Raw genomic sequence first — 44,224 nt, 5'->3', positions numbered from 1 at the left:
ATCGAATTCAATTTTCACATGGATGACTGCAAACCTATTTCATGCCCGATCTGTCAAATCGCAGAATGCCCGGTCCGCGAAAAAGATTTTGAAAAAAGAGTAACCTGGACCCCGGAAAACGTAACGAATACCGAGAAGCACACCGCGGAATAATAATATCATTTATTTTTTATCCAAATGCTTTCTGTAATAAAACATCGGGATAATCAGCAGCAGAATCAATGGCTGAATTACGAACCGCCTCATATAGAAAGAGAAAAGGTATCCGGTTTCAAACCGGTCGTAAATACAGTAAAGATAAATCGGAAAAGTAATTAGAAAAATAATCGTTATTAAAAGAGCTCCCTGAATCGTCCACTGTCTGTTTTTAAACCAGAAATGAATAACCAGGCAGGAGAAAAAAAGATTTAAGACAAACCTGAAAAGATGTCCGGCAATTAATTTTCCCCATTCAAAAGGCGGAAACGGAATGTTCTTCTGGGCTTCATGGAAGTAATTCAAGAAAGGATCATAAAAAAGACGGTCTTCCAATATCCTAATGCCAATTAATCCCAATACCCCAAGGACCACTAAAAACCAGCTGAGCACTTTCATTTTCTCAAAGCAAAAAATTTAATCCAGATGAGCCACAGCACGACTACCGTTCCGTAGATGATGGCAGGAAAAATAAAATCATGTGAAATTTTACCGTATTGTTTGTAGTCTGACACAACAATATTCAAACCTACGATTCTGAGCAGATTCATCACGTACAGGAGGATGAGGCCTGTTAATACGAAAACAAATGTTTTGGACCCTTTATAGAAAGCAAAAACAAAAGCCACAAAAAGAATCATCACGGAAATCGCATTGCATCCTTCCACCATACGGGTTACATATTCCTGTTTCACGTAAAACCACACCTGTTCGCCTTTTATATCATCGTACAGCTGCGTAGGGAAGCCAATAGCATTCTGAAGACCGCTTACCTGCTCCGCGATCATCCTGGAAAAAGGATCAAGGCCGCTGCTCTCAAAACGGTTCAGGAAGAACTGATAAGTAAGAAGCAACACCAGATAAATGATGATGAAGCGCAGCAAAATGCCCAAAACAGGTTTGAAGTCCTTTAACATACTGCAAAGATAGAAATTAACCGTAAATTACTATATTTGTTTCGCCTATGATTTCTGATTACGTACAACGATTTTTTGAAAATTATACAGAAATACCATCTTCTGAATTCATTACTCTGGCTCAAAGCGGTTCTGCAAGGGTCAATTTTCTGGCAGTAGCCGGAAATAAAAAATACATTGTTACTTACAATGAAAATATCCTGGAGAATGAGAGTTTCCTGTATTACTCAGATGTTTTTTCCCGTTTACAACTGAATACCCCCGAAATTTTCGCCGTTTCCGAAGACCGGGGTATGTATATCCAGGAATTTCTGGGAGAACAGACGCTTTCCGGAATTATTGCCCGCGAAGGACTTTCAGACCGGGTAAAATTTTTAGCCCGGCAAACGCTGGAAAAACTGTATCAGCTACAGATTTTAACAAAAGACAAGATCGATTTTACCCGGACTTTTGAATATGAAAGATACGATGAGCTTCCGGTAACCCATGATCTTTACTACTTTAAAAATTTCGTGGCAGATGTCCTGGAGCTGGAATACCAAAAATCTATACTGTTAAAAGAATTCAGGAGCATAGTCAGCCTCATCGAAAGCCTGAATCCGAAAGGACTGATGATCCGTGATTTCCAGGCCCGGAATATTATGGTGAACGAAAAAGATGAAGTTTCCTTTATCGATTACCAGTCGGCAATGAATGGTCCGTTGATGTATGATGTAATATCTTTTCTTTTCCAGGCAAAAGCTAACTTCCCTGAAGATTTCAAGAATGAAATGCTGGAATTTTACATCAATCAGTTTAAAGATGAGACTGTTACAAATCAACTAAAAACTTCGGTAAAACCCATCCAATTGATGAGATTCTTGCAGGTAATGGGTGCTTACGGATTCCGGGGACTCATCCAAAGGAAACCACATTTTATAGCAAGCCTTGAAAAAGGAATACAAAATCTGACAGAATTTGCAGAAACCTGGGAACAGATGAAAGAATATCCGGAACTTCAAAAAGTTATTAAACAGTTGAATCTGGAAAAGACAAAGATTAAAATAGAAGAAATGTTAAAACCGTTAAGATAGTTTACGTATAAAATTGAATAAATATAAACTTGTCGTCTTACAGAAATCTCAGCAGAATATTGTAAAAGCAATGGAAAGATTTGGCCGAGACTTCAACGAAGATATCTTCTTACAATTGATGAATATTATTTTGATGCAGTCAACGACAAAGATGCCAATCAAAACCAATGCAGAAAAAAACTACGGTTTAACAGTTTAAATAACAAATTAAAAATATGCTACACATCGACATACATAGCTTTTCCTACAAGAAAGGCGGAATACCGAAAGACGAAACAGGGAACGGCGGCGGCTTTACATTTGACTGCCGCGGAATTCTCAACCCCGGAAGAGTGGAAGAATATAAGATTCAGACCGGCAACGATATTGGCGTTCAGGAATACCTGGAAACCAAAACCGATATGCCTAAGTTTTTGGAACTGATTAAAAGTCTGGTCTCCATCAACATCGACAATTACCTGGATAGAGGCTTTGAAAACCTACAGATCAACTTCGGATGTACGGGCGGACAGCACCGATCGGTATATTCTGCCATCAAGATCGCCCGTTTCATCGAAGAAAAATACGGTGACCAAGTGGAAATCAGTCTTCACCATGACGAACAGCACCAACTGAATTCATGAATGATAAATGATTTTAAAAACTCTTATCATTATCAATCATCATTCATCACTTATCAATTATAAAAAATGAAGGCACTTATTTTTGCAGCAGGAAAAGGAACCCGGCTGAAACCCTTTACCGATCATCACCCGAAGGCATTGGCTAAAGTGAATGGAATTCCGTTGCTGGAAAGAAATATTACCTACCTGAAAAATTTCGGAATCCGGGATTTTGTGATCAACGTTCATCATTTCGGAAATCAGATTGTTGATTTTTTAAAGCAAAATGATAATTTCGGATGCAAAATAGAAATCTCTGATGAATCCGAAGAACTGCTGGAAACGGGAGGCGGCTTGATTTTTGCCAGAAAGTTTCTCGATCACGGCGAAGATTTCCTCATTATGAATGCGGATATCCTTACCGACATCAACATCACGGATTTTGTGGAATACCATAAAAAGATAAAAGATTTTGCTACTTTAGCCGTTTCGGATAGAGAAAGTTCGAGAAAATTACTGTTTAATGACGATCTGGTGTTGCGTGGCTGGCTGAATGTACAAACCGGCGAACAAAGGCTGGCCGAATTCAATAAAGGATTTAAGCCTTTGGCTTTCAGCGGCGTTCACTGTATTAATCCGGTTATCTTTGAAAAGATAAAAAGAACGGGCAAGTTTTCTGTAATGGAGGAATATCTGGATTTGATGCAAACAGAACATATTCACGGTTTTGTGCATAACAGCGTGCTGATTGATGTAGGCAGACCGGAATCCGTAACAGAAGCCGAAAAATATTTTAAATAATTTGCAATGGGAATAGAAGGAACCCGGGATGAAAGCTTGATCAATCCCGAATTTGATGTTAACGAAACCAGGCTGCACAACAGCCTGAAACAAAAGACCTGGGACGAAACCGTAACCAAAGACAGCTGGATGGTTTTCAAGGTGATGGCAGAATTCGTAGATGGCTATGAAAAGCTTGCGAAGATCGGCCCGTGCGTTTCCATATTCGGATCAGCCAGGCTGCAGCCGGACAGCAAATATTACAAAATGGCGGTTGAAATCGCAGAAAAAATCACCAAAATTGGTTTCGGGATCATTACCGGCGGCGGACCCGGTATTATGGAAGCAGGAAACAAAGGTGCTTTTAATGCAAAAGGGAAATCCATCGGACTCAATATAGACCTTCCTTTTGAACAGCATTTTAATCCGTACATCAACAGATCATATTCCATGAACTTCGATTACTTTTTTGTACGAAAAGTAATGTTTGTGAAATATTCGCAGGGATTTGTGGTAATGCCCGGAGGATTCGGTACGCTGGATGAGCTGACGGAAGCATTGACATTGATCCAGACGAATAAAATCGGAAAATTCCCTATCGTCCTGGTCGGCTCTGACTTTTGGAGCGGATTGCTGGATTGGTTTAAAGCCACGCTGCTGAAAGAAAAGATGATCCATGAAGAAGATCTCGACCTGTACCGCGTGGTAGATACGGCAGATGAAGCAGTAGCACACATCAAAGCATTTTACGATAAATACTCTGTAAATGTCAATTTCTAGTTGGCATATTATTTGTGATTAAAAGAGATAAACCATGAGTACAAATTTATTTTATAAGATGAAAAAAGTTTTATCTATATCAGGATTATTAACATGCTTATTGTTAATGAGTTTCACGTATGTAGACTTTTTCTCTTCAATGACCAAGGTGGATTATATAGACGGAAGCAAAACATTGAAGTTCACGACAAAGATGAATACAAATCATATTTCCGATGCCATAAAAATCAATCCGAATACGGCTGGATTTGAAGCAGAAGTTAAAAAGTATGTAAACAACAATTTTGATGTGTACGTCAACGGAGTTCCCAAAACCATTACTTTCACGGGAAGTCAGGTAAGCGGAGAAACAGTATGGGTCTATTTTGAAACGGGAGGCGTTTCGGACATCAGTACCTTAAGAATAAAAAACACCATACTTCTGAGTACTTTTCCCAAGCAGATTAACCTCGTTAATATCGCTTACAAAGGAAGCCAGAAAACGATGAATTTCCAGCGCGGAAAAGAAGTGAACGAAGTATCTTTTTAAAGAACGTTTAAATTAGCTAAAACCACTGCAGTTGCGGTGGTTTTTTTGTGAAAAATACATTATCTATTCATATAATTAATACCAGTTTAATGGACTACAGCCAAAATTTAACCGACATCATAATATCAGGCTAAAGATGATCCATGCAGGATCAGCTTAGGATCATTTTATACATCCTTTATAAATTATAAAATAAACCAAACCTTCAAGGTTTTGAAACCTTTTAAGAGATTAAGAATACCTACGCCTGATTCGTCTTAACAAGGATGACCTGCTATCTAAACAAAAAGACTGCCCTTTAAAGGCAGCCTTCCTATTTTGGATATTCAAATTCATTATTGAACCTGAATATTATCTAACTGAACCGTAGTGGTAACTCCACTTCCATTTCCGGTGTATTCGAATAAGATAAATCCGTTACCTGTTAATGAGGTCGGGAAGCTGTAGGTTCCGGCAGGTGTTAAAGTTCCGTAGCCGCTTACAGGCGTCTGTGGAATCGTGAATGCCGAAGTGATATCTATTTTCGTAGCCTGGGTAATATCCCCAAGCGGCGTATAGTTGGTTGTATAATATACTTTTAAAGCATTACCATTCCAGAATCCAACATTAACATCGAATTTCAGGGTATTTGCAGCAGTAAAATCTACCGGTACTGCGAAATACGTTACATAAGGACCTGTTCCTGAGTTTGCCCCCAACTGAATGTATTTGTTATTGTTAAAGGTCTTCAGCTGCCAGTATCTGTTTCCTAAAAGTGCATCGTTTACATATTTAGGATATACTTCAAGATTAGTTGGCGAGGTCGGATAGCTTTCAAAATTTTCAAGGAAAGAACCTGAATAAGTGATGGCTGTACCTCCTTTCGGTGGTGTAGCATCTACTCTTGCTCCTTTGAAGTTGATATCTTTCGTATTTCTGATCAGCATCTGCCATGTTGAATTATAGCGGCTTACCACAAAAGTAATATCCCCATTTCCTGTAGGAAGCAATGAAGAACCTTCAGCAAAGAATCCTGAGTTTCTTAAGGTAACTGTATTTCCTGAAGCATCTTCCAGTGTTCTGTCTGTATCTACCCCCGCTCCAGCAACATAGTCGATAAATGTTTTAGGATTAGGATAAATATCTCCGATTGTAAACTGTGTATTGGAAACCTTCACAAGAGTATTGATATACTGGTCGCTCTTTGCAGCGGCAAGATTAGGCAATTCCAGAGGCTTAAGTGCTACTATTTCAAGTCCGTTACCGTTACAAACCCCCGAAACATATCTGCTTAAAAGCGATGCAGGAATTCTTCCGATAGCATACGTAGGATCTACGGAACCTATTTTTACGGTACCTCTATCCAGACCTAACCGAAGACCTTTTGCATTGATTCTGATGTGTGCTCCTACAGGGAAGTCCGCATAGTTGCTGGATCTGTCTACTTCAATCTGTAAACCGGCAGTCGGGTTTTCAGGTTTATCCTGGAAAGAAATCGTTTTATAGAAGTTTCCGTTCTCATCTGAAGAAACCACATAGCCATCAAAAATCTGGTCGTTTGAAATTAACACATACCCAGTAGAAGGTGCCTGTGCTTTAAATGCTGCCATGGTCATGGTAGGGGCAGCGAACTTGTTCTCACATTTGATCGGTGGTGTTTCCCATTCGTCTTTCTGAACGCAAGATGTAATAGAAATTGCTGCAAATGCAACTCCCGTTACCAAACTTAAGTATTTCTTTATTGTCATTTTTATAATTTTTAGGATAGTTAGCGTATTGATTATTAGAATCTAAACTGTAAATTTACGAAATATGATCTTCCCTGTGTGTACCAGTATTTAGGTGCAAACAAAGTATACTCTCTGTTCAAATCTTCTGCGAAGGTAGGATACACGGCATTTCTTGTCTGTTCAAAACCTCCTGTAATATATTTTCTGTTATCTAAGATATTGTTTACCGTTGCAGAAATTAAAACGTAATATTTACCGATCACCCATGATTTTCCTGCGTTAGCATTCAGGAAAAATGAGGAAGGTAGCCTGTTCGGCGCAAGAACTTTTCTCAGATCCGCTTCCGTTAATCCGGCATAAGGTGTTCCGGTAACATCGTTCTGTACGAATGACTCCGTTCTTACCAATGCAGCAGGATCCAGATAGTTTTCATCGAAATAATTCCAGTTGGCTCCTATCCACCAGTATTTAGGGTTATTGTAACGGAATCCCACAGAATAAGCCTGCTGAGGGGTTCCTCCCTGACGGTAATTGGTAATATAAGCTTTACCAAGATCAACATAAGGAAGGCCGTTTCCGAATACGCCTACAGCATCTGAAGCGAAATAAGTTCTTGGGTCATTTTTGTAAGTATACTGTCCAAGACTTGCCAAACCTTGTAAAGACAATGTAGGCAAAACTTTTACATCAACTCCTACTTCCACACCCATGTTTCTTTTCTTCACATCCGTCATCACCTGAGATACAAAAGCGCTCTGAACGTTTGTCTGGTTACCGTCCGCATCCACACTCTTCAACGGAATACCGTCTGCAAAGAACCTCTGAACCGTAGTTTCATTATCCGTATCCACCAGATATCCCGTTAATCTTACTTTTAGGAAAGGAGAAGAAATAACATAGCTTAAATCATTGGCATTTACCGTCATGCTTTTTACATTGGGTGCCACAGATCCGTTTACCCTAGGGTTTACGAATAAATCCTCCAAATAAGGTGCCTGGTTATAATAAGCGCCATTGTATACGAAGAAGTTTCGACCGTTTAATCGGTAAACTACCTGTCCTTTCAGACCATAGTTCCAATAGTTATAGTCAGCTCCTTTTCCGAATGAATCCTTATACAGATAATGATTGAATAATCCTTCTCTGTTGGAAGTTGAGTAGCCTGCCAATGCGGATACAAATACATCAAAAGCCCCTGTGGTAAATCGTACTCCCGGGTTCACTTTCACTTCCTGTCTTCTGAAAATATAGTCGTAGGTCATTTTATCCCCTACCTTTTTCGTTACATTTTCTTCACCCTGATTATATAAACCGGATTTTCCAGGTTGGTTGGTTGCTGCAAAAGGATCTCTATTCAATACGAAGTCAGCTCCAAGAAGATCGTTTACCTCTCTATACTGTTCAGAACGGTAATTCTGATAAGATACGTTTAACAAAAATTTCGTATTGTCATTGAAATTATGTACAAAATGGGTTGCTGCATTCCAGATCTTATCGTCGCTTACATCATTTACAAGATAGTACAATGCTCTTCTTCCAGTCTGTCCGTAATAGTTTCCGGCAGGCTGTTGCATGTTTCTACGATATAATCTGTCCCAGTTCAGCTGGGTAACATTCGGATCTCCACTTGTCCAGCCTCTCAAAGAAGTCTGGAAAGCATCCTGTGCCGTTGTCATGGCTCCCGTAGGATCTACTACCGATGCATTGGGATCTAAGAAATCGTAGTAGCTAGGTAAATTTCTGTAATATGTAGGAGATGGATTTTGAACATTCTGCCAATCCAAACGGGATCCTTTATCTTTTCCGAACTGATAGGAAACAGATGTCCATAAGCTGTTATTTTTATTGATTTTCCAGAAGTCCTGAATCTGAAAAATTGGTTGGAATCCTTTTCTTACCCTTTCACTTCTCTGCTCACCGTCCTGATATCCCCAATACGAATTATAGTGCACTCCTCTGTAATTGTATACTTCCTGAGTACTCGGGCTGGCTGTAGATCTTCTGTAAGGTGCGCCGATGAAGTTGAACGTCATCGAATGTTTATCATTAAATTTCTTTTCAATTCCCAAATAAGCACCGTAAGCATCATAAAATGTACCTTCCTGGATCCCCTCTTTTGCCCATCTTCTTGCTCCCATCACAGTAAATGCCCATCCGCTTTTACTCATTCCTGAGCTATATCGTAAAGAGGTCCTGTTTCTATAGTTTCTGTTTGTTAAAGATTGGGTAAACTGAAATCCTTTTCTATACTCGCTGGCCTTTGTATTTTTATATACAACCGAGCTGTTTCCTCCGAAAGCATATTCTGAAGGAGAATGGTTTGCTGAAATTTCAGGATACCTTGTAATTTCATTAAGACCGCCCCAGTTTCCGAAATCCACATTACCATTGTCAGACTTGATCATCGAAACTCCATTTAGCATCGTTTCTCCGAATCTGCCATCGATTCCTCTCGGACGGAACCAATAGAACCCTAAATCAAACGCTGCGATTCTGCTGAAAATATCCTGGGATGACTGTAATAAGCCTACCGTAGAAGCCTGTCCGCTGTTGCTGTCTTCATCATCACCATCACTGTCAATAATAGCTAAACCTTGATCCGCGCTTGTAAGTGCAGAATAAAGGGTGATTGTCCCTAAATCCTTTTTCTTCTCATTGTCCATCACATCAAACTCCATTACTTTGGTTTCGTAATTCGGTTTGGTAATCACAATTTGGTAATGCCCCGGCTTCAGGTCTACAAACTGGAAGTATCCGATTTTGTCCGCCGTTACATCATTGTCACTCCCTTTCATATCTACTTCAGCCCTTTCAACAGGCTTTCCTTCGGCATCCTTCAGATAGGCAGAGACCGTAGTCTGTGCAAAATAGTAGGATGCTGGAAGTAAAGTAAATAAAGAGACTAATGATAGTTTTTTAATCATGAGTATATTTATTTTTTTAAATACTTTTCTTGTTAATTCTCAACAGTTTAAAAGTTGGGGCGACAAATTTAGTCAAAATTTATAATTTACAACTTTTTTAAGGTTATTTTTTCTTAACATTGCAAACTTTTAAGAATCATTATAGATAAAAAACAGGATTACCATCTTTTAAGTTTACAAATATTTAAAATGGAATCAGTTAAAAAAAAGTAAATTTGCAGATTAAATAGTATTAATATAACTCGTAGAAAATGAAGAAATTTTTGAGTTTTTTTGCCATCGCTCTTTCGGTAATGGCATTTTCACAACAGCAGGGCAAACTGAGAAAGGTAGCAACCGTAGGTTTTTTGAATGTTGAAAACCTTTGGGATACGATCCGCTCAGCAGATTATATCGACGGGACTAAAGACATCAAAAATCCGGCTTTTCACAGAAGCATTCCGCTTGATTCCGTAAAGTTTCTGGAAGCTGAAAAATATGACGGACCTTGGAGCGACGGCGCTTTAATTGGAAAAAAAGTGGTAAGATACCAAGGCGGCTCAGAAGAGTTTACCCCTAAAAGTGCCAAGAATTACAATACAAAAGTTTACAAAGCTAAATTGGCTAACGAGGCAAAAGTAATTTCCGAATTGGGAGCACAATATACCAAAACCGCTCCGGCGGTGGTAGGCCTTATTGAGGTTGAAAACAGACAGGTAATCCAGGATCTCATCAATGAACCGGCCTTGAAAAAATACGATTACGGAATTATCCACTACAATTCTTACGATTACAGAGGAATTGATGTTGCCCTTATTTACCAGAAGAGAAGATTTACACCTACCAACTCATTGAAAAAAGAACTGAAAGTCTTCGGTGAAGACGGCAGAAGAGAATATACAAGAGATATTTTGGTGGTAACAGGATTTCTGGATAACGAAAAAGTAGCTTTCTTCATGAACCACTGGCCTTCAAGAAGGGGTGGTGAAGCCGCCTCATTACCGAAAAGGAATGCAGCCGCCGCTTTGCTGAAGCAACAGATGGACAGCGTAAGGGCAGCCGACCCTTCTACAAAATTATTTGCGATGGGCGACTTTAACGACGATCCGGTAAGCTCAAGTCTGAAAAATTATCTCAAAGCACAGCCGAGCCCGAAAGACCTCAGCGATGCCAATCCTTATTTAAACCTGATGTATCCTTTGTACAAAAAAGGAGTTGCTTCACTGGCTTATCAGGATGCCCCGAACTTATTCGACCAGATTATCGTATCTAAAAACTTAATCTCGGATCAGGTGACAAAAGACTACTCCGTGTATAAAGCAGAAATCTTTGCACCGTCTTATCTGGTAAACAAAGAAGGAAATTATAAAGGTTATCCTTTCCGGTCCTGGAACGGGGATCAGTTTACCGGAGGATACAGCGACCACTTCCCGGCGTTTGTCGTTCTCCAGAAGGAACCCTAAAAATTTAAGGCACTCATTTTGAGTGTCTTTTTTTTATAACTTATTCTTATGAAAAATGCCATTATTCTCTTAATAGTTTTCTTATTTGTATTCAGTTGTTCAGCACAGGTGCCTCCACAAAACGATAAGGAAAAGAATGAAATGAAACCTTCCAAAAACGAAGACGGAGAATGGGATCTTACGGTGATTGATACCCAGTTTGATTATTTCCTGAATGCAGTGGCCAAGCCGGTTAGCCAGTATACGGAGTCTTATTTAAAGAACAGAAATACGCAGCTTATCGCAGAATGGAACTCGTATTATTTTTCCGGACGGTACCGCAATGTGATCGAGTCATCTATTGATTATGATCCAAAAGAAAAATACGGGTTGAAGTTTGAATACAAGCTGTACCAGGTTTTCGCTTATGTCAATTGGAAATATGGCCTGAGGATGACCGGCTTGTCGGTAAGTGATACGACAAGGTTTTAGAACAAAAAAGGTTCAGCGCAATGCTGAACCTTTTTTGTTTCAAAACAGGAAAAATTATTTGTTGAATAATTCCTCTACTTTATCCCAGTTTACCACTTCGAAGAATGCTGTAACGTAGTCAGGTCTTCTGTTTTGGTAATTTAAATAATAAGCATGCTCCCAAACGTCAAGTCCTAGAACCGGTGTTCCTTTTACATCAGCTACCGGCATTAGTGGATTATCCTGATTTGGAGTCGAAGTTACTGAAACAGAACCGTCTGAATTTTTAACCAGCCAAGCCCATCCTGAACCGAATCTTGTTTTAGCCGCATCAGAAAAATCGGTTTTGAATTTTTCAAAACCTCCGTAAGCTTCGATAGCAGCTTTTACGTTTCCTACCGGCTCCTTGCTTCCGCTTGGCGTTAAAATTTCCCAGAATAAAGTATGGTTGAAATGTCCTCCTCCGTTATTTCTTACTGCCGGCTTATCGGTTCCGGTCTGGCAAACTTCTTCTATCGTTTTTCCTTCAAGGTCTGTTCCTTTGATGGCATTGTTTAAGTTGTCAACATATGCCTGGTGATGTTTTGTATGGTGGATTTCCATGGTTTTGGCATCAATAGTCGGCTCTAATGCATCGTATGCATATCCTAGTTGTGGTAATTCAAATGACATAATTATATTTTTTAATGTTATTACTCAAATTTAGTCATAATTTAAGCCATCATCAAAAAATGCAGATTACTTTAATAAATCTTTAACATTGATTATTTGATTTAGAATGAATTAAATTTTGCAGTCGTAAAATGAATGATGAAAGCTGCTGAAAACTAAAAGTAGTTTTTTATTTAAAACGAAAAAGCACAGACATTTCCGTCCGTGCTTTCCATTTAACAAAATTAAATTAATTATTTATTCATCGACATCAGGAATTCTTCGTTATTACGTGTTCCTCTGATGTTTTTGCTTACAAATTCCATGGCTTCCACAGGATTCATTTCAGAAAGGTATTTTCTGAGGATCCACATCCTCTGGGAAGTTACTTCATCAAGAAGAAGATCGTCTCTACGCGTGCTGGATGCTACCAGGTCAATCGCAGGATAAATTCTTCTGTTGGCAATTTTACGGTCAAGCTGAAGCTCCATGTTTCCGGTTCCTTTGAATTCTTCAAAGATTACTTCATCCATTTTAGAACCTGTATCGATCAGTGCCGTTGCAATAATCGTCAAAGAACCGCCGCCTTCAATCTTTCTTGCTGCTCCGAAGAATCTTTTCGGCTTGTGAAGCGCGTTGGCATCCACCCCACCGGACAATACTTTTCCGGAAGCAGGCGTAACGGTATTATAGGCTCTTGCCAATCTGGTAATTGAGTCTAATAAAATTACCACATCATGTCCGCATTCCACCATTCTCTGGGCTTTTGCCAATACAAGATTGGCAACTTTCACATGCTTTTCAGCTGCTTCGTCGAAGGTAGAGGCAATGACTTCCGCATTCACGCTTCTTTCCATATCGGTAACCTCTTCAGGACGCTCGTCAATCAGAAGGACCATCATATAGACCTCAGGATGGTTTGCAGCGATGGAATTGGCGATATCTTTCAGCAACATGGTTTTACCGGTTTTCGGCTGAGCTACGATCATAGCCCGCTGCCCTTTTCCGATTGGTGCAATTAAATCGACAATTCTCGTAGACATCGTGGAATTGTTTCCGGCCAGGTTAAATTTTTCTTCCGGGAAAAGCGGTGTTAAATATTCAAAAGCAACCCGGTCTTTGATAAAGGCAAGGTCTCTCCCGTTAACTTCGGTAGGTTTCAGCAATGAGAAATATTTCTCCCCTTCTTTCGGAAGCCTTACAATCCCTCTTACGGTATCTCCTGTTTTAAGGCTGTAGTTTCTGATCTGTGCTGTCGAAACATACACGTCATCCGGAGATGAAATATAACTGAAGTCCGATGAACGAAGGAATCCATAATTATCCGGCAATATTTCCAGTACCCCTTCAATACTTACCATTCCGTCGAAACTGAATTCTTTTTTCTGTTCCTGCTGATGGTGCTGATGCTGGTTGTTCTGTTGCTGATCGTCATTCCTTTCAGCATGCTGCTGTTGCTGCCTGTGCTGGTTGGGATTTTGATTCTGATTCCGGTTCTGGTTTCCGTTGTTGTGCTGCGGATTATTGTGCTGTGTTTTCTGGGAACGTGCCTGAACCTGAGGCTGGTTGGTATTCTGCTTTTCTTCTGCAGGAGCAGATTCCTGGGTTTCAGGAGTATTGGGAACTTCTGTTTTTTCCTGAAGTACTTCCGTATTGGCATTATTTGCCGGGGAAACTCTTTTTCTTTTCTTCTTGGCTGCTGTTGTCTGTTCTTCTGTAGCCGTTGCAGGTGATGTTTTGATTTCCTGGGGTTCTGCCTGTTGTTGTGGCTCTTCGGCAGCAGGTTTTACTTCCTCCTTTTCCTCTCTCATAGGCTGAGGATCTTCCTGAGTTTTTGGCTCTGCCTTCGTTTTGGCTGCGGTTTTTCTCGGGGCCGCTTTCTTAGCAGGAGCTTTGGCTGGTTTCTCTGCCGGTTTTTCTTCAGTGGTCACACTGGATTCCGTGGTGTTGAAATATTCTTTTGCCACTTTGGGATTTGATGCCTGAAAGTCAAGAATAGCAAAGATTTTATCATTTTCCGTGCTGTTTCTTGCCACTTTAACGCCCAAATCCTTTAAGATTTTAGTCAGCTCCGTTACGGATTTTGACCTTAACGTTTCGATGTTAAACATATTTATGTAAAAAAATGTAATTAATTGTGAGTAAGAAAAGTAAGTCAGGTGACTTTTGTTTTCAAGTACATTTGTATAATGCAAATCTACACTTATTTTTGAATTGTGCAAAATTTATGCTACTTTTGCCTGGAATTTATATTCCATGTTACAAAGAATACAGACTATTTGGACTTTTTTAGCCGTTCTGGCGGCAGTATTCCTGTTCGTTACCGCTCAGGATGTGATTGTTTCAGACAGTATCCCGGTAGTTAATATCGGATGTGTTGCGCTTGTTTTAATTGGACTTCTGAGTGTTTTTAGTTTTAAAAACAGAAAAAGACAAATTTTGCTGAATACCATCAGCATCATTATAAACGCTTTGTTGATTGGTGTATTGGCGTACTGGCTGCTAAACTTATCCGGAGGAATCCGTTTTCCTGAGAAGGGTATTGAGCCGATTTTTTCATTGATAGCGATGATTTGTCTGTTTATAGCAAACATTTACATCAAAAGAGATGAAAGGCTCGTGAAATCTGTAGACAGACTTCGATAACCTTACAACGATTTTTTGAGTGAGAACAGCTTCTTTTTAGGAGCTGTTTTTTATTTTAAACGCTACCGACGATAAGGAATGCTTTTATAACGTATATTTTTCGGTCGCGAGGGCTGAACTACGTTCGTAAACTTTCAGTTTATGTTCAGCAAATGATAGCTGTATTATATTTATCGGTTTAAATTTTCTTTTATTTAATTGTTTTTTCAGCAATTTAATAATGAAACAAGGCAGAAAAACAATCAGAAATTTTAGATATAATCTGCCTTTAAAAAAAAGCAAACAAGACTATTTAATAGGTAAAAACTTTTAACTGTATATCGACAGAAGGCACTTCCAGCATCCAACATCCCGCTTCCAGCCTTTTCAACTGCATAAGATACTGTATCTTGTGGGAAATTAAAATCTTAATGCAACATTTCCCTGAAAGCTACGACAGATTATGCATAAATTTACCACATGAAAAAACTGACCTACCTTACCTTTAGTTTGTTTTCCGTTTTAGCCTTTGCTCAGGAAGTACCGCAGGAGAGAATTAACACTGTGCTCTCGACACTGGCTTCCGACGAAATGAAAGGCCGCGAAATCGGTACCCAGGAAAATGAAAATGCAGCGAATTACATTGCCAAACTTTTCAAAGAAAACAACCTGGAATACTGTACCGGAAATTCTTACCTGGTTCCTTTTGATTATAAAGGGAAGACTGCTTATAATGTCTGTGGCATAAAAAAGGGAAAAACGGATAAGTATTTGGGCTTTTCGGGACATTTTGATCACATCGGAACAAGCAATAATCCGAAAGACAATATTTACAACGGAGCGGATGATGATGCCAGCGGCATTACCACCCTGGTAGGCATCGCCGATTATTTTAAAAATAAAAGTCCTGAATTTTCCATGGTTTTTATTGCCTTTAACGGGGAAGAAAAAGGAATGCTGGGATCGAGAGCGATCTCAACCGACAAAAACCTGGATAAAATCTACAACAACATGACCGCCCTTTTCAATTTTGAAATGGTGGCCACAGAATCTGCATTCGGGAAAAATGCCCTTTTTATGACCGGTGACGAATTTTCCGACCTGGATGAACTGTTCAATAAAAATGCGGTCAACGGATTAAAGGTAAACCCTGATCCTTACGCAGCCCAGCAGTTATTTTACCGTTCAGACAATGTAAGTTTTGTTAAAAAGAAAATTATCGCCCACTCCTTTTCAACGGTAGACATGACAAAAGCTACCCATTACCATCATGAGAACGACGATGTGAATGTAGTTGATTTTGCCAATTTAACGCAGATCATCAATAATTTCGGAAAAACGCTCGAAAAACTGTCACCACAAAATTTTGCTCCGAAATATAATGATAAAGTGAAATTTTAAACCGTAAAAATAAAACCGTCGGTCTGACGGTTTTTCTTTGTTTGAAAGGGAAATTAAAAGTCGCTGCAGGGATATGCTAAGATCCTAGTAACAAATCCCTGACATTTAAAACATATTGAATAAAGTAAAACACTATTCAAAACGTCTTATCATTTTAATTATGTAATTTTGCTATCCAATTTTTTCATTGAATGAATCAATATATTAAAATACTCAAGTTCGCAAGACCCCATCAAAAATACATTTACGGAAGTTTATTCTTCAACCTGATGTATTCTGTATTCCAGATCGCATCTTTAGGGACCATCCTGCCGGTATTGGGCATGCTTTTCGGAACCATCGAAGCTAAAAAATACAGTTCGCCTCCGGTATATTCAGGCGAAATCCTGGATTTTTTCAGTTATGTTAAAGAATATGCCAATTATTATGTACAGAATCTTGTAACCCAATATGGTGCACTTAACGTATTGGCCTGGCTGTGCGTGATTACAGCTTTTATGTTTTTACTGAGAAACCTGTTCCGGTATCTCGGATCTTTTTTACTGATTAATTACCGTGTCGGGGTTACCAAAGACCTTCGCGGCGCCATGTACAGAAAAATCCTGGCCCTCCCGGTTTCTTTCTTTACGGAAAGCAGAAAAGGCGACCTGATGTCGCGAATGTCAAATGATGTCGGGGAAGTAGAAGGAAATATCTTAGGAAGCCTTGTGGAGCTCATTAATGCTCCGTTTATGCTGATCAGCACTCTGGTTACCTTGTTTTTCCTGAGCACCGAACTGACACTTTTCTCGCTTCTGGTATTACCTGTAATGGGAACTATGATCGCTTTGATTGGAAAAAGTCTTAAAAAAGACTCCCATGAAGCGCAGAACGAAATGGGAAATATCTTCTCCATTGTTGATGAAACTCTTAAATCGACAAAGGTCATCAAGATTTTCAGTGCAGAAAAGATCATGGACAGCCGTTTTATGCAGTCGATGCAGAAGTGGATCAACAGTTCGATCCGTTTAGGGAGAAAAAAGGAACTGGCTTCGCCGATGAGCGAATTCCTGGGTTCGGTAACTTTCCTGATTATTGCCTGGTATGGAGGAAAACAGATTATTGTGGAAAAAAGTATTTCGCCTGCGGATTTCCTGGTATTCCTCGGTATTTTCTTCCAGATTTTGCCTCCGGTGAAAAGTTTATCCCAATCGATTTCAAACGTACAGAAAGGGGAGGCTTCCCTGGAAAGGGTCCTTGAGATCCTGGATGCAGATGTAAAAATTGATGAGGCTCCAAATCCTGTAAGCATCTCCACGCTCAACCAGTCTATCGAATTCAACAATATCGGGTTTTATTACGATAAAGACCACACCATCCTTAAAAACTTTTCACTGAGCATCCCGAAAGGAAAAACCGTGGCCCTTGTAGGCCAGAGCGGAAGCGGAAAAACAACCATCGCCAACCTGTTGGCCAGATTTTATGATGTTTCCGAAGGTGAAGTTTTAATTGACGGCACAAATATTAAGAACCTAAGACTGAAAGAATACCGTAAACTTCTGGGAATGGTTACGCAGGAGTCGGTATTGTTCAATGATTCCGTATACAACAATATTTTAATGGGTAAACCTGATGCGACAAGAGAAGAAGTAATAGCAGCGGCAAAAATTGCCAATGCCGATTCTTTCATCTCGAATCTCCCCGAAGGTTACGATTCCAATATTGGTGACGATGGCGGTAAGCTTTCCGGAGGCCAGAAACAAAGGGTTTCCATTGCCCGGGCCGTATTAAAAAACCCGCCGATTATGATCCTGGATGAAGCCACTTCTGCGCTTGATACCGAATCTGAAAGATTTGTACAGGATGCCCTAGAAAAGATGATGGAAAACAGAACTTCATTAGTCATTGCCCACCGTCTTTCTACTATACAGAAAGCAGACTGGATCGTGGTAATGGAAAAAGGAGATATTGTGGAACAGGGAACCCACCATGACCTGATTGTCAAGAGAGGCGTGTATCACAAACTTGTGGAACTTCAGAATTTCGATTAGATCAAATTAATCTTGTTATAAAAAAAGAGAAAGCTTAAAACAGCTTTCTCTTTTTTGTATTTTGAAAAATTATTTCCTGATTACCTTATGGGTAAACCGGATACCGCCTTCCAGAATAATGTCCAGCACGTAAACCCCAGCAGGATAAGCCGTCAGATCAGCTTTAGATTCCGTAGTTTCGAAAAGTTTTCGTCCATCTGTTGAAAATACCGAAATCAATTTTACCTTTTTTTGCCCTTTAACGGTTACATAATCTGCGGTAGGGTTTGGATAAATGGAAACATCGGTAGTCGCAACATCCTTTACCGAAAGATTCTGGCCCAGGCTCTGCATATACATCGATAATACAATTTGTCCGTCCTGATTATAAAATACAGCAGAAGGAACTTCATATTTAATCGTATGGCTTCCGGCAGAAAGAGAAGTCACCGAAAAAGTTCGTATCGGAACGGCATCTCCCGGGCACCAATTGTTCCAGGAAGTCCACCAGGATGTTGATTGTGCATAATTTCCATAAATACCGTTAGTCTGTGTATTGTACATTCTATAAGGCTCACACGACTTTCCTCCCGGCGTAAAGGTTAGTACCTGCGTATTATCCAGAGAAACAAGATTCTGTCTTCTTACATATTCTTCCCCGTTGGTACCGGCTCCGTGCGGTGTCGTAACAATAAAAAATTTAGGATTGGCAGCCGTCTGCGTAAGGTTGAAATTAACAAGACGAACGGTTTGGCCCGAAACATCCGTATTATTATAATTATTTAATGAATTGGAATCCAACAGCGGCAAAATGGTGTTGAAATTATTATTGATCGTCGGATCGTTGGACGTCACGAAAGTTAATGTTCCGGCAAACACATCATTTCTACCAGAACAACCTGCCACTTGGGTATTCGCGGCATAAGGAACCCCGAAAACATCAAGCTCGACCCAGATGTCATAAGCTGCTCTTAAAGCAACATTGCTGAAAACCGGGTACAGATTATCAACATTATAAGTATACGGAACTTCTGTTGGGGATAAATTTTTATTCATAAAAGGCGTAATATATCTCCCTACTTCAAATCTTTTCACCTGTGTATCGCTCATGGTATAAGAAGCCTGTCCTTTAGGGACCAAAGCGATATGCACCCCGCCGATTCTGTCATAATTATCGCACAAGGCACCAATGGTAACGTTCATCTGGATTTTGTTCTGGAAACTGTTCAGTTCCGCATCGGTAAGCTTTCTGGTATATCTGGAATTGGCCAGCCTGATGGTATTGGCAGGAACGGGCTGAGAAACATTAGCTGCATAACCATCATAAAAGACAATCTGTGAAAAGACATTAATGCTTGTCTGTGCTTTAAAGAAAGAGGATGCCATAAGGAGAGACAGTAAAATATTTTTCATTCAGTACATTTAATTTATTAGATTTATTTAAAAACAAACAAATTTATAAATTAATCACCAATTTAAATCCACTATTCAAACAAATATTTAAATCAATATAAATATTATTGAATTTAATTAAAATTAAAAAAACACAGCTAGGGTTCAGTGATTCCAAATTGGATTATTCAGTAATGAAAAATGACTTTTCATTACGTTTACTCAGCCTTAATCAAAATAAAAAAGGAGAAATCCAAGATTTCCCCTTTTGCTTTTATACATGATTGAATTTATTCTGCATTCATTCTCGCAATAACATCCAGCCCGCCTTTGGTAATATCTCCGATCTTACAGACGATTTCCGTGTCCAGGGGCAGGAAAACATCCATTCTGGATCCGAACTTTATAAAACCGAACTCATGTCCCGCTTTCGCATCATCACCTTCTTTACAGTAGAATACGATCCTTCGGGCTACATATCCCGCAATCTGCCTGAAAACCACCTGATGATTCGTTAAGCTTTCCACGGCAACAGTTGTTCTCTCGTTTTCCGTAGAAGATTTCTCGTGCCATGCCACCAGATATTTCCCTGGATGATACTTTTTATAAACTACTTTTCCTGAAACCGGATAACGGCAGATATGAACGTTAAGCGGAGACATAAAGATGGAAACCTGAATGGCTTTGCCTTTGATAAATTCATCCTCTTCCACTTCCTTGATCATAACTACTTTTCCGTCTACCGGTGCAATCACATTTTCCTTGTGATCTAAAATGTCACGGTTCGGCACCCTGAAGAACCAAAATACCAGACTGTATACCACCAGCAAAGGCAGAATGATCACCAGCGACCACATTTCAAGAAAATAAATAGCCAGTGCGCCAATGATGATAAACAGCAAGGTGGCAACGGTGATGGTTCCTTTCGATTCTCTGTGTAATTTCATGAGATTAAATAAATTTTTCTAAAATAAAGTACAAATATACGACAGGAACGCAGATTAAAAAACTATCCAGGCGATCTAATACACCTCCGTGCCCCGGAATGATATTACCGCTGTCTTTTACAGCAAAATTTCTTTTCAGTTGACTCTCTACCAAATCCCCTACCGGAGCGAAAGCAGCAACTAAAAAGCCGACTACCATCCAGTTCCCGCGCAGATCATGCTGGTATTTTTCAATAAAGTAAGAAAGGACCAAAGTGAGAATAACACCGCCGATGTATCCCTCCCATGTTTTTTTAGGGGATATTTTAGGTGCCATTTTATGTTTTCCGAAGAACTTCCCGGTCAGGTAAGCAAAGGTATCGCTGCTCCAGATTAAAACAAACAGGAAAAGTACTTCCAAAGTAAAACGGTCATCAAATCTGGAAAACTTCGGCAATCCCAGTGCAAAACTGAAAGGCAATGCTACATAAATAACAATGAAGATCAGCTTTCCGCTGTCATAATACAACTCATTCGGATATTTAAATAAAGTTACCACCGCAATCAGAATCAGAACCATGGCCAGGATTTCACTCAGCCGGAAATCATAAAAGAAATCGAAGTGGAAATATCTTTTTGAAAAAATATAGAAGATAAAAAGAACCAATGGGAAAACGACAAACCGCTCATAACCTTTCCCGAATTTCATGATTTTAAAACATTCCCAGGAGCCGACTCCCAGCAAAAGCGTAATCAATCCGAAGTACAGGTATTCCTGTCTTACAAGCCCAGGTGAAATGCTGTTAATCAGCTGAGCGCCGAGCGGAGAGGTACAAAGAATGATAACGGCAACATAAACAAGTCCTGAAAGGGTTCTTTGAATGAGATTTTTGTCCAAAATTTTAAATTTATAAGTTGATGCTTAATCTTCAAGCAGCAATAAAAAAAGCTTCGTATTCGTATGTGAAGAAGTATCGAGCTTGGATTGTCCTCCGCTGATGGATGTAAGATTCTTGATGTTTCCGTTTCTTTTGATTTTTCCCATGGCATCATTCAGATTGCTCACGATCTGTGAAACGTTCGCCATAATGATAATTTTATCCGGCAACCTGGATGAATGGTAATGCAGGATACTGTTATGCGAAAGCATGATCCTTCCGTCATAAGCAATAAGATACTCACAGGTAATAAAGCTGGCATCGTTTCCTGGCTGAAGTTCTGCGGTATAAGGCGTTTTTACAACATTTAGAAAGTTCTGAAGATCTTTATCCCAACAGAACATATTCCTGATTCCTTCTATTTTAATAATCTGGTGTAAGGTCTGCAAAGCTTCCGCTTCATCCGCACAGTAATTGAAAAATCCTCCTGAATGTGTAAACAACTGGGCAAATTTGTAGTCGAGATCCGCATTTTTCAGCGAATCTCCTAACTTTTCCAGACTCTGTTTCTGCTCTTCTTCAGGCTGGTTGGTAAGTTTGCTTACAATCTTCTTGAATAAATTCAACGTAGTTTATTTTTAGTCAACTTAATACAAAAATATAAATTAATCCCATAGAATTCCAAAAACATGCCGATAAATATGAAAAAACCTGACAATTTCAGAACTGTCAGGTTTTATGATGTTTAATTTTCAGCTTAAATCTGGGTAGGACTTTCAGGTGCCTGAATTTCGCCCTGCCCTTCTTTTTCCTTAACCAGGATCTGCTCTTGCGGCTCCTGTGCATTGGGAATGGTATTCGTTACCGGTTTCTCCGTTAATTCGGGATCCCAGGCCCTTTTTCCGAATACTTCTTCAAGGTCTTCACGGAAGATCACTTCTTTTTCCAGAAGCTTGGTTGCCAAAGCATCCAGCTTATCCTTATTATCCGTAAGAATCTGTACGGCACGGTCATACTGGGTCTCAATAAGCCCTCTAATCTCTATGTCGATCCTCTTAGCCGTTTCTTCAGAATACGGCTTCCCGAAATTGTATTCAGATTGTCCTGAGCTGTCATAATAAGATATATTTCCGATGTTCGGGCTCAGACCATAAATAGTTACCATGGCTTGTGCTCTCTTCGTTACGCTTTCAAGATCAGAAAGTGCTCCTGTAGAAATATTGTTGAATATAACCTGTTCTGCCGCTCTACCTCCTAAGGTAGCACACATTTCGTCCAGCATCTGCTCGGTAGTGGTGAGCTGTCTTTCTTCAGGAAGGTACCAGGCTGCTCCTAAAGAACGTCCTCTCGGCACAATCGTAACTTTTAAAAGGGGTGACGCATGCTCTACCAGCCATGAGATAGTGGCGTGCCCTGCTTCGTGATAAGCAACCCTTTTCTTTTCAGAAGGTTTGATTGCTTTGTTTTTCTTTTCAAGACCACCGATGATTCGGTCTACAGCATCAAGAAAATCCTGTTTGCTTACCGAAGAGTGATCGTTACGGGCAGCGATCAAAGCTGCTTCGTTACAAACATTTGCAATATCTGCTCCACTGAATCCAGGTGTCTGTTTTGCTAAAAACTCACGGTCTACATTATCATCCAGTTTGATTTTCTTTAAATGAACATCAAAGATCTGTCTTCTCTCGTGCAGTTCCGGAAGGTCTACATAGATCGAACGGTCAAAACGTCCTGCTCTCATTAATGCTTTATCCAGGATATCCGCTCTGTTGGTAGCGGCCATTACGATAACATTGGTATCGGTACCGAAGCCATCCATTTCCGTAAGTAGCTGATTCAGCGTATTTTCCCTTTCATCATTCCCGCCGGAAAAATTATTTTTCCCTCTTGCACGTCCGATCGCATCAATCTCATCAATAAAGATAATCGCGGGTGATTTCGCTTTAGCCTGGGCAAAAAGGTCTCTCACCCTTGAAGCTCCTACTCCCACAAACATCTCCACAAAATCAGAACCAGATAATGAGAAGAAAGGAACTTTAGCTTCACCAGCTACGGCTTTTGCCAAAAGGGTTTTCCCCGTTCCCGGAGGCCCTACCAAAAGTACTCCTTTAGGAATCTTACCTCCCAGTTTTGTATATTTTTCCGAATTCTTAAGGAAGTCTACTACTTCCTGCACCTCTTCTTTAGCACCTTCCAGCCCCGCAACATCCTTAAATGTTACCTGGATTCTTTCTTTCTCATCGAAAAGTTTGGCCTTTGATTTCCCTATAGAGAAAATTTGTCCGCCAGGACCTCCGCCACTTCCCATTTTTCTGAAAAGAATGAAATAAAATATACCCAGGATCGTAATCCAGATCAATGCCTGAACCAGAATATCCGTTATCGGGTTTTTACCTATGCCATAATCTTTTGATGTTTTAATCGCCGGATTCTGAGATTTTATCTGCTCAAATTTCTGAAGAAAAAGCTGAAGATCCCCGTATTTAACGGTGTAATCTGCCTGAGGAGCCATTGAAAAAGCAGAAAGCGGATCATTCTCCTTTTTGCTTACTGTTGCTGTTTTAGCCGCTTTAGTAAGAAATACATCAGCTTTTTCAGTGTCTTTATAAATTATAATGTTCTGGACTTTCCCCGCCTGCATCTCCCTGAAGAAAGCATCTTCATCGATAGACTTTGCACTATTGTCTCCAAAAGAATTGGCTACAAAAAACAGCACAAGTGCTATGATCATGATCGGAAAAAACCAGTTAAATCCTTTATTATTCATTTATACTTTTTAAAATTAATATTAATTTTCAATTTTGGTGATCACGGCATCTCCCCAAAGTTCTTCGATGTCATAATATTCACGCACTTCTTTCTGGAAAATGTGAACGACAACTGAAACGTAGTCTACCAATACCCACATGGAGTTTTCGGTACCTTCAACATGCCAAGGGCGGTCTTTCAGGTCATTTCTCACTTTCTTTTCCACACTTCCCGCCAATGCCGAAACCTGTGTATTGGAGTTTCCGCTGCAAATAATGAATGTTTCTGCTACTGAGTTTTCGATGTTGGATAGATCAAATATCATGATATCTTCGCCTTTCACATCCTGGATAGCCTCTACAATTTTATCTATTAGTGCTTGTTTTTCTACTGTTTTATTCATTAAAAAATACTATAATCTGCAAATTTATTGTTTTTCTTTTACTTTAGCCTTACTTTTACCCTCCGAAAGTCTTAAAGTTTTCTTAAATGAGTCAACTATTCTATCTGAATGAATGTTCTTCTACCAATGACGAAATAAGCAAGTTTTTACTTTACGAAGATTCAGATTTTACTACGGTCTACACATTCAATCAGACAAAAGGTCGTGGACAGTATGGAAATACCTGGTCTTCAATGGCTGAGAAAAATCTGGCTTATACGCTGGCTGTAAAGGCTGAAAAATTTACGGTCTCCGATGTCATGTTCAATTATTATACCGCAATTATCATCAGCGATTTCCTTGCCAATCTGGCTGAAAGTAAGGTAAAAATTAAATGGCCCAATGATATTATCCTTAGAAATAAAAAAATTGCAGGCATCCTGATTGAAAAGAAAAAATTCAATCTAAACAACTATTTTATCATCGGAGCAGGATTCAATATATTACAGGAAACTTTTGATAAAATTTCCAATGCCGGATCACTATTAACGCTTACGGGCAGANATCTAAACAACTATTTTATCATCGGAGCAGGATTCAATATATTACAGGAAACTTTTGATAAAATTTCCAATGCCGGATCACTATTAACGCTTACGGGCAGATCATTCGATCTTCATAATTTAACTGCGCAACTGAATGAATTCCTAACGGAAAAGTTAAAATTTTTACCTTCCGAAAACACCATCCTGAATCTTTTCAACCAGAACCTCTTCCGGAAAGATGAAATTTCCGTTTTTGAAAAAGATGAAAAGCGACAAAATGGCATCATCCGTAAAGCTGATGAAAAAGGTGAACTATGGGTGGAACTTGAAGATGACGGCCTGCAGTCTTTCTACCACAAAGAAATAAAACTCCTTTACTGATTTGCCCTTTTAATGTACAGGTAAGCGGCAAGCGGGAAGAAAACAATATTCGGAAACCACATCGCCAGAGCAGGAGACATGCTTTTGTTCTCGGAAACCACTTTTAACGCTTCAAAAGAAAACACGAAGACAAAGGCCAGGGAAATCCCCAGCGCCAGATTAACCCCTAGTCCTCCTCTTTTCTTCTGAGAGGAAAGTGAAAGTGCAAGAAAGGTAAGAATTACGATGGAAACTGGCATGGAAGTCCTCTGATGAAGTTCATTGAGGTGTGCATTTAGGTTGCTGTTTCCCTTTTCTGTTTCTCTTTTAATAAATTTTAAAAGCTCAGGCGTCGTTTTGTTCTGTCCCAGTAATTCGTTTGGAAATAATTCTTCAGGATCATGACCGTAATTTTTCTTCATGTCATATCCATTGGAAAGTTTTTCCGTATCATCCTTATTAATGGTTTTTTCGGTATATGAATTCAGGACAAAGATTTTTTTATCCTTATCCCATGATACGTCAGAAGCCTTAAGTTCATACACCATTCTCCTGTCCTTATCAAACTTCTGGTAAAGAAATCCGGATCCTCTTTTTTCCCTTTTATTCCAGGTATTGATGAAGATATATTCGTTTTTGCTCAGCTGTGCGGAAACCGGAGCGGTCCCCAGTACCTTTTCCTTATTGGTGGCATTGTAGGTATACGCTTCCAGCTGGTTTTTCTGGATATTAGCCCAGGGCAGCAGGAAATGATTGATCCCTAATGATAGAACAGCAATAAATAAAGAGGTAAGCAGATAAGGCCTTGCAAACCTGTGAAAACTGGCCCCGCTGCTTATCACCGCAACGATTTCGGTGTTATTTGCCATTCTGGACGTGAAATAGATTACGGAAATAAACACCAGGATCGAAAGAAAGGTCATGACCAAGTTAATGATCCAGAACGGATAGAAATGGATCAGGAAATAGGTAACATTCAGCTTCGGATCGATCGCCGTGGCATTCTCAATCCTCGGGATTTTCTGCTGCACATCGATCACCAACACGACAATAGACAGCAAAATCAGCATGAAACTGAATGTTCCAAGATATTTTCGTACAATATACCGGTCTATGATCTTCAGCATGTCAGTGCGTTTTATTTATTCCTGTTAAGTTTTTTCTGTTTTATATTTCTACAGTCTCTGGCGAAGCACCGGAACTACAGAATCTTTCCACTGATAGAAATCTCCTGCTAAAATATGTTCTCTTGCTGCTTTCACCAAATCCAGGTAAAAAGCCAAATTATGGATGGAAGCAATCTGCTTGGCCAGGTATTCTTTGGATACAAACAAATGCCTTACATACGCTTTGGAATATTCCCGGTCTACGAAACTTGTTCCGAATTCGTCCAGCGGCGAAAAATCCTGCTTCCACTTTTCATTTTTCATATTCATCACCCCTTTCCAGGTAAAGAGCATGGCGTTTCTTGCATTACGCGTCGGCATCACGCAATCCATCATATCGATTCCCAAGCCTATTGACTCAAGGATATTCCATGGCGTTCCCACGCCCATAAGGTACCTTGGTTTTTCTTTCGGCAAAATATCCGTTACCTCATCGGTAATGCGGTACATTTCTTCTTCCGGCTCTCCGACGGAAAGTCCTCCGATCGCGTTTCCTTCTGCACCCGCTTCAGCAATAACTTCCGCAGAAATTTTTCTTAAATCCGAAAAAGTGGAGCCCTGTACAATCGGAAAAAACGTCTGTTTGTGACCGTACAGTTCAGGATTCTTTTCATTCCAATCCATACATCGCTTCAACCATCGGTGGGTCATTTCCATTGAAGACTTTACCTGATTGTAATCGCACGGATACGCCACACATTCATCAAAAGCCATGAAAATATCGGCTCCGATCTGACGCTGGATCTCCATGGATTTCTCCGGCGTAAACAAATGAACGCTACCGTCGATGTGGGATTTGAATTTTACGCCTTCTTCGGACATTTTTCTTGTTCCTGAAAGCGAGAAAACCTGGAAGCCTCCGGAATCCGTAAGAATAGGAAGATCCCAGTTCATGAATTTATGCAATCCTCCGGCAGCCTGCATGGTTTCCATTCCCGGGCGGAGGTATAAATGATAGGTGTTGCCCAAAATGATCTGGGCTTTTATGTCTTCTTTTAATTCCCTCTGATGAACAGTCTTTACACTTGCCACCGTTCCCACCGGCATGAAGATCGGTGTCTGAATTTTACCGTGATCCGTAGTAAGTTCTCCCGCTCTTGCTTTTCCTTCAGAGGTTTTTTCTATATTAAAAAACTTTTGCATCTTTCCTTTCCTTATCTTGATAAAACGGGAGGAGGCTGAAGTTCTCCCGGTTTATTTTTTTTATCTTTTACATACTGATCCCCTTTCGGATCTTTTTCCAATACGATTTTCTGTGCATCTTCCGCAATGCCCTGCATTTTTTCCTTTACAACATAGTATTTAAAGCTGGCAATAAAATCTTCGGATTTAATATTGTGCTGTTTCAAAACATACCTTGTTCCTGCTTCCAGATTGGAATTGGGATAAATAAAGGTAGCCTGGTCATTAATGGCCAGGTCTGCCAGCACTTCCGCCATCTGATTTTTGGAAATCAGATTTTTAGGCTTATCGATGTAATCGCCACAGGAAAACAGGCTCATCAGGACAAAAATAAAGAGCAGTTTTTTCATAATCTGTTGATCAGGGATTTCCATTTTAGATTCAATACTCCGAAAACCGCTTCATGAATGATCCCGCCATTCATTTTGCTTTCTCCCAGGATCCTGTTGGTAAAAATAATAGGTACTTCCACAATTTTGAACTCCTTTTTAAAGGCCCTGAATTTCATTTCAATCTGAAACCCGTATCCTTTTAACCTTACATTATCCAAACCTATTTCTTCCAGCACTTTTCTCGAAAAGCAGACAAAACCTGCTGTTGTATCATGAATTGGAAGTCCCAGAACAAAACGAACGTATTTTGAAGCAAAATAAGACAGCAGCACCCTTCCCATCGGCCAGTTCACTACATTTACCCCTTTGGAATAGCGGGAACCGATAGCCATATCCGCATTCAGGCAGGCCTCAAAAAGTTTCGGAAGATCGTTGGGATTATGGGAAAAATCGGCATCCATCTCGAAAATGTAATCGTAATTGTTTTCGATCGCCCATCTGAAACCGTGGATATAAGCCTTTCCCAGGCCGTCTTTCACTTTTCTGACGGACAAATGAAGATGATGCGGGAATTTCTTCTGCAGTTCCTTCACCATTTCTGCTGTTCCATCAGGAGACGAGTCATCCACTACCAGAACATGAAAGTCATCTTCCAATGCAAAAACTGCGGAAATAATATCTTCAATATTTTCCTTTTCGTTGTAAGTCGGAATTATGACCAGTTTTTTCATTTCAGTTTGCAAAGATAGTTTATTTAACCATTTTATTTTATACAAAATAATCTATAATTTTGCAAAAAAATTACGTTGCCGCTATCACAAAACTTTATAAATCATGTAAGAATACCCGAGAACAACGATTGGGTAATCTTTATATTGTTAGGATGTGTCTTTTTATATCTTTTTATGATGAATATTGTAGAAAGAGAAGCCAACCTGAAAGACTTTTTGCTTCAGAAATATTATGACTCCAGCAACAACCTGCCGAGCTGGGTTATCACTTCCTGCGTGATCGTCCTTACCTTATCGGTACTGATTTCACAGTACGTACCTACGGTCCCGAAATTCGTGGCAGACCTTCAAATATTGAGTTATCAGTTGAATAAATTCGGATTCTGCTTGGGAGCCATTATTCTTTTTTACCTGTTAAGAACAAGTTTGGGGTTTTTATTTTTCCAGAGTATCGGCGAAGGAAAAAAGTGGACCATCTTTTATTTTACGGCTACAAAATTTTATTTTATCCTGTCTTTTTTACTGATCGTTCTATGTGTAACCCATTATTATTTCCCAATTGACAGAAATAAAATGTTTTTGTACTACCTGTTCTTTTTTTCTTTTGTCTTCATTTTCAAGATTTTTTTCTATTTATTTCACAAGAACAAGATCTTACCCGGAAAATGGTATTATAAATTTTTGTATATTTGCACCCTCCAAATCGCACCTGTTTTGTTGCTTTGGAAGCTATTATTTTTTTAATAAATGTCAATGATGAGAATAAAGTCTATATTGGTTTCTCAACCAGCGCCAAGTGAGTCGTCTCCGTACCTGGAAATTGCAAAGAAGGAAAAGATAAAGATTGATTTCCGTCCTTTCATCCACGTCGAAGGAGTTGACAATAAAGAACTGAGAACACAGAAGATCGATCTTACGCAATATACCGGAATCATTTTTACGAGTAAAAATGCGATAGACCATTACTTCAGATTAGCGGAAGAGCTGCGTTTTGCGGTTCCTGACACGATGCGTTACATCTGCCAGTCTGAAGCGATTGCAAACTACCTTCAGAAGCATATTGTGTACAGAAAAAGAAAGATAAGCTTTGGGGAGAAGAATTTTTCCGACCTTTTGCCTCTTTTCAAGAAGTTTCCGACAGAAAAATACCTCCTTCCGTCATCAGATGTTCTGAGCCCGGATATTACAAAGACGATGGAAGCTTCCAATGTGGATTGGAAAAGAGCCATCATGTACAGAACGGTATGCAGCGACCTTACCGACATCAATGTGAAGGATTACGATATGCTTATCTTCTTCAGCCCGCAGGGAATAAAATCTTTGCAGCAGAATTTTCCTGATTTCAAGCAGGAAAATACCAAAATTGGCGTTTTCGGCTCCACGACCTCAGCCGCTGCGGAAGAAGCCGGCCTGAAAGTAGATTTAATGGCACCTACCAAAGAAACTCCATCCATGACCATGGCTCTGGAAAAATACATTAAAGCACTTCATAAATAGGTTTTTACGGTAAAAAATATAAAGCAACCGTCTTTTCATACAGGAAAGATGGTTTTTTTTTAACTAAATTTGAACAAGAATTAATATTGAATGGAAGCTCCAAAGGCAAAAAAAATAGAAAAAATCTTAGAAACACACGGTGACAAAAGAATCGACCACTATTTCTGGCTCAACGAAAGGGAAAACCCGGAGGTTATAAAATATCTCGAAGAAGAAAACGCCTATGCCGATTTCGTGATGAAAGATACCGAACCGTTTCAGGAAGAACTTTTTGAGGAAATGAAAGCCCGCTATAAAAAAGACGACGAATCTTTACCTTATTTTTTCAACGGATACTGGTATATTGTGCGCTATGAAGAGGGAAAAGAATATCCTATTTTCTGTAGAAAGCACAAGACCCTGGACAACGAAGAGGAAATAATCCTGGACGTAAATGTTCTGGCGGAAGGCGAAAGCTACTTTGAAGTGGGAAGTGTTGCCGTTTCTCCGAATAACGAACTGGCTTCTTTTTCCACGGATAATGTAAGCCGCAGGATTTATTCCATTAATTTCAAAAATCTGAAAACCGGGGAAGTTCTTCCGGATAAAATTGAGAACACTACCGGAAAAGCGGTCTGGGGTAATGACAACGAACACGTTTTCTACATCCGTAAAGATGAAAGCCTGAGGGCTTTTCAGGTATACCGCCATAAGCTGGGAACCGACGCTTCCGAGGATATGCTGATCTTCCATGAGGAAGACGAAACGTTTGATGTGAATGTTTTCAAAACGAAGTCCCTTGAATATATTTTCATCGCAAGCTCCAGCACGATTTCGGACGAACACCGGTTTATCCCTTCCGACAATGTTTTTGCGGACTGGACGATCATTCAGCCAAGGATCGATGACCTGGAGTATTCCGTGGAACATTATGAAGACGAGTTTTACATCATTACCAACGCAGATGATGCTTTTAATTTCAAAATCGTGAAAACAAAGATCGATAACTGCGGCATGGAAAACTGGGTGGATGTTATCCCGCACCGTCCCGAAGTACTGCTGGAAGGTTTTGAGATCTTTAAAAACTACCTGGTCCTTGAGGAAAGAGAACAGGGTCTTTTACAGATCAAAATCATTGACGAAAAAACACAGGAATCGCATTACCTGCCATTCTCCGATCCTACCTACACGGCTTATATCGGGGCAAACCTGGAATTCGACACTGAAATTCTGCGCTATGGCTATACTTCGCTGATACAGCCAAGTTCTACCTACGAGTACAACATGAAAGAAAAGACTACCGTTCTCCTGAAACAACAGGAAGTACTGGGCGGGAAGTTCTTTGCCGAAAATTATATTTCCGAAAGAATCTGGGCAGATTCCAGGGACGGGGAAACAAAAATCCCGATCTCGCTGGTATACCATAAAGACACGGAAAAATCTGCAGACACCCCATTGTTGCTGTACGGATATGGAAGTTACGGCCATACGGTAGATGCAAGTTTCTCGAATGTAAGGTTATCCATTCTGGACAGAGGGTTTATTTATGCCATTGCCCACATCCGGGGTGGTGAATACCTGGGGAGAGAATGGTATGAAGACGGCAAAATGCTGTTCAAGAAAAATACATTCTTCGATTTTATCGATGCCGGAAAGTTTTTAATTAAAGAAAATTATACTTCTTCGAAACATTTGTACGCTATGGGCGGAAGTGCCGGAGGCCTTCTGGTAGGAGCTGTAATGAATTACGAGCCCGCTCTCTTTAACGGAATCGTGGCACAGGTGCCTTTTGTGGATGTGGTAACTACCATGTTGGACGACACCATCCCGTTAACTACCGGAGAATACGATGAATGGGGAAATCCGAATGACAAAGAATACTATCACTATATGAAGGAATATTCGCCTTACGATAATGTGGAAGCCAAAGAGTACCCGAATATCCTGATTACCACAGGACTGCACGATTCCCAGGTTCAGTATTGGGAACCGGCCAAATGGACAGCCAAACTGAGGGAACTGAAAACGGATAATAATCTCCTGGTTTTTAAAACCGACATGAGTGCAGGCCATGGCGGAGCGAGTGGGAGATTTGAGTCACTGAAAGAGGATGCCCTGGAATATGCATTTTTAATAAAACTGGAAAATAAAAATTAAGATATGACCCTCCTGATTATTTTTATTGGTATTGCAATAGTATATTATCTGTTCCAAAAGAGCAGAATCAACTGGATTGAAAAACAGGAATACCTGAGGGAAAAGAAGGATGAAAAATTTGAGCAGCTCCTAGATCTGGCAAGAAACAGGATGCGGCAAAATCTAAAGCCGACAATATTAACAACAATCAGGAGAATTGATTTATAAACTATGACGAACGAAGCAGAATACTGGCAGAAAGTAGAACAATTTTTCATTGAAAATTTTGATATCGAGAAAAACGCGCCGATTGAAACCTATCTTTTCCTGATAGGCCTTCAGGAACTGGGCAGCGGCCATCAGAAATATACAAAGGACGATAAGGTAAATCTTATTCACATTGCGGTATGCAGGTTGCTGGAACCTTTCGGGTATTATAAGTTTTCGCATTATGACGATGATGGCTATCCGCATTTCGATAAGCTGGAAGAACTTCCGGAACTGAAGCCTAATGAGCAGCAGCTTTTAATGAAAAAGGCGATCATTCAGTATTTTCAGGATGAGGAACTTATCTGAAAATTTAATTTTTCTAATTTTAAATATAAAAAAAGAGGCTGTCCAAAATTTTTTGACAGGCTCTTTTTATTGACGTAAATACTCTGCATCAAAATCTGTGTTGGAAATAACATTAGATTCTATATGACCATTTTCAGATAAAGTACATTTAATTTCAGCATCATTCTTACCTGTACGAAACATTTCAAAATTCCTAAATAAATGTTAAAAAACACATTTTTAAGAAATATTACACAATTTTATGGCTTATTTTTTGTTTAACAAATCATAAAATAATAATTTTAACATTCATTATTTTAAAGAACTATTAAAAAACGATAAATGAATAATAAATTCATTCCAATAATCTCGGTGTTTATGACAATCTCACTGATTGTTTTTGTTACGCTCCAATTTTATTGGCTGAAAAATTATTACGGCGCTTTGGAGCAGGATTTTTCCTCAAAAGTGTATTCGGCACTGGAGGGAACAACGAAAAGTATAGGTGAAATCGAACTTGATAAATACTTAAATGTTGAAAACAAGGATTTCAGGAACAATATTTTGGCCAACAGCGATCAGCCGACGTTAACAACCATTCAGCAGGTAGAGGATTCCGGGAAACAACGGCAAATCATTTACCTGAAAAATATTATTGAAAAAAGCCAGCTTCCGATTTCTCAGAAGGGAGATTCCATTAAGCTTACCAAATTATATACCGACGAAGCCGCCTATAAAATAAAACGCGACACCACAGACCGCGGTATCCTTACGGCAGACCTCAACCAGGATATCGAGAACGGAGATTATTCGATGAAAGAATATGCGAAAATCGTAGGGAATAACCTTCCGATTTCTAAGCGGGTAAATTCCAAGGTCCTCGATTCCGTAATTACCAAAGAGCTCAGAATACGTGGAATTTCTGCAAAATTCGGATACGGAATTATCGATAAAAACAACAACCTCACAAAAGTGGTGAGCAGGGATTATAAGGACCGGAAAGACAACAACACATACAGCTATCCTTTGTTTACCGACCAGAAAGAAAGGACTTTATACAGTCTGGCTTTGGTTTTCCCGAAAAAGGATTATTCCCTGGCGATGAACAACTGGCCGATGCTGCTGGGTACCTTCCTTTCGTTGTTAACGATTTTAGGAATTTATATCATATCCATTAATTATATGATGAAGCAGAAAAAGCTGGCGGAAGTGAAGACGGATTTTATCAACAATATGTCGCATGAATTCAAGACGCCGCTGGCAACAATTTCCGTGGCCACTGATTCCTTAGCCAACGATAAAATTGCGACCAATCCGGATAAGGTAAAATACTATTCGGAACTGATCAAGCAGGAAAACATCAGGATGAAAAAGCAGGTAGAGAACGTATTGAATATGTCGAAACTGGAAAGGAATGAAGTAAAATTATTCTTGAGAGAGACGAATGTACGTGAACTGATAAGAAAAACAACGGAATCTTTTAACCTGATCGTCCAGCAGAGAAACGGAAAGCTAATACAGGAATTCAATGCTACAGATTACACTTTTAAAATAGATGAATTCCATATTTCCAATATGCTGGTGAACTTGCTCGACAATGCCAACAAATATTCGCCGGAAGCACCGGAAATTACGATCCGCACTAGAAACGAAGGCCACTTTTATGTGATCGAAGTTTCGGATAAAGGAATGGGAATGGAAACCCAGAACAAAACCAAAATTTTTGAGAAATTCTTCCGGGAAGAGACCGGGAATATCCATAATGTAAAAGGACAGGGATTAGGGCTTTCCTACGTGAAAAAAATTGTAGAACTTCATAAAGGGCAGATTATCGTAGATTCCTATAAAGGAAAAGGAAGCACCTTTACGATCAAACTGCCGATGAGCTAAAAAAAATAAACCAAAACAAAATACAGAAGAAGAGAGTGACGGGTTCATTCTGATTATTAACATTAATCATTTAAAAATTATGAGCAACAGAATATTATTAGTAGAAGACGACCAGAGTTTTGGGGCAGTGCTGAAGGATTATTTAACGATAAATAATTTTGAGGTTACGCTGGCCACCGATGGAGAACAGGGACTGAAAGAATTTACGGAAAACGAATTCGACATCTGTATTTTCGATGTCATGATGCCGAAAAAAGACGGGTTCTCCTTAGCTGAAGACGTTAAAAAGATAGATAAGAACACGCCGATCATATTCCTTACGGCAAGAAATATGAGGGAAGACATCCTGAAAGGCTATCAGCTGGGTGCCGATGATTATATCACCAAGCCTTTCGATACCGAATTGCTTTTATATAAAATCAAAGCCATTCTTCAGAGAAGCTCGACCCTGGAAAATGAAGAGCAGGAACAGTTCAAGATCAGCAATATTTTCTTTGATTCCATGCTGAGACAACTAAGAGTCGGAGATAATGAGTATAAGCTTTCCCCGAAAGAGAATGAACTGCTGAAGCTTCTGTGCATCCACAGAAACGACTTTATGCCAAGAGACCTGGCGTTGAGAAAGATCTGGAAAAAAGAGAACTATTTTACGGCAAGAAGTATGGACGTTTACATTGCAAAACTCCGTAAGCTGCTGAAAGACGATGAAGGACTGGAAATCATCAACGTTCACGGGGAAGGGTTTAGGCTTCTGGTTAAGAATTAATTTCAAAAATATCATCATCCATATAAAGTTAGCAAAGCAATTGAAAATGTTTTGCTAATTTTGTTTTATATGAAGAATACAGTATTGGGCCTGATGGCCATTTCCATATTTTCAGTTTCCTGTAAAAAAGACGAAAGAGCCACCTACATTACGGAAGAAGCAGGCGTTGAGCAGCCGGCTGCTCCTGTAAACCAGGCTCCGAAGGCTTCCCTGATAGACCAGGCGGGCATCACCACTACCGGTTCCGGAACGGCAACGGTTACCGCAGCCGGGATGAATCCTGCTCACGGGCAGCCGGGACACCGGTGCGATATTCCCGTAGGACAACCTTTAAATTCAGCTCCCCAACAGCAAAACGCACAAAATGTTGCCGTAAATACTCAGCAGGGACAAGCCATCCAGATCGATCCGAATGCCCTGCAGCCAGGAAAATTCACCGTTGATAAAAATGGAAAAGCAAAAACCGTAACCCCGAAAGGCATGAACCCGCCCCATGGAGAACCGGGACACCGGTGTGATATACCCGTAGGACAACCGCTGAACAGCAAACCGGCACCCTCACAGCAACCGGCTCAGGCAGTGGCACAGAATACGCCGGTACAAACTCCGACACCGGCACCTACTGGTCCAAAACCGGCGGCAAACCCTCCACATGGAGAGCCCTGGCATAACTGTGCCGTGAAAGTGGGTGAAGCTTTGCCATAAATTTTGTATTTTTGCAGCATGAAATTATTTCAGATCATAAGCCTTATTTTCTGTTTGGGGATTTTTCTGGTTCCCAAAGATAATTTCTATGCCCAAAACAGGCAGGAAACCTGCTGCAAAAATGATTCTGAAATGAGCTGCTGTAGAAAAGACCATCCGCAGCATTCCAAAGAAAATCAAGGTAATAAAAAATCTTCATGCAGCGACGATTGCTGCTCTGCCTGCGTTACCTGCTACACTTGTATGGAAACTCCGTACTTAAAGAATCTGCAGGCGGAAATTCCTTATTCCCAATCCGATAAAAATTTACCGTTCGAATATTCGGACCCTTTTCTTTCAGACCGTTTAAAAGAAATCTGGCAACCGCCGAAAATAGGTTAATTAAATAAATTTAACAATGTTCCAGTTTAGCAATTCATCAATGATCTTCAGATAATTACTTTGCTACATCGAGACATTAATTTGATTAATCTAAATTTTTTAAACCCATGAAATTATATATTTCCAGGATTATTCTTGGTATATTCTTAGTATCTGCCCCATTTATATCGGCTCAAAATCTTTTAAAACACAGTTTTACCGTAAAAGGGAACTGCAATATGTGCAAAGAAAGGATTGAAAGCACCGCCAAAAAAGCAGGGGCTAAAACAGCGGTTTATTCCGTGGATCTTCAGACGTTAACCATAGAAACCGACAATGCCGTTTCGGCCGACGGGATCTTAAAAAAAGTAGCGGATGCCGGTCATGACAATGAAAGGTTCAAAACCACTGAAAGCAGCTATGAGGCTCTTCCCGACTGCTGCCATTATGAACGGAATTCACAGGCTGCAACAACAGAAAATCACAGTCATCCTTTAAAGAAGGAGAATGAATTTTATGTAAAAGGCAACTGCGAATCCTGCAAGGCCAGAATTGAAATGGCTGCAAAAAATGCCGGTGCCGATGCTGCCGAATGGAATGCGGAAACCCAGACCATAGCCTTAAGTTTTGATCCGGCTAAAACCTCATCTGACAAGATTTTGAAGAAGATAGCGGAAGTCGGTCACGATAACGAAAAGTACAAATCCAGCGACAGTACTTACAAAAACCTTCCTTCCTGCTGCCTGTATGACCGGACAATTCCTTTTGGGGCAGCAAATCCGAAAGTTCATTTAGAAGAAGCTGAAGCACCAGAACAGTCAGCGCATCATGTTTCCAATACTGAACGTGCTGCCGGAAAATTTATTGAGGGTGTAACAGTAACGGGATCCAAAGCAGCCACGTCATTACAGAAAAAAGAAGCCGGACTGGTTTTCAACATTGATAAAAAAGAATTATTGAAAGCCGCTTGTTGTAATTTATCCGAAAGCTTTGAAACCAATGCCACGGTAGACGTATCCTTCAGCAACGCGGTAACGGGAACCAAACAGCTGAAAATGCTGGGTCTGGACCAAAAATACACCAGTCTGACAAAAGAGCTGCTGCCTGAAATCCGCGGACTGGCTTCGGCGTACGGACTGAATTTCATTCCGGGACGGTGGATCGAAAGCATCCAGCTGACGAAAGGAGGAAGTACGGTAACCAATGGCTATGAAAGCATCACCGGACAGATCAACACGGAATTGCTGAAAAATGTGGAGAAACCCGAAACATCATTAAACCTTTTTGCTGATTTCAACGGGAGAACGGAAGCCAATATCACCAGCGTTTCTAAAATCGATGACAAATGGTCGCAGACTTTTCTCCTTCATGGCAACGGCACTTTTGGTGATACCGACATGAATAAAGACGGTTTCCTGGACAGACCCAAAGGCGCCCAGCTCAATGCAGCTTATTTGCTCAACTATAACGATCTTGAAAAATCAGGATTCGGGTCGCATTTCGGAATCAATTTTATTAAAGATGAAAGAACTGCCGGCCAGCTCGGTTTCGATAAAAAAATTCCGCAAACTCAGCAGTCGCTGTATGGTGTTGGGATTGATATTTCACGATTTCAGGTTTGGAATAAAACAGGATATGTTTTTAAAGGAAAACCTTATCAAAGCTTAGGCTGGATGAACCAGTATACCTATCATCAGCAGGACAGCTTCTTCGGATTGAGAAATTATTCCGGAAAGCAGCAGACCTATTATTCCAATCTTATCTTTGAAAGTATTTTAGGGAATACCAATCATAAATACAAAGCCGGGGCAAGCTTTATGTATGACGGTTATGATGAAATCTATTTAACAGACAATTTTAAAAGAAATGAAATTGTTCCCGGAGCTTTTGCGGAATATACTTTAACCGGGATAAAATATACTTTGGTGGCCGGAGCCAGGATAGACTTTCATAATTTGGCAGGAACGCAATTTACCCCAAGGCTGAATTTCAAATATGATTTTATGCCGCATACGATTTTAAGGTTGTCTGCTGGAAGAGGCTTCAGAACGGCCAATGTTTTAGCGGAAAGTCAGCAGTACTTTGCGTCGAGCAGGAATCTTCAGATCTTAGAAAACGGCGGAAATATTTACGGGTTAAAACCTGAAATTGCCTGGAACTACGGAGCCAGCCTGCAACAGGAGTTTAAAATCTTCGGCAGAAAATCAACCGTTGTGGCCGATTTTTTCAGAACGGATTTCCAAGATCAGGTAATGGTGGATCTGGACCATTCCCCGCAGCAGCTTACTTTTTATAATCTCGAAGGGAAATCTTTCGCGAATTCATTCCAGACGCAGTGGGATTTTATGCCGTTTAAAAATTTTGAGGTAAGGTTGGCGTATAAATATTACGATGTGCAGGCAGACTACTTAAACGGGAGAAGAGAAGTTCCGTTTATGGCAAAGCACCGGGGATTTTTGAATCTGGCTTATTCAACCAATAAAAGTAAAAATGGAAACTTCTGGAGTTTCGACACGACACTAAACGTCGTAGGAAAACAGCAGCTTCCGGACACCTCAACCAATCCGGCCGCTTTCCGGATTCCAGCGTATTCCAGATCTTATGCAGTTCTGAATGCTCAGGTTTCAAAGAACTTCAATAAGAAAATCAGGGCTTACTTGGGAGGTGAAAACCTGACTTCTTATTACCAGAAAAATGCCATCATTGATGTAAAAAATCCTTTCGGAAATTATTTCGACGGCGGGATGGTGTATGCTCCGATTATGAAAGCTAATTTTTACATAGGGCTGGATGTGAATTTTTAGGAGTGAATCTGAATAAAGTAAGATCCGGATGAATTACAGCTAATTTAACGGGAACTTGATGTGAAATAAAATGAGTTGGCTGAAATTTAATTGATCATATTTCATCAATTGCGTCGGGCTTTAGCCCGATATGAAAATTGTAATTCCAAATTGGCTTTAGCCGAAATTTATTGTAGGTTTGGCTAAAGCCGCTCATTATCCGCCATAGCGTAAATGGGCTAAAGCCCATTTCTATTGATATTAATATTATACTTAGCTTATTAAAAACATTCAGCATGGCTTATGAAACTACATAACTTAATGCCATGCTTTTTTGTATCTTTCCCTAAAGAAATCCATCACCGAGATGCTTATTTTTGAAGACCAATACAAAAGACTGGGTTTTGAAACCTTTTCTGAAGAGAATCTGCAAAACTTTACGGAGACAAGATATACCTCCGAAATCAGAATTTTTTATGTCCCGGCAGGATATGAACTGACGGTAGATTTTAAACAATACAGCATTGAGAAGCCGGCCCTGTTTTTTCTCACCAGTCAGCATTTGCAGGTAGAAAAGACATTAGGGGTATCCCAGCTGATTTACTACAACCGTGATTTCTACTGCATTCAGATCCATGATCAAGAAGTAGCCTGTGACGGACTGCTGTTCCATAATGTTTTTGAAATCCCTTTTGTGGAGCTTGACGACGTAGAAGATTCAGTCATTAAAAATCTATTTCAAAACATCAGGGAAGAACTCGAAGGTAAAGATTCTTCTGCCGAGGAAATGATCCGTACCTATGTAAAACAGATCATCATCCGCGCCACCCGAAAATGGAAAAAGCAGAACCTGGATAACGATGAGATCAAAATCCCCGGCAACGAACTGGAAATTTTCCGGGACTTCAGCCGGCTGCTGGAAATCCATTTCCGGGAAAAGCATCATGTTTCAGAATATGCGGAGCTTCTTCATGTTGCACCCAAAACCTTAACTCATAAATTTAAAAACTTAAAACTGAAATCTCCGAACCAGTTTATTATTAACCGGATTTTACTGGAAGCCAAACGGCTTCTGTTTTATACGGATAAGCCCGTGAAAGAGATCGCCTACGATTTAGGCTATGAAGATCCGGCCTATTTCAACCGTCTTTTTACCGCTAAAACCGGAAATACCCCTGCTCAGTTCAAAAAAAATTATATTTCGGGAAAAAAGTACAAGATTTAGTTCTTTTTATCTAACGCTTCGGAATAATATCTGCTATACCTTTGCTCTATCAAAATAACAGAGTTAACCATAATAAATTAGAAATAATATGAAACGTAACGCAACAGCCGTTTGGAACGGTACCATCAAAGAAGGAAAAGGACATTTAACAACACAGAGCTCCACTTTAAACCAGACCCAATATTCTTTCAACAGCCGTTTTGAAGAAGGCACAGGAACCAACCCGGAAGAATTGCTGGCAGCAGCACATGCAGGATGTTTCACCATGAAACTGAGTGCAGAGCTTTCACAGGCAGGTTTCACTCCTGAGGAATTAACAACCAAATCCGTGATCACTTTAGATCCGAGTGTTGGAAAGATTACAAAATCCGAGCTTACGTTAACGGCAAAAGTTCCGGGAATCTCTGAAGAAGAGTTTCAGAAATATGCTAAAATTGCAGAAGAAGGATGTCCGGTAAGCGCCGCTTTCAACTTTGAAATTACTTTGCAGGCAACTTTAGCTAATTAATAATTAATACAACCTGTAAAAGATTTATTCTGGATAAATCTTACCATAAAAACGGGCTTTCGGCCCGTTTTTCCATTTAAAAAAATCGGTCTGTCTCTTTCAAATAAAAATACGTCCAAATAAATATACCGATCGGTATATTTTCATATATTTGTATTCTCATTCAGCCCTATGTCGAAAGCGGAAAAGACAAAACAATTCATTATTGAGAAAACAGCTTTTTTGTTCAATACCAAAGGCTATATTTCCACGTCTTTATCCGATATTTCTGAAGCGACCGGATTAACGAAAGGCAGCATCTACGGTAATTTTGAAAACAAAGACCAACTGGCTCTCGAAGCCTATCGATATAATGCCGGTTCGTTAAAAGCGAATATGGTCCTTGCGTTCAGTGACGACTTTCCTACTGCTGCTGATAAATTATATGCCTTTGTTGCTTTTTACAGAGAAAACTGGCATGCCGTATCTTCAGGTGGCGGATGCCCGCTGATGAATGCGGCAACAGAAGCAGACGATACGTTTCCGGATCTCAAAAATCAGGTAAAAAAATCGTTTGACGAATGGATGGCCAAAATCTCAGAAGTAATTACCCAAGGTCAGGAAAACGGAGAGCTGAATGAAAAACCGGATGCGGAGGAATATGCCTCTTTGTTTGTAATGAACATCGAAGGCGGCATTTTGTTGTCTAAAACCACAGGCGATGAGAAATTCCTGCATCTTGCGCTGGACCATATCCTCAAAATAATTGATACAGAATTGGCCACGACATCTCCAGAAAAATAAAAATTAAATATAATATGGATAAATTAGCAGTTCTGAAAAGCTTTACCGGAAAAGAATTCACAGCTTCCCCTTCCCCGTTTATGAAATGGCTGAATCCGGTGGTGGTTTCTGCGGAAGAAGGCCGGATTGAATTTCAGTATACCGTAAGGAAGGAATGGCTGAACCCGATGGGCAACCTTCATGGAGGTGTTACCGCTGCGATCATAGACGACATCATCGGTGCAACGATGTTTTCCCTGAATGAAGAAAATTTTATTGTCACCATCAACAACAGCATTGATTATTTTTCAACTGCCAAAGAAAACGATCCTATTATAGCCGAAACAAAAATCATCAAAAGAGGAAAGCAATTTGTCAACGCAGAATGCGAAATCTGGAATGCGGATAAAACCCGCCTGATTGCCAGAGGAACCTCCAATTTATTCAAAATAAGCAATTAAATGAAAAGAGTTGTTATTACAGGTCTTGGCGCAGTGACGCCTCTAGGAAATACTGTCGGGGAATTCTGGCAGAACAGCATCAACGGAACCAGCGGTGCCGGAAAAATCACCCACTTCGACACCGAAAAATTTAAAGTCCACTTTGCCTGTGAGGTTAAAAATTTTGACCCGAAGGTTTATTTAACCCATAACGAAATCAAAAGAAGCGATCTTTTTTCTCAATATGCCATGTATTCTGCTGCTGAAGCACTGAAAGATTCCGGTCTTGAGCTTGAAAAGATGGATCCGTTTGATACCGGCGTGATCTGGGGAACCGGACAGGGCGGCATGTGGACCTTCGAAAGCGAGGTGATGGAATTCACCAAAGGCGACGGGACTCCAAGATTCAATCCTTTTTTTGTTCCTAAATTCATTGCCAATATGGCTTCGGGAATGATCTCGATGAAGTTTGGGCTTCAGGGGATCAATTACACTACGATTTCGGCCTGCGCTACCGGCAATACGGCATTGATGGACGCTTTTAACTACATTCGGTTAGGTAAAGCCAAAGTGATCGTCAGCGGTGGATCTGAGGCAGCCATCACGCCTGCGTCCGTCGGAGGATTTTCCATTATGAAAGCCATGTCTACCCGGAATGACGATTTTGCCACAGCCAGCCGGCCATACGATGCAGACCGTGACGGATTCGTGATGGGAGAAGGAGCCGGTGCTTTAATCTTAGAAGAATATGAACACGCCAAAGCAAGAGGTGCAAAGATCTATGCCGAACTTGCAGGCGCAGCCATGACCGCCGATGCCTATCACATGACCGCACCGCATCCTGAAGGAACGGGAGCCATCAAAGCCATGCAGCTGGCACTAAACGAAGCAGGCATCAACACCGATGACATCGATTATATTAACCCGCACGCTACCTCCACCCCAATGGGCGACCTGGTGGAACTGAACGGAATCAATAAACTTTTTAAAGGAAGCAAAAACCTGGACATCAGTGCTACCAAATCGATGACCGGGCATTTGCTGGGCGCTGCCGGAGCGGCAGAAGCCATCCTGTCGATCAAGGCCATTGAAAACGGAATCATTCCGCCGACGATTAACCTTCACAACATCGATGAAAATATTCCAAAAGATATCAATATCGTTTTTGCAGAGGCTAAAGAGAAGGATATCAATTATGCTTTAAGCAATGCTTTCGGATTCGGAGGTCATAATGCTACTTTGATTTTCAAGAAGTTTAAGTAATTTTAAAATGAATAAGCTGGAAGAGTGAAGCAGGATGCTGGAAGTTTTTATTTACAGCATTATACTTCCGGATCCTAAAGAAATTGAACATAATTTCCATTGTACGAATTTACATAAGCATCAGTACATCGATTACTAAAATTCATGAATAAAATTAACGCAAAGTTTAATGATGGCTCTGCTTATTTTTAAAGGGAGCAAAGGAGAGCGGCCAATGCCGCTGATGAAGCGGGCGCCTTATCCGTTCGCTTCAGCAGATCAGCTTGCTGATCCTTCTTAGCTTTCTTATATTATGCATTGTGAAAAGCAAAACTTTGCGTTTGAAAATTCAGAAATACATTCTGTATTACATAAAAAGCAGCCCGATGGCTGCTTTTCCATTATACGAATTCACATAAACATCAGATTAACTGAAGTTAGTCCTGATCTTTGTCTACAATAAAGAAATCATCGGCATCTTCCGCAATCGGGATGTAAAGCCTTTCCCAGACTTTGCTCTTCACCATATCCCAGCTGTGACCTTTTCCTTTTAAGTCTTCTGCCAGCAATACGGTTCCTGGCTTTATCATAAAGGTGGAACCATCGGTTACTTTAAATTTAAGAAGCTGTTTGAGTTAAATTTTCTT

43 protein-coding genes are annotated in these 44,224 nt (G+C 40.1%); 26 read left to right on the top strand and 17 right to left on the bottom strand.

The features are described 5' to 3' along the window. Nucleotides 1–162: 162 nt before the first annotated feature. Both ACED20_RS19550 and xrtF read right to left on the bottom strand, forming a co-directional pair. Nucleotides 163–594, bottom strand: a complete 432-nt coding sequence (locus ACED20_RS19550) for an exosortase F system-associated protein (RefSeq protein WP_378106441.1) — start codon at nt 592–594, stop codon at nt 163–165. Further along, on the bottom strand, nt 591–1,112 hold the full coding sequence (gene xrtF, locus ACED20_RS19545) for an exosortase family protein XrtF (RefSeq protein WP_345767006.1): 522 nt from the start codon (nt 1,110–1,112) through the stop codon (nt 591–593). Before xrtF ends, ACED20_RS19550 begins: the two co-directional genes overlap by 4 nt. Nucleotides 1,113–1,159: 47 nt before the next feature. Between xrtF and ACED20_RS19540 the strand changes: the two genes are divergently transcribed. The 5 genes from ACED20_RS19540 (at nt 1,160) to ACED20_RS19520 (ending at nt 4,876) form a co-directional block, all read left to right on the top strand. Next, complete coding sequence (locus ACED20_RS19540; RefSeq protein WP_345767005.1) at nt 1,160–2,185, top strand: phosphotransferase; 1,026 nt, start codon at nt 1,160–1,162, stop codon at nt 2,183–2,185. A gap of 215 nt (nt 2,186–2,400) precedes the next feature. Then, the gene (locus ACED20_RS19535; protein WP_294233980.1) at nt 2,401–2,808 is read left to right on the top strand and encodes an RNase adapter RapZ; all 408 of its coding nucleotides are present in this window, start codon (nt 2,401–2,403) and stop codon (nt 2,806–2,808) included. A 66-nt stretch (nt 2,809–2,874) separates the two neighbouring features. After that, a complete protein-coding gene (locus tag ACED20_RS19530; protein WP_294223482.1) occupies nt 2,875–3,588 on the top strand; it encodes a nucleotidyltransferase family protein in 714 nt (237 codons plus the stop codon). Nucleotides 3,589–3,594: 6 nt separating this feature from the next. Next, a complete protein-coding gene (locus ACED20_RS19525) occupies nt 3,595–4,347 on the top strand; it encodes a TIGR00730 family Rossman fold protein (protein WP_345767004.1) in 753 nt (250 codons plus the stop codon). A 58-nt stretch (nt 4,348–4,405) separates the two neighbouring features. Continuing rightward, nucleotides 4,406–4,876 (top strand): DUF6702 family protein, encoded by a 471-nt coding sequence (locus ACED20_RS19520; RefSeq protein ID WP_294199027.1) that lies wholly within the window; start codon nt 4,406–4,408, stop codon nt 4,874–4,876. A 335-nt stretch (nt 4,877–5,211) separates the two neighbouring features. Here the strand turns inward: ACED20_RS19520 and ACED20_RS19515 are convergent, their stop codons facing one another. Together ACED20_RS19515 and ACED20_RS19510 are read right to left on the bottom strand one after the other, a co-directional pair. Next, a complete protein-coding gene (locus ACED20_RS19515; protein ID WP_294239181.1) occupies nt 5,212–6,603 on the bottom strand; it encodes a DUF5689 domain-containing protein in 1,392 nt (463 codons plus the stop codon). Nucleotides 6,604–6,638: 35 nt separating this feature from the next. Further along, the gene (locus ACED20_RS19510) at nt 6,639–9,509 is read right to left on the bottom strand and encodes a carboxypeptidase regulatory-like domain-containing protein (protein WP_378106436.1); all 2,871 of its coding nucleotides are present in this window, start codon (nt 9,507–9,509) and stop codon (nt 6,639–6,641) included. A gap of 251 nt (nt 9,510–9,760) precedes the next feature. Here ACED20_RS19510 and ACED20_RS19505 point away from each other — a divergent pair, with 251 nt between their 5' ends. Together ACED20_RS19505 and ACED20_RS19500 are read left to right on the top strand one after the other, a co-directional pair. Beyond that, nucleotides 9,761–10,951 (top strand): endonuclease/exonuclease/phosphatase family protein, encoded by a 1,191-nt coding sequence (locus tag ACED20_RS19505; RefSeq protein WP_288376109.1) that lies wholly within the window; start codon nt 9,761–9,763, stop codon nt 10,949–10,951. Between the two features lie 48 nt (nt 10,952–10,999). Beyond that, nucleotides 11,000–11,422 (top strand): DUF6146 family protein, encoded by a 423-nt coding sequence (locus ACED20_RS19500; protein WP_378106434.1) that lies wholly within the window; start codon nt 11,000–11,002, stop codon nt 11,420–11,422. Between the two features lie 54 nt (nt 11,423–11,476). On the opposite strand, the gene ACED20_RS19495 is transcribed toward ACED20_RS19500, so the two are convergent. Both ACED20_RS19495 and rho read right to left on the bottom strand, forming a co-directional pair. Continuing rightward, complete coding sequence (locus tag ACED20_RS19495) at nt 11,477–12,073, bottom strand: superoxide dismutase (protein ID WP_378106432.1); 597 nt, start codon at nt 12,071–12,073, stop codon at nt 11,477–11,479. Nucleotides 12,074–12,306: 233 nt separating this feature from the next. Beyond that, on the bottom strand, nt 12,307–14,163 hold the full coding sequence (gene rho, locus ACED20_RS19490) for a transcription termination factor Rho (RefSeq protein ID WP_378106430.1): 1,857 nt from the start codon (nt 14,161–14,163) through the stop codon (nt 12,307–12,309). 145 nt (nt 14,164–14,308) lie between these two features. On the opposite strand from rho, the gene ACED20_RS19485 reads away from it, so the two are divergent. The 3 genes from ACED20_RS19485 (at nt 14,309) to ACED20_RS19475 (ending at nt 18,108) form a co-directional block, all read left to right on the top strand. Further along, complete coding sequence (locus ACED20_RS19485; RefSeq protein WP_294239167.1) at nt 14,309–14,698, top strand: DUF4293 family protein; 390 nt, start codon at nt 14,309–14,311, stop codon at nt 14,696–14,698. A gap of 459 nt (nt 14,699–15,157) precedes the next feature. After that, nucleotides 15,158–16,078 carry a M28 family peptidase gene (locus ACED20_RS19480; RefSeq protein ID WP_294239164.1) on the top strand — a complete coding sequence of 307 codons (921 nt, stop codon included), beginning with the start codon at nt 15,158–15,160 and terminating at the stop codon, nt 16,076–16,078. Nucleotides 16,079–16,269: 191 nt separating this feature from the next. Then, nucleotides 16,270–18,108, top strand: coding sequence for an ABC transporter ATP-binding protein (locus tag ACED20_RS19475; RefSeq protein ID WP_294306933.1), 1,839 nt, complete (start codon nt 16,270–16,272; stop codon nt 18,106–18,108). A 69-nt stretch (nt 18,109–18,177) separates the two neighbouring features. Here the strand turns inward: ACED20_RS19475 and ACED20_RS19470 are convergent, their stop codons facing one another. The 6 genes from ACED20_RS19470 to rsfS form a co-directional block, all read right to left on the bottom strand. Further along, complete coding sequence (locus ACED20_RS19470; protein ID WP_378106427.1) at nt 18,178–19,500, bottom strand: peptide-N-glycosidase F-related protein; 1,323 nt, start codon at nt 19,498–19,500, stop codon at nt 18,178–18,180. Between the two features lie 269 nt (nt 19,501–19,769). Beyond that, the gene (locus ACED20_RS19465; RefSeq protein ID WP_294200410.1) at nt 19,770–20,426 is read right to left on the bottom strand and encodes a phosphatidylserine decarboxylase family protein; all 657 of its coding nucleotides are present in this window, start codon (nt 20,424–20,426) and stop codon (nt 19,770–19,772) included. A gap of 4 nt (nt 20,427–20,430) precedes the next feature. After that, nucleotides 20,431–21,303: a phosphatidate cytidylyltransferase gene (locus ACED20_RS19460; RefSeq protein ID WP_294239156.1), complete on the bottom strand. Its 873-nt coding sequence runs from the start codon at nt 21,301–21,303 to the stop codon at nt 20,431–20,433. A 24-nt stretch (nt 21,304–21,327) separates the two neighbouring features. Further along, nucleotides 21,328–21,909, bottom strand: coding sequence for an LUD domain-containing protein (locus ACED20_RS19455; RefSeq protein ID WP_294200406.1), 582 nt, complete (start codon nt 21,907–21,909; stop codon nt 21,328–21,330). 131 nt (nt 21,910–22,040) lie between these two features. Then, nucleotides 22,041–24,050, bottom strand: a complete 2,010-nt coding sequence (gene ftsH / locus ACED20_RS19450) for an ATP-dependent zinc metalloprotease FtsH (protein ID WP_294200404.1) — start codon at nt 24,048–24,050, stop codon at nt 22,041–22,043. A 21-nt stretch (nt 24,051–24,071) separates the two neighbouring features. Continuing rightward, on the bottom strand, nt 24,072–24,434 hold the full coding sequence (gene rsfS, locus ACED20_RS19445) for a ribosome silencing factor (protein ID WP_076391563.1): 363 nt from the start codon (nt 24,432–24,434) through the stop codon (nt 24,072–24,074). A gap of 86 nt (nt 24,435–24,520) precedes the next feature. Here rsfS and ACED20_RS19440 point away from each other — a divergent pair, with 86 nt between their 5' ends. Continuing rightward, nucleotides 24,521–25,339, top strand: a complete 819-nt coding sequence (locus ACED20_RS19440) for a biotin--[acetyl-CoA-carboxylase] ligase (RefSeq protein WP_378106423.1) — start codon at nt 24,521–24,523, stop codon at nt 25,337–25,339. On the opposite strand, the gene ACED20_RS19435 is transcribed toward ACED20_RS19440, so the two are convergent. From ACED20_RS19435 to ACED20_RS19420, 4 genes are read right to left on the bottom strand one after another with little or no spacing between them, the layout of a single operon-like run. Continuing rightward, nucleotides 25,333–26,442 (bottom strand): LptF/LptG family permease, encoded by a 1,110-nt coding sequence (locus tag ACED20_RS19435; RefSeq protein WP_294223800.1) that lies wholly within the window; start codon nt 26,440–26,442, stop codon nt 25,333–25,335. The two genes, ACED20_RS19440 and ACED20_RS19435, sit on opposite strands and share 7 nt — an antisense overlap. A gap of 51 nt (nt 26,443–26,493) precedes the next feature. Then, a complete protein-coding gene (gene tgt, locus ACED20_RS19430; RefSeq protein WP_294223535.1) occupies nt 26,494–27,627 on the bottom strand; it encodes a tRNA guanosine(34) transglycosylase Tgt in 1,134 nt (377 codons plus the stop codon). Nucleotides 27,628–27,638: 11 nt separating this feature from the next. After that, complete coding sequence (locus ACED20_RS19425) at nt 27,639–28,016, bottom strand: DUF4296 domain-containing protein (protein WP_378106421.1); 378 nt, start codon at nt 28,014–28,016, stop codon at nt 27,639–27,641. Further along, nucleotides 28,013–28,729: a polyprenol monophosphomannose synthase gene (locus ACED20_RS19420; protein WP_345766995.1), complete on the bottom strand. Its 717-nt coding sequence runs from the start codon at nt 28,727–28,729 to the stop codon at nt 28,013–28,015. The genes ACED20_RS19425 and ACED20_RS19420 overlap by 4 nt, the downstream gene beginning before the upstream one ends. Before the next feature lie 75 nt (nt 28,730–28,804). On the opposite strand from ACED20_RS19420, the gene ACED20_RS19415 reads away from it, so the two are divergent. The 15 genes from ACED20_RS19415 (at nt 28,805) to fabF (ending at nt 43,598) form a co-directional block, all read left to right on the top strand. After that, the gene (locus ACED20_RS19415) at nt 28,805–29,473 is read left to right on the top strand and encodes a DUF4271 domain-containing protein (RefSeq protein ID WP_378106419.1); all 669 of its coding nucleotides are present in this window, start codon (nt 28,805–28,807) and stop codon (nt 29,471–29,473) included. Nucleotides 29,474–29,485: 12 nt separating this feature from the next. Continuing rightward, on the top strand, nt 29,486–30,226 hold the full coding sequence (locus tag ACED20_RS19410) for a uroporphyrinogen-III synthase (RefSeq protein WP_345767766.1): 741 nt from the start codon (nt 29,486–29,488) through the stop codon (nt 30,224–30,226). Nucleotides 30,227–30,316: 90 nt separating this feature from the next. Then, complete coding sequence (locus ACED20_RS19405; RefSeq protein WP_294231165.1) at nt 30,317–32,362, top strand: S9 family peptidase; 2,046 nt, start codon at nt 30,317–30,319, stop codon at nt 32,360–32,362. A gap of 3 nt (nt 32,363–32,365) precedes the next feature. Continuing rightward, nucleotides 32,366–32,569, top strand: coding sequence for a hypothetical protein (locus ACED20_RS19400; RefSeq protein WP_294200388.1), 204 nt, complete (start codon nt 32,366–32,368; stop codon nt 32,567–32,569). A gap of 3 nt (nt 32,570–32,572) precedes the next feature. Continuing rightward, complete coding sequence (locus ACED20_RS19395; RefSeq protein WP_378106416.1) at nt 32,573–32,917, top strand: hypothetical protein; 345 nt, start codon at nt 32,573–32,575, stop codon at nt 32,915–32,917. A 321-nt stretch (nt 32,918–33,238) separates the two neighbouring features. Continuing rightward, nucleotides 33,239–34,786 carry a sensor histidine kinase KdpD gene (locus ACED20_RS19390; protein ID WP_294200382.1) on the top strand — a complete coding sequence of 516 codons (1,548 nt, stop codon included), beginning with the start codon at nt 33,239–33,241 and terminating at the stop codon, nt 34,784–34,786. 79 nt (nt 34,787–34,865) lie between these two features. Beyond that, the gene (locus tag ACED20_RS19385) at nt 34,866–35,552 is read left to right on the top strand and encodes a response regulator transcription factor (RefSeq protein WP_027380477.1); all 687 of its coding nucleotides are present in this window, start codon (nt 34,866–34,868) and stop codon (nt 35,550–35,552) included. A 69-nt stretch (nt 35,553–35,621) separates the two neighbouring features. Then, entirely contained in the window at nt 35,622–36,257 is a 636-nt protein-coding gene (locus ACED20_RS19380; RefSeq protein WP_378106413.1) for a hypothetical protein, read from the top strand. Between the two features lie 18 nt (nt 36,258–36,275). Continuing rightward, a complete protein-coding gene (locus ACED20_RS19375; protein WP_294239142.1) occupies nt 36,276–36,638 on the top strand; it encodes a hypothetical protein in 363 nt (120 codons plus the stop codon). A 107-nt stretch (nt 36,639–36,745) separates the two neighbouring features. Next, the gene (locus tag ACED20_RS19370) at nt 36,746–39,421 is read left to right on the top strand and encodes a TonB-dependent receptor domain-containing protein (protein ID WP_378106411.1); all 2,676 of its coding nucleotides are present in this window, start codon (nt 36,746–36,748) and stop codon (nt 39,419–39,421) included. A gap of 346 nt (nt 39,422–39,767) precedes the next feature. Continuing rightward, nucleotides 39,768–40,625 (top strand): helix-turn-helix domain-containing protein, encoded by an 858-nt coding sequence (locus ACED20_RS19365; RefSeq protein WP_378106409.1) that lies wholly within the window; start codon nt 39,768–39,770, stop codon nt 40,623–40,625. Between the two features lie 88 nt (nt 40,626–40,713). After that, nucleotides 40,714–41,133: an OsmC family protein gene (locus ACED20_RS19360; RefSeq protein ID WP_294202062.1), complete on the top strand. Its 420-nt coding sequence runs from the start codon at nt 40,714–40,716 to the stop codon at nt 41,131–41,133. A gap of 171 nt (nt 41,134–41,304) precedes the next feature. Beyond that, entirely contained in the window at nt 41,305–41,916 is a 612-nt protein-coding gene (locus ACED20_RS19355) for a TetR/AcrR family transcriptional regulator (protein WP_294202064.1), read from the top strand. 14 nt (nt 41,917–41,930) lie between these two features. Continuing rightward, a complete protein-coding gene (locus ACED20_RS19350; protein WP_294202066.1) occupies nt 41,931–42,356 on the top strand; it encodes a PaaI family thioesterase in 426 nt (141 codons plus the stop codon). After that, nucleotides 42,357–43,598: a beta-ketoacyl-ACP synthase II gene (fabF, locus tag ACED20_RS19345; RefSeq protein WP_378106406.1), complete on the top strand. Its 1,242-nt coding sequence runs from the start codon at nt 42,357–42,359 to the stop codon at nt 43,596–43,598. A gap of 416 nt (nt 43,599–44,014) precedes the next feature. Here fabF and ACED20_RS19340 read toward each other — a convergent pair whose 3' ends face one another. Then, complete coding sequence (locus ACED20_RS19340) at nt 44,015–44,167, bottom strand: hypothetical protein (protein ID WP_345766985.1); 153 nt, start codon at nt 44,165–44,167, stop codon at nt 44,015–44,017. Nucleotides 44,168–44,224 lie beyond the last annotated feature (57 nt).

The sequence above is a fragment of the Chryseobacterium sp. sg2396 genome, assembly GCF_042610505.1.
Lineage (GTDB): Bacteria > Bacteroidota > Bacteroidia > Flavobacteriales > Weeksellaceae > Chryseobacterium.
The sequence above is the reverse complement of the archived record's forward strand: the minus strand, read 5'-3'. Positions and strand labels throughout refer to the sequence as shown.

What these genes read in the sequence shown, in the direction of transcription:
- ACED20_RS19550 (WP_378106441.1), bottom strand. Translation starts at nt 594, where the DNA reads ATGAAAGTGCTCAGCTGGTTTTTAGTGGTCCTTGGGGTATTGGGATTA.
- xrtF (WP_345767006.1), bottom strand. Translation starts at nt 1,112, where the DNA reads ATGTTAAAGGACTTCAAACCTGTTTTGGGCATTTTGCTGCGCTTCATC.
- ACED20_RS19540 (WP_345767005.1), top strand. Translation starts at nt 1,160, where the DNA reads ATGATTTCTGATTACGTACAACGATTTTTTGAAAATTATACAGAAATA.
- ACED20_RS19535 (WP_294233980.1), top strand. Translation starts at nt 2,401, where the DNA reads ATGCTACACATCGACATACATAGCTTTTCCTACAAGAAAGGCGGAATA.
- ACED20_RS19530 (WP_294223482.1), top strand. Translation starts at nt 2,875, where the DNA reads ATGAAGGCACTTATTTTTGCAGCAGGAAAAGGAACCCGGCTGAAACCC.
- ACED20_RS19525 (WP_345767004.1), top strand. Translation starts at nt 3,595, where the DNA reads ATGGGAATAGAAGGAACCCGGGATGAAAGCTTGATCAATCCCGAATTT.
- ACED20_RS19520 (WP_294199027.1), top strand. Translation starts at nt 4,406, where the DNA reads ATGAAAAAAGTTTTATCTATATCAGGATTATTAACATGCTTATTGTTA.
- ACED20_RS19515 (WP_294239181.1), bottom strand. Translation starts at nt 6,603, where the DNA reads ATGACAATAAAGAAATACTTAAGTTTGGTAACGGGAGTTGCATTTGCA.
- ACED20_RS19510 (WP_378106436.1), bottom strand. Translation starts at nt 9,509, where the DNA reads ATGATTAAAAAACTATCATTAGTCTCTTTATTTACTTTACTTCCAGCA.
- ACED20_RS19505 (WP_288376109.1), top strand. Translation starts at nt 9,761, where the DNA reads ATGAAGAAATTTTTGAGTTTTTTTGCCATCGCTCTTTCGGTAATGGCA.
- ACED20_RS19500 (WP_378106434.1), top strand. Translation starts at nt 11,000, where the DNA reads ATGAAAAATGCCATTATTCTCTTAATAGTTTTCTTATTTGTATTCAGT.
- ACED20_RS19495 (WP_378106432.1), bottom strand. Translation starts at nt 12,073, where the DNA reads ATGTCATTTGAATTACCACAACTAGGATATGCATACGATGCATTAGAG.
- rho (WP_378106430.1), bottom strand. Translation starts at nt 14,163, where the DNA reads ATGTTTAACATCGAAACGTTAAGGTCAAAATCCGTAACGGAGCTGACT.
- ACED20_RS19485 (WP_294239167.1), top strand. Translation starts at nt 14,309, where the DNA reads ATGTTACAAAGAATACAGACTATTTGGACTTTTTTAGCCGTTCTGGCG.
- ACED20_RS19480 (WP_294239164.1), top strand. Translation starts at nt 15,158, where the DNA reads ATGAAAAAACTGACCTACCTTACCTTTAGTTTGTTTTCCGTTTTAGCC.
- ACED20_RS19475 (WP_294306933.1), top strand. Translation starts at nt 16,270, where the DNA reads ATGAATCAATATATTAAAATACTCAAGTTCGCAAGACCCCATCAAAAA.
- ACED20_RS19470 (WP_378106427.1), bottom strand. Translation starts at nt 19,500, where the DNA reads ATGAAAAATATTTTACTGTCTCTCCTTATGGCATCCTCTTTCTTTAAA.
- ACED20_RS19465 (WP_294200410.1), bottom strand. Translation starts at nt 20,426, where the DNA reads ATGAAATTACACAGAGAATCGAAAGGAACCATCACCGTTGCCACCTTG.
- ftsH (WP_294200404.1), bottom strand. Translation starts at nt 24,050, where the DNA reads ATGAATAATAAAGGATTTAACTGGTTTTTTCCGATCATGATCATAGCA.
- rsfS (WP_076391563.1), bottom strand. Translation starts at nt 24,434, where the DNA reads ATGAATAAAACAGTAGAAAAACAAGCACTAATAGATAAAATTGTAGAG.
- tgt (WP_294223535.1), bottom strand. Translation starts at nt 27,627, where the DNA reads ATGCAAAAGTTTTTTAATATAGAAAAAACCTCTGAAGGAAAAGCAAGA.
- ACED20_RS19425 (WP_378106421.1), bottom strand. Translation starts at nt 28,016, where the DNA reads ATGAAAAAACTGCTCTTTATTTTTGTCCTGATGAGCCTGTTTTCCTGT.
- ACED20_RS19420 (WP_345766995.1), bottom strand. Translation starts at nt 28,729, where the DNA reads ATGAAAAAACTGGTCATAATTCCGACTTACAACGAAAAGGAAAATATT.
- ACED20_RS19410 (WP_345767766.1), top strand. Translation starts at nt 29,486, where the DNA reads ATGAGAATAAAGTCTATATTGGTTTCTCAACCAGCGCCAAGTGAGTCG.
- ACED20_RS19405 (WP_294231165.1), top strand. Translation starts at nt 30,317, where the DNA reads ATGGAAGCTCCAAAGGCAAAAAAAATAGAAAAAATCTTAGAAACACAC.
- ACED20_RS19400 (WP_294200388.1), top strand. Translation starts at nt 32,366, where the DNA reads ATGACCCTCCTGATTATTTTTATTGGTATTGCAATAGTATATTATCTG.
- ACED20_RS19395 (WP_378106416.1), top strand. Translation starts at nt 32,573, where the DNA reads ATGACGAACGAAGCAGAATACTGGCAGAAAGTAGAACAATTTTTCATT.
- ACED20_RS19390 (WP_294200382.1), top strand. Translation starts at nt 33,239, where the DNA reads ATGAATAATAAATTCATTCCAATAATCTCGGTGTTTATGACAATCTCA.
- ACED20_RS19385 (WP_027380477.1), top strand. Translation starts at nt 34,866, where the DNA reads ATGAGCAACAGAATATTATTAGTAGAAGACGACCAGAGTTTTGGGGCA.
- ACED20_RS19380 (WP_378106413.1), top strand. Translation starts at nt 35,622, where the DNA reads ATGAAGAATACAGTATTGGGCCTGATGGCCATTTCCATATTTTCAGTT.
- ACED20_RS19375 (WP_294239142.1), top strand. Translation starts at nt 36,276, where the DNA reads ATGAAATTATTTCAGATCATAAGCCTTATTTTCTGTTTGGGGATTTTT.
- ACED20_RS19370 (WP_378106411.1), top strand. Translation starts at nt 36,746, where the DNA reads ATGAAATTATATATTTCCAGGATTATTCTTGGTATATTCTTAGTATCT.
- ACED20_RS19365 (WP_378106409.1), top strand. Translation starts at nt 39,768, where the DNA reads ATGCTTATTTTTGAAGACCAATACAAAAGACTGGGTTTTGAAACCTTT.
- ACED20_RS19360 (WP_294202062.1), top strand. Translation starts at nt 40,714, where the DNA reads ATGAAACGTAACGCAACAGCCGTTTGGAACGGTACCATCAAAGAAGGA.
- ACED20_RS19355 (WP_294202064.1), top strand. Translation starts at nt 41,305, where the DNA reads ATGTCGAAAGCGGAAAAGACAAAACAATTCATTATTGAGAAAACAGCT.
- ACED20_RS19350 (WP_294202066.1), top strand. Translation starts at nt 41,931, where the DNA reads ATGGATAAATTAGCAGTTCTGAAAAGCTTTACCGGAAAAGAATTCACA.
- fabF (WP_378106406.1), top strand. Translation starts at nt 42,357, where the DNA reads ATGAAAAGAGTTGTTATTACAGGTCTTGGCGCAGTGACGCCTCTAGGA.
- ACED20_RS19340 (WP_345766985.1), bottom strand. Translation starts at nt 44,167, where the DNA reads ATGATAAAGCCAGGAACCGTATTGCTGGCAGAAGACTTAAAAGGAAAA.